The following is a 57,671-nucleotide window of genomic DNA, read 5'->3' on the forward strand; positions in this document are numbered from 1 at the left end:
TGTTGACTGTTGACTGTTGACTGTTGACTGTTGACTGTTGACTGTTGACTGTTGACTGTTGACTGTTGACTGTTGACGGGCGGCTGGAAAAAATGAATGGTTGAGTATTAACTGTTGACTCGATTTTATTATTTTGATGCAACCGGAAACGATATGAAGGCAGAAGCCAGAAGGCAGAAGCCAGAATTCAAGAACAAAAAATTAAAATTTAAGAGTTTTCTTTATTTGTTACTTCAAATAAAAAATTCTCCCTTCCTTCTTCCTTCTTCCTTCTTCCTTCTTCCTTCTTCCTTCTTCCTTCTTCCTTCAAACAATTAATTGTTACTGTCAGAAGACTCAGCCGAAGGGCCAGCGGTAACTTTTGTCTCTCGTTTTTCGCGTTTTTTCCGTTCCGCTTGGATGACATCTTGAAGCACTATTCGTGCTTGAGCCATTTTTTCCAAATTGCTGCGGTACAAATCTAAATCTTTGCTAACTTTGTCTTCTGGGAGGTGCAAGGCCGCACTGACTTTGGCGATCGCGTTGTTTCGCGTTTCTTGGTCTTTTACCAAGTTAGGGTCAGCTTTTTCTAATAGCGAGAACAAACCGATCGCGAACAAGCGACTGTACTTAAATTGAGGGTTGCTGGCGATCGCCCCTAAAGACGCTTGCAAATCCGCTGTATCTTCAAAGCTAGTCGAGCGATCGAGCCACGAGAGCAACTCTTGCCCGGAAAGTCTATCCGCCAAGCTTTCCAATCGCTGAGCGTCTTGCTTGTAGCGCTCTGGATCGTCTTCTAGGGACTTGCACAAAGCGTTAAAAATCGAAACTCTGTCTGCTTCTGGCGCGTACCCAAGCATGAATCGATCGAAAGCTGTCACTACACCCAAAGCATAAATCGGGTCGTATTGAAAATCGGCATTCGCCGAAAGCAAGTGCATTTCTACCATCAACTCTTCCACCACTCGACGGTAAATTGAGTTGATCGGTCGAGTGTGAATCGTATAGAAACTTCGCTTAGTATCTGAAACAGTACGGTTATTGTTCACCTGAGTCTTATAGATAAATAATTTTGCCGTAGCGGGCGTGCCAGCGCGGCGTGAGTAAAGTCGGGGAGTCAATTCTGCGATCGGGCTGACAAAGATTGCCAGTTTTTTAAGCGTTGCCGCCTCCTTGCGAGACAAAATTTTATCAAAAAAATTTTACGCGCGATCGGCAGCAACCATTAATATGTCGCAATAGGAGGGGCAAAACCCCAGTATCTTTACAATCATAGCTCTTCTGGGATCGCTCATCAGAAAAATGGGTAGAAACCCCGTCCTTATAGGACGGCTTCACAAAAAGACACAAAACCAAAGCGACTAACTCACAAAAGACGTGCTAGAGCGTGAAGATGGAAAAAGCCTACCGCTACCGATTCTACCCGACCGTCGAGCAAGAAAATCTCTTGCGACGGACAATGGGTTGTACCCGGTTAGTGTATAACAAGGCTTTGGCGGCCCGCACGGAAGCTTGGTACGAGCGTCAAGAGAGGGTTGGCTACAGAGAAACTTCCTCGATGCTGACGAATTGGAAAAAAGAAGAGGAACTCGACTTCCTCAACGAAGTTAGTTGCGTACCTCTTCAACAGGGACTCAGACACCTTCAAACAGCTTTTACCAATTTCTTTGGGGGACGAGCCAAGTACCCTAATTTCAAAAAAAAACACAACGGTGGTAGCGCTGAGTTCACCAAGTCAGCTTTCCGTTGGAAAAACGGGCAAGTGTTTCTGGCAAAGTGCAATGACCCGCTACCTATTCGCTGGAGCAAACAAATTCCAGCAAGCTGTGTTCCTTCTACTATTACGGTAAAACTAACACCGGCTGGACACTGGTATGTCTCTATACTTGTAGACGACTACACGCTCAAACCACTTCCCAAAACAAACAAAACAATCGGCTTGGACGTGGGAATTAGTAGCCTGATTGCTACTAGCGACGGCAATAAGATTGCCAACCCCAAGCATTTCAAGCAGCTTCGTAAGAAGTTAAAAAGGAAGCAAAAAGCTCTAGCCAAAAAGCAAAAAGGAAGTCGTAACCGTGAAAAAGCGCGGGTGCAACTGGCTAGAGTCCACGCACAAATAGTCGATGTCCGCAAAGATTTCTTGCACAAGCTAACAACTCAAATCATTCGTGAAAATCAAACGATTGTCGTTGAGGACTTGGCTATCAAGAATATGGTGAAAAACCATAAATTAGCTCTTGCTATTAGTGACGCTAGTTGGGGCGAGTTAATTCGCCAGCTAAGTTACAAGTGCCAGTGGTATGGGCGAGAGTTTGTAAAAATAGACCGCTGGTTTCCGAGCTCTAAACGCTGTGGAAACTGCTGTCACATTGTTGAAAAATTGCCGTTGAATATTCGAGAATGGGAATGCCCTAAGTGTGGCGCAAACCACGATCGTGACATTAACGCAGGAAAAAACATTTTGGCGGCTGGGCTAGCCGTGTCAGTCTGTGGAGCGACCGTAAGACCCGAACAGAGCAAATCTGTTAGGGCGGGTGCTATGAAGCAGAAACCTAATCGGTGACGATTGGGAATCCCTGTACCTTTAGGTCAGGGTGGATGTCAAAAATCTAATCTTCTGACTTGCCCCGATCGGCTAGCCATGTATCACAATAAGTTTTTTTTGTCAAGCACTAATCCTGAAAAATCCAACAAACATGACAATTTCTCCTGAATTAAGAGCGTTAGCCCAGTACATGGCGGGCGAATTTGACAACCGGGAACAAGCGCTAGCAGACCCGGCTTGGTACGTACACCTTCGTTTGTGGCAAAGACCACTGCCCGTTCCTCTATTTTCCGAGCCCAGCATTGCCCTGTTTGCCGAACAAGCTAACATTCTGGAATTAGACAAGCCATACCGCCCCCGCATCGTGCAACTGAGGCACTCACAGATAGCGCCGGGACTTATCGAAGCTCAGTATTATATGTTCAACGACATTGCAGCCGTCAAAGGAGCCGGTTGCAACCCCGACTTGCTTGGAAAGCTAACGAACGAGCAAATCCAACTCCTTCCCGGCTGCACCCTCTCGGTTGCGGTGCAAAATTTAGCCTCAAATGGCTATCGCTTTCGCGCATCTTTGCCGGAGGGCACTCGCTGCGGCTTTGCCTACGGGGGGCAAAATTACCAAGTAGACTTGGGATTTGAAGCCGCAGGCGAGGAGTTTCTCAGCTATGACAAAGGAATAAGCCCCACGACAGGCAAGGCTATCTGGGGAGCTTTAATGGGCCCTTTTAGATTTGTCAAGCGTCAGGATTTTGCTGCTGAGATATTGGGCTGAACCAAGAACTAACAAGAAAGAAGCAAGAAAGATTTAGCTATCTAGGATAGAAGGCAAGACTTTAGCTTGACGTATTCTTCTACTTCAGTGTTTTGGTGAACGTCTCAACCTTTCAAGAAAAGAATAAGGCATAAGGAAGCAGGCAAAAATTTACCTGCTTCCCTTTCTTCTGCTGGGTTTCTGCGCGCTTTTGAGTCTCAAGCTTAAATTACCCGCGACACTGCAACCGATGCCAGCAGGAGTGCTCAACTTGCGCGCGGCACCCCCTCTAGAGCTTCTTCTTCCGTTTCAAAAATTTCAAACACAGAATCCATCATGGTGACTTCAAACACCAGTTTGGCTTCTGGATGAACATTGCAAATGCGGAAACTTCCCTTAACTTTATCCGCATCCCGCATACCTGCTACAAGTGAGGTCAGGCCAGAACTATCGATAAAGTTAACCTGACCAAGATTCACTACGACATGGCGGCTGAGTTTGGAAATACACTCTTGCAACTTGAGGCGGAATTGCCAAGCTGTAGTGATGTCCAACCGTCCTGTCGGTGCTAAGACGATAACTGTTGTACCGTCTTGAAGCGTGTGGGTTTTTTGATCAATATGAATCACTGACCCTTCCCTCAAATTTATTATCTATCGCGGTGGTTACTGTCCCAGTAGTTTAACTCAGGTCGGTGACTGCTGAGGCATCCAATTCGCCCAATCTTGCGGTTTTAGGAACTTGGAGTAGAGTTCGGCTTCTGGAGAGTTGGGTTCTGGCTCGTAGCAGTATTCCCAGCGTACCAAAGGTGGCAGGGACATGAGAATCGATTCGGTGCGTCCGTTGGTTTGTAAGCCAAAGGTCGTGCCTCGATCGTACACTAAGTTAAATTCAACGTAACGGCCGCGGCGGTAAAGTTGGAAATTACGCTCGCGCTCGCCGTATTCTTTCGATCGGTGCTTTTCAATAATGGGGGTGTAAGCCGGCAAAAATGCCCGGCCGCAGTCCTGTACAAAAGCGAACAGCGACTCCCAAGTCCTCGGTTCCGGCACCCCGATGTTGTTGCTGCACTCAGCGGCCTTCCCTTTGACATGATGGTCGCGGTAAAGCGCGCCTTGAGCGCTTTGGTAGTCAAAAAACAGGCCACCCACGCCACGGGTTTCTTGGCGGTGGGGGAGGTAGAAATATTCGTCGCACCAGAGTTTAAATGTCGGATAATAGCCGGGATGGTGGCGATCGCAAGCTGCTTTCAGAGTTTTGTGAAAATGAGCTGCATCCTCAGCCAACGGGTAATAAGGAGTCAAATCCACACCGCCACCAAACCACCAAATCGGCCCAGCCTCAAAATAGCGATAATTCAGGTGAACCGTAGGCAAGTAGGGATTGCGGGGGTGCAGCACCATCGAAGTACCCGTTGCATAGAAATCGTGACCTGCAGCTTCTGGGTGCTTTGCCAGAATCAAAGCCGGCAAACTTTCGCCCCAAACTTGGGAAAAATTGACTCCCCCTTGTTCAAACACATTGCCTTCCCGCATGACGCGAGAACGTCCGCCGCCGCCTTCAGAGCGTTCCCAAGAGTCCTCCTTAAATTTGCCAACGCCATCGACCTGTTCGAGGGATTGACAAATTTCGTCTTGTAGGCTTTTCATAAATTGGCTGACTCTAGCTCTAGAGTCAGCGGGCGGCAAAAACGGGGAAGTGGCGGTTTTAAGTGTTGTAGAAACTGTCATCCGATTTAAGATTTAAGATTTTAGATTTTAGATTGAAGAATTGCGACCACGGCTCAATTCGCCTATTGTGACCAAATTGCTTTCGGTCGTAGAAATTCTTGCCGATCGCATTTGAGTTTGAGATTGACCGTGAGTCCCAAATCCTGTCGTCATGTAATTATGCCACCGCAGGTCTGCAAATGATCGCTATGAAGTTACATTAAAAAATAGCAATAAAAATATACTTAAACCTGCGATCGAAAATTCGCTAACCCAATTGCAGAGCTATGGTGGAGAACACAATGCCCAATACACTCGATGTTAGTTCAGTCTTAGAAATCCTGCGACCTGTGCAAGACCCCGAACTGCAAAAGAGTTTGGTGGAATTGAACATGATTCGTAACATAAAAATTGACGGCGGTGTCGTCAGTTTTACTTTAGTGCTGACAACGCCTGCTTGCCCGCTGCGAGAATTTATTGTCGAAGATTGCCAAAAAGCGGTCAAACAGTTGCCAGGAGTCGAAAAAGTGGCGGTGGAGGTGACAGCCGAGACGCCGCAGCAGAAGGGAGTGGTCGATCGCCAAGGCATTGAGGGCGTTAAAAATATTATCGCAATTTCCAGCGGCAAAGGCGGCGTCGGCAAAAGCACGGTGGCGGTAAACGTGGCAGTAGCGCTAGCGCAAACCGGCGCTAAGGTGGGTTTGCTGGATGCGGATATCTATGGGCCCAACGACCCCAATATGTTGGGTTTGGGGGACGCGAAAGTGATGGTTAGGGATGGAAAAAGCGGGGAAAGCCTCGAACCCGCCTTCAACTACGGCGTCAAATTAGTGTCGATGGCGTTTTTAATTGACAAAGACCAACCCGTGATTTGGCGCGGCCCGATGTTGAACGGGATCATCCGGCAGTTCCTCTATCAGGTAAATTGGGGCGATTTAGACTATTTGATTGTCGATATGCCTCCGGGTACTGGAGACGCGCAGTTGACAATGGCGCAAGCGGTACCGATGGCTGGTGTGGTGATCGTGACGACGCCGCAGACTGTGGCTTTGTTGGACTCCCGCAAGGGCTTAAAGATGTTCCAGCAGTTGGGAGTGTCGGTGTTGGGAATTGTGGAAAACATGAGCTATTTTGTGCCGCCGGATATGCCCGACAAGCAATACGATATTTTCGGTTCCGGCGGCGGGGAAAAAACTGCTGCTGAGTTGGGAGTGCCGCTGTTAGGCCGCATTCCGCTGGAAATTCCGTTGCGGGAAGGTGGCGATTCGGGGGTGCCGATCGTCGTGGGACAACCGGGTTCTGCTTCGGCGAGGGAGTTGCGGGCGATCGCGGGCCGCATTGCCGGTAAAGTTTCCGTAGCAGCCTTAGCCTAACAAACTCTCGTTCCGAGGCTTTGCCTCGCGTCTTCCGGTTGACGAAGATTTGCCTAGTTCTCAGGCTCTGCTTGGGAACTAGAAACGAGAAAAGGTAAACTATAACCAGCAAACTTAACATTCAAAGAATTATGATTTTTCCAGGTTCGGCAGTTCGAGTTAAAGATAAGGGTGAAATTTACTACGCCTTTCAAGGACAAGTCCAGCGAGTTAGCGACGGGAAAGTCGCGGTACTGTTTGAAGGCGGCAATTGGGACAAGCTGATCACGTTCCGCCTGTCGCAGTTGGAACTTGTCGATGCTACGGCTGGTCGCGCGAAATAGTCAGTTGGTTGTTGACAGTTGACAGTTGACAGTTGACAGTTGTCAGTTATTGTTTATTAGTACCACTTACAAATAATAAATAACAACCAACTGCCAACAACCAACTGACTAATATCTATTCCGGCTGCGCCGGAATGATATCAAATCCGCGCTTCAGCGTCGGGCGTAAAGTAGAATCCCGATGCCAACAAATAATTCGCGCAATTTTCATTTTTTTGACTCACAGTCAACAGTCAACAGTCAACAGTCAACAATGATTCCGGTTGCACCGGAATCGATATAATATGCGTTTACCTTTACCCCAATTTGCTACAAAAGAGCGCCATCCCGATCGCATTGCTGAGGTAATCGAGACGGCAACTTCGGAGTTTTTGGCTCAATGTTTGGAACCGGAAGACTTAAGCTTTCCCGTGATGCCACCTTTTGGGAGTTGGGTGAAGGCCGAGGATGAAGAGTCAAAAAATCAAATTTACGGCGTGGTTTATTACGCTACGACTAGCCCGATCGACTCGGTGCACAGAGCTCGCGCTTTGGGTTTGTCGCTGGAAGAGTTGCGGGAAGAACAACCGCAGATTTTTGCGATGCTCAAAACCGAGTTTCGAGTGGCGATTGTCGGGTATGAGGCTGCGCCGGAAAGGTTGAACGGTCACGGCCCATCTAGGGGTAAAATTTATCAGTATTTGCCACCGCGCCCGCCGCAAATTCACCAGGCGGTTTATCGCTGCGAACCGGATGAGGTGATTGATTTTACGGTGCAGTTAGATTTTTTGAGGACGCTGCTGGGGGTGGCTAATGCGCCGGTGGAGGCGCTGACGGCGGCGGCAATTCGTGAGATTTATCAGTTGCGGATGCGCGATCGATCTTGGTTGGTGGAAGCGGGGAGGAGTTTGAGTGTTTTGTTGAAGGATGATTACGATCGGTTGAGGGTGATTTTGAGCCAGATTCATCCGTAGGGAAAAGCTGGAATAAGATAATCTGGACTTACGCAAAAGTGGCTTGACACGCTACGGATAGCAGTAAGGTGTGCAAAGCGCACCCTACATAATTAGGTTCTGCGTCAGTCCCGATCTGGTTTTTTCGGAGGAAAAATATTTTATGTGGGTAGAGGTAACAGCACTAAATCAAGTTCCCGAAGGGGGTGTGTTGAAGGTAAAAGTTGACGAAACTTCAGTGATTTTGAATCGTCAAGGCCTGAATGTCACTTGTTACCGCAATGCTTGCACTCATTTAGAATATCCGATCGACATGGGTAAGGTAAGCAACGGTATCATTACCTGTCCGTTCCATAAGTATCAGTACAAATTAGATAGCGGTAAATGTTTGAATGCACCCGCCGATTCCCTGGAATCTTATCCGGTAAAGATTGAGGGCGATCGGGTTTTTGTGGAGATAGATTAGTTATTCGTTATTAGCTAAGTCCGACAGGGGTTTAAACCCCTGTCTCATAGCTCAAGTCGTCTCAAGACGACTGTAGATTAGTATTTGATATCAAGTCCGGCTTAAATACCCCCTCACTCTCTTAGTCTGCGGAGGCAGACTTTGTTTGACAAGGAGCAGTTTCAACCGCCGAACCATCTTTCAACCTACCATTTTGGCGCGCCGCTGACGGAGGAAAACCGCCAAAAGCCCGATCGCACCTACCGTCAACAGTAGCCATTCTTCCGGTTCAGGAACCCCCGAAACATTCAGAGGATTATTCGGCTTACTCAACTGTTCCTTACCCGATTCTACCTCTCTGTCAAATCGATCGCTCTTAGCTTCCGCTGCTTTTAGCTGCTCCCTTTGCGCGTCATTAACTAACACAATCATCGAAGAATAAGGCGTCACCACTTTGAAATTTTTAGCTACTGCGTGCATCGCATCCAGTTGCGTCAATTGATTTGAATTTTTCTGCTTGCTAAGTGCAGTTATCAACTGCCGCGCAGCTATCGGTTTAAAGCCTTCATTTCCGGTATCTTTTAACTCTGCGACTGTCGCCGATTTTGCAGTCTTTTTCGACTGCGGCGTTTTGGCATAACTCCAAGCATAGCCGTCAACAACGCTAACTGTAGATGGGCCCGAAGCTGCTGTTGTTGCTACTCGCTGCATCGCCTCTTTCATATCCGTAGCAACTCCGCCGCCACTATCTTGAATCACCTTCAAAGTTGCGTCGTCGTAGCCGGGGGGCAAACCTCCCAAATGTACTGTCCACAGCGGTGCAGAGATGGAAAGTTTAAGTTTGCGATCGTCCGATAATTCGTAACTGTGGCGATCGCTCACCAAAAATACAGTATCGTAACTTTTATCGCCCCGCAACTGTGCAAACTGTTGCAACATATCTTTGAGCTGGATTGTACCGTAAAATGTCGCCTTTGCTGCATCAAAATTGCGTACATTTTCTACTAACTTAGGTGGCATTCCCGCAGCGCTGGCTACATACAAATCAACAGCATTCTTGGCTGCTGCATTAGCTTTCAACCATTCAAAAGTCTCTTTTACATCCTTATTTTCCGCCGCCATGCTGCGGGAAGTATCGAGAATAACTGCAAATTTCTTGCCTTGCGGTAACGAGTAATTTGCATCAGCCAACGGCTTAGCAGAAATGATATTTCCTCCCGGTAGAATCGCCTGCTGCGCTGTTAGCGGTTGCTGTGCGGCTGCGGGCAAAAAGGGTGGCAGCCAAGTTTCTCTTGCTTCTTTCCCGCTGTATTTTACCTCTTTTCCGGCGATCGTGCGGCGAGTATTTTGGTTCCAAAAAATGTTGCGTTTTTCAGCCAAAATAGGCATAGCCCAACCCTGCGGCTGGCGCATGACTTTGTAAGTAAGCCACAGGTGCATTTCCGTTGGCCCGTCAGTTTGGGTAAATTCTCGTTTTGCCGGGATTGGAAAAGCCCGCAAGCGGTATTGTTTGGGGCCAATTTGTTCTAGCAAAGCCGGATCGACTCTTTCTACTACCTGTTGATTGTAGACTTGCTGGGCGGCACCGCGAGGCGATACGGTAAATACAAAACGTTTGTTTAAATCGCCAGTATCGCCCAGCCAAACTCCTGTAACTGCGGCGCTTTCCGGCAGCGAAAAGTAGTAGAATACTTCTTGCAAGTTCGGCGTTTGATTTTTGTAAACTTCGTAGAGTTGAACGTCAGCCCAGTCGCCGTTTTCTTTGACTGTCACTTCTTGCGACTGCAACCATACTTTTTCCTGATTGACATTCAGCAAACCAGCTTTAGCTTCTTCCCGGTTTGATGTTGACTGCACCGCGTGTTTTACTGCTGCTGTGTCGCCTTTTTGCAGTTCCGTATCGAAGAATTCGCCGTAGAGTTTTTCGGCTTTTTCCACATCAGCACTAGAGCCTTGATACAAAAACGGCGACATTAAAAAATTATAGCTGCTCTGCAAAGTTTGAGCCGCTTCGTCAGGGAAAATCCAAATATTTTTGTATATCTCATAAATGTGGTTGTTTTCTCCTACAGTGCTCAGGTAGCGGTAAGGGGACAAATAAGCGTTAACTAAGCCCGATCGAATCATATCAGACTTTGCTAATAAAGTTTGGCGAACCGTGTCATTTGCGGGGGGAGTCGCCAACATTTTCAGTGCTGCAACTTGTGGCTGCTGCTGCAAAGCCGAGAAAATAGCCAGCCAAGCTGCTATGACTCCCAAACTTCCGATTAGCGCTTTATTTTTCCCGTATTGTGCAGCAAAACTCTGCCATATTTTACGCCCGGAATCAATGTAGAGAAAGCCGTACAGCGAAGGCATGACAACGAATAAGCTACAGGTTAAACCAAAGAATATCAAGGATAGCCCTATCCAAGTTAAACCCAAGCTTAAAACCGATATCCACGCCCCGTCTCTAAAGATATCCCACAATGCTGATACCCATGTAAACTTGAAAAATTCAATGACTACAGTGAAGAATCCATAAAGTGTATACAATGCCACAGGTACAGCGTAATAAATCAGCAAAGTTGCAGCCCAAATACCAACTACTACCATTAAACTGTGACATCCTAATTGCAGCCACGCACTTCGCTTTTCTCCGATTAAACTGAAAAAACGAGGCGGTTTCTTATGGAAATTCTGGGAATCGAAAATAGTTTGCACATTTTCTCTTTTACCCAGATATCCGTACAGCATTTCCACTGAAAACGCTGCTATGCACAAAGCAATAGTAGCGATGATTTGAGAACTAGCTGGAGTGAGTTCTCGTAGCAGGAATAAGCGAAGCAAACAAAGCAAAAATAGCGGTGCTTCTACGCCGTAAAACCAACGCATTAGCTGTAGGGGTTGCTTGCTAAAACGCCTAGCTCCTATTACTGTACATACAGTGGGTACTGCGATCGTAGCTGCCATCGTCAAAGAAAACTCTAGCGGGACGATGCCATCGATTGTCGCCCTAATTAATGGCCCTCCTATAATCGGCAAAATTCCTAAGTAAACAATCGATAAAAAAGTCAAATTCCACAGCCAAAAAATTGTTTTAACAAGTCCATCAAATACCTGTTTAATTTTCATTCATTTCTCCTTGGAAGCTTTTTTTGACGGTATCGTATACATTACTAGCAAACTCTTTTACTTCCTGATTTTCTGCTTGTAACGAACTGTCAAACAAAATGGAAACTAGCACCCAATTGTGATTTTTTTGGGTAAGGTCGCTGCCGATACGGGACAAGAAGTTATCGGTAGTTAGCTGTGCAGATTGCAGCCAGTATGCTGCTGATAATTGGTCGTTTTTGAGAGACAGCCAGCGCGCTGTTACTGAAGGAGTTAGTTGTTTTTTTTCTATGCGATTGACGGGAATTCCGCTCGCTACAAAACACAACTCGGGGGCGTGATAAGTTTGCCAGGATGTGCTCGCTACGGTGAGCATGGAACCGCGCAAGTTGCCGGCGACAAATCTGATTTTTTGTGTTTGCGTGTCTGGATAGTTGCCAAAGAATTTTTGTTCGCTAGCATTCAGGGGAATCGACTCTGATTTAATGTATTCAGGCAATCTTAAAGGTGCGATCGCCATTTTTGACGTTTCTACATGAGACAGTTGAGCTATTACTGCCAAAACTGTGACTGCTGCAATTATTCCTGGTTTGGCTAAAGGGTGATTTTGCAGAATTTCTGAGTTTGGTTTTGCAGAAACACTGCTGGTTTTTTCTGGCTGAAATTTCGGTACTCGTTGCAGCATTAACCACGTCACAAAAGAAGCACATACTAAACCGACAATTCCCAGAGGAACGTGCATAATTTGTGCTAGGTTTGGCTGGTTAAACACTTCTGAAACCAGGACTAACACGGCAACCCGCGCAACGTTAGCACACACCAACATTAAGAGATTAGCAGCGCCGACTGCTAGCCATCTTAAGCTCAATTTACGCCCTTCCAGCCAGGTAGCAGCTAGCAAAAATAGCGTCCCGACTAAGAGGGTTTTAATGCCGCTACAAGGCACGTCAACGTGAGCGATGCCGTTTTCCAAAACGATAATATCGTAAGAAGAAATAGCCCCAATGTGCAGCATAGAGAGCAACTGTTCTACTACCTGAGCAGTAAGCACTCGCGCCGGCAAACCTAACCCGCTATTCAACTGACTATTAAATGGTAAAATACAAGCCAGCAAGCCCGCAACTGGTAAGTTTTTTCGCCAAAAGTTCGGCTCCACCAATAAGCCGCACAGCCCGTAAGTTCCGAGGATAAATAGCAGGACAGTAACTTGTTTGATATCAATTATGTACTGAAGGGCGATCGAGCAAATACCCGCACCCAACATTAATAGCAGCGGATCTCGCCTCAAAACGAAATTGGGTGAAAATTCGGGCGGGCGATCCTCTTCGTTGGCGTAGCCCCCGTAGGGGCGGGCTGCGCTAACGGAGTTCCCAGTCGATCGCACTACTAATGCTACAATCAGAAAACCAATTACTATCTTGTACAGTGTGGGTATCTCAACAAACGAGGATAACAGCCACTTAACAGCCGAGATATTGGCCCAAAACCAAGCAAGCGCCAGCAAAAAAGGAGCCAGCCAAACCAAATTAACCGCAGGATGAGGAGTAACAGAATCTGGAATCGCAGAATCAGTGATATTGGTGCGCTGCATGATACCGCTTGACATTCACGTTGGTGACATCTTAGCTCAGCCAAATTGGTAATGTCCAGACCGATTATTTAAGTTTTGTCAAGCTTCGATTTTCTCTACAGAGAAGCTAGCGTTATAATAATTAATTTTAACAGAGGTAAAAATGAGCGAAAAAAGTCCAGGATACAAAATTGTTAGCGATAACCGACAAGCGCGCCATCTCTATGAAATTATAGAGACATACCAAGTGGGCATCGAGTTGAAGGGAACCGAAGTCAAATCTATTCGGGAAGGAAAAGCCAATTTGCGCGACGGATATGGTTTAGTTCGGAACGGAGAACTGTGGCTGATCAACGTTCACATTTCGCCCTGGAGAAGTGCTAGCAACTATTTTAATCACGAACCCCGCCGCACCCGTAAATTGCTGATGCACAAGCAGGAAATTCGCAAATTAATCGGCAAAGTGGAAGAAAAAGGCTTGACTTTAGTGCCGTTAAAAATGTATTTGAAAGGCGGCTGGGTAAAACTGGATATCGGTTTGGGTAAAGGGAAAAAACTGTACGACAAGCGCGAAGATTTGAAGAAACGCGAAGATAAGCGGGATATGGAAAGAGCGATGAAGCAATATTAGTCATTAGTCATTAGTAATGACTAATGAGTAATGAGTCATGAGTCATGGCTCATTAGACATCTCCGAAAAATCAACTAAAACATTTGCTACTCTAAGGTTGAAAGTTAATTTATGGAGATGTTTATTAGTCAGGAGTCAATCGATTTTATATTTTAGATTTTAGATTAAAGAATTGAAGCATTGACCCCACGGATAAATTCGGGGGGCAAGTTTCATCGGATACAGGTGTTTTACTTCTGGACGGATGAATCCGGGGGCTTGTATCCTAGATGTTTTCGGTCATTAGTGATTCATGATGGGTGATTGCTCATTAATGATTGGCTATTTTAAATCGAGTTCGGTTCATTATTCATCATAATTTTTTTCAAAATCCTCAAGGGAGGATTTTGAGGGCTTCCATCGTCACTACAAACTTAATTAGAGCTATTTCACCGGAGTCCATCTTACAGAAGATTCTATGTTGAGGAACTAAACCCCAGCTCGTTCGCTCCCGGTAGGCAAACGGCCCAGGCTAAGTTCCTACACTTCATAAACCTGGAATACGCTGTATCTCCTCATAAAGTCGCATACTGTCGATCAACTGACCGCCAGCTAAGTATTATTACTTAGACAAAGGAACAGTTCTACCTTCTTCCTGCTTCCCGGTTCTTTTTTTCTGAAAATATCCGGATGGCTTGTGGAGTCTCAGGAATGATTAACCTATGCTCGAATACATCTAGGTAGTGGGAGCATTACCCAAGCATTCGGCTGTGGACTGACAAACTCTTATAAGAAATGGGCTCAAACCTGAGTCATTTCGTTTATATGCCATTAGGGTGGCAATTAAATCTGGAACAAAAATATCGCTCAACTCTCAAGTTAAAAAATGCTAAAAATGACACCATTAGCTAACATTTTCAATGCCATGAAAGAGCCAGCAAAAAAGCATCACAACTCGAAGTGGGGAGCCTTCTTGCTGATCCTAGCAGTAGGCTTTGGCGGCTGGAAAATTGGGCGGCCGGAACTGGCATCTTTTTTTAATAATATGGCATTTGAAAACTACAAAGCCAATAGATTGGCGGATACTCAAAAAGCATATGAGTTAGCGCTCGCTGTAGATCCAAAAAGCCGAACAGCTCTTTACAATTTAGGATGGCTTTGCGAAGAGGTGCAAGATTTACAATGCGCCCGAGGAAAATATCTGCAAGCTGCAAAACTCGGTCTGCCTGCTGCTTACAGCAACCTGGCTAGGTTATATATAGTTGATCAAAAAAACTATCCGGCTGCCGTTCACTTCCTGTGGCAAGGTTTGAAATTAGCTGAGGACGATCGAGTAAAATATTCTTTACTCAAAAACTTGGGATGGGCTCGCCTAGAACAGGGTCGATATTCAGAGGCATTGCAGCATCTGGATGAAGCGATTAAACTTGATAGTGAAGGCCCAGCAACTTACTGCTTAAAAGCGCAAGTCCTAGAAAAAATGAAAAATACTAAGGCAGCGCTACCGCAGTGGAAAATTTGTCTAAAGTATGCGGATTCTCAAGAACTCGATGAGGATATATGGATAGGGATGGCACGTCAACGATTAAACGAGGAAAAAACAAATAAATGAAACGCACAGTTTTGTTTTCATCAACCATACTGGCAATTATAACGGTACTGGAGCTAAGTCAAGCCTCAAAAGCACTCCCAACTCCTGCGACTGTTAACCCTGCCGTTAATGAATCAGTCAAAATGCTGTTCAACTCGAATCAGTCGGTGCGACGGCGGTGCAAAGATAGAAATGGTGGAATATATGCGTGTCCGAGATTCATCATGCCTTCGGAGAGCGAAGAATAAGAGTTATTTTCAATAAATTTGGTAGAGTGTACCATCACCACTTTACCGCAACAGGTATGTAGTATGTAGTAGTATTATGCCGGGTGCGCCGTCCGCACCTTATAGCATTTGAGATTTGAGATTAAGAATTGAATAATTGGAAATAACTTATGGCAATAATGGTTTGCAGCTTGCATAAAGCTGCATTCTTTTTTTGCACTGATATAACTCTTAATCATTGCTGTATCGGCTATTTCTGGAATCCACACCGGGCGCAGGGCTGTTTCATTCGAGCGACTAGGGGCAAACCCTCGTGAAGAACCCCGACATTTGAAACATCGATTTCATCATTCGTGGAGGGTAGGCATTCTTGGCACTACCCCTACAAAACGATGATTTCCCTGAGAATGAAACCGCCCTGCCACCGGGCAGGGAGAAAATACCCCCCAGCAATTCTATCTACTCGCCCTCGGTCAAAGCAGAATCTTGCTGCTGCTGGTGCGAGTTGCTGTAAAAACTAGCAATAATCGCCACCATCAACCACCAAAGCATATTAACTTCGGGCCTGTACCAAACTGTATCGACAAAACCGTGGGCCATCATGCCGGCTAAAGTTGCGATCGCCCCAATCAACCAAAACCCCTGATTCGATTTTAGATTTTGGATTTTAGATTTGGGATTTCGGGATTCTTCGTCTAAATTAGAGATGTTAAATTGTGCATCCCGCAGATTTTTTATCTGCAACAAACCTTGATTGACGGTGACAGTCATCAGCCAAAGGAAACACATTAAACCGATAAAACCGGTTTCCACCGCAATTTCCAGCAGCACGGAATAAGCGCTCAAAGCAGTGAATCTCGGCCTCATATAAAGCGGATAAACTTTATTAAAAGCAGTGTTTCCCGGCCCAATTCCGAGAATTGGTCGATCGCGAATCATGTCAACCACCGCCGTCCAAACATTAATCCGAAAATTGTTGCTGCTGTCACCTCGGCCGATAAACATACTCGAAACTCGATCGCGCAGAGGCTCCACTAAAGCCACTCCCAAAATTAAGGCCCCAGCCAAACCTCCTAACCCTAACGGCAGGGCCCAAGTTCGCCAGAACCGAGGCATCAAAGGGCTGTACCAGTACCACAGCAGCACTAAAAATACCACCAGTAGAGCCACAAAACCGATCCAAGCACCCCGGCTGTCGGTGTAGCGCAAACACGCGCAATTCACCACCAGCATCGTCAGCGCTAAAACTCTTGTTCCCCATCCTTTCCACACAAAAAGTGCGGCGGCGCTCAATGCAATGGCCGGCAGCAAATAGGAACCAAGCAAGTTAGGATTCCCCAGAAAGCTGTAAACTCGCGTGACATTGGCTTGAGTAGAAGTCGGATCGTTCCAAGTAGCTAAGGGCGGCACTTTGTCAATCCACTGCCGCACGCCGTAGAAACTGACAATTAAAGAGATGTTCAAAAATACGGCAATTAACCACGATCGCCAACGGGGCGATCGCAATATCCGAGCCATCAGCGCAAAAAACAGCAAATACAGCGTTAGCTTGCTCCAACCAGTAGCAGCGGCGACTTTCACCGGCGACATCGCCGTTGCGACGGTGGCAATGCCCCAGTACAGCAGAACCAGCAAATGAATTGGCGTGAAGGGGCTCTCGCGATCGTCCGAAACAGTTAGCAGCACCCAAAATGCAGCGCTAGCCGCCATCAACACCCCCACCAAGGCATTGTTTACAAACGGCGCCAAACCGAAAGTTAAGGCCAGCAAAACAAAACCCAAGGGTTCTGCCCACTGCATCAGCCAGCTACTCTGCCGCCAACTGCGTAAAGAGCCGATCGCCAAATTGAATAAATAACTTCTACTTTGCCACTGAGAGAGCGGCAAATTTGCCAGAGTTAACTGTTGCCAAACTGAATTCATTTTTAGATTGATTATTGGTAATTGGGAAGTGGGAATTGGGAATTGGGAATTGAGTCTAAAAGGAGCGAGAAGTGTTAGTAACTCCCATTTTGCACCATTCTCGCTTAAGGATTTTCGGGCCTGCTCCACAAAGAATAAATTTCTTGTGGGTGGGGCCCGCGAGCCCGCGCCTAAAAGCCTTATTGAGAATAGTGCAACATCTCAGTATTAATTAACAAATGACTTGTTTCTTCTTCCTTCTTCTTTCCATCCGTTACATCCGTTAGAAAATCCGTTGCCGAACTTCCTTCTTCCTTCTTTAGCCTTCCAACAATTCCGTAGCATTTGTGCAGGGCAGCCAGAGCAGGTAGCGATATCCAGATTCCGGGGTTCCTTGAATTGAAAGTTGACCGCCTTGAATTTCCACCAATTGGCAGCAAAGCAGCAGCCCCAAGCGTTCCCGCGCCCCGTAACCAGCTAACACCGGTGCGGTATCCTCGGCATTCTGGGCCACCAAAGCCGCCAATTCAGAAAACGCCAGCGTTAATCGCTGCGAACCTTGTGTCGGGAGTTGCGCTTCGAGTCCGGGGGACTCGGTTTCGGAGTTCGAGGGCGAACCGCTACCTGACCCGACCTTCAACAAGTAGTCGGTGTAGAGTTTAGCATGGGGCAAACTTTCCCCTAACCAAGGATGAAAAACCCAAACTCCGATGTTGATGCCGTCTTCTTTCCGAGAAACGTGGACTCGAATCACGCTGCCTGCCCCAGCAGATTGAATAATGCTAAAAATTAAGTGGTGCAGCATTTGCTGAACCTTATCTTTATCTATCAACCAGATGCGCGACCCGGGCCCCATCGACAAATTAATTTCTTGCTCTCGTCTACTTGCCGCCGACGACAGGATTGTCACAACCTGCTGGCACAAAGTTTCTATATCGACTGCGGTTCGCTTCAAGGTAAAAGCAGAATCATCTAGTTCTGCAAGTTCCAAAATTTCTTCAACTAGCGATCGCAAAGAGCGGCTGCTGTCTTGGATCACGTCAATATATTCTTTTTGCTTGCTCGTTAAGGGGCCATAAATTTCTTGTTTCAACACGCTTGCCATGCCGAGGACAGAAGTGAGCGGTGTGAGCAATTCCTGCGCTAAATTATTCAGCAGTTTTACTTTAATGGAGTTAGTAGACAAATCGATAGGTTTGTTAGTCATCGCTAATTTTTATTGGTTCATTGTCGAGCGAGGGTTTGCGGTTCATTAGACCTATCTCAAAAGTTTATAACAATTTCTTTATAATTCACCACAAAAAATGTTGAGAAGAAAAATATATATTCCTTCTTCCGTAGAAGCTCTTGTTTCTCTGAGTAATTAAGATTTAATCATTGCTTCTAAAGCTGATTGCAAGTCTTGAGTGAGCTCGGCAACTGCTAACCTGCGGCTGGTTTGATATCGATCCCAACGATCGCTCACTGATATGGGTTCGCCCACGGTCATTTGTACCTGCTGTTTGCCCAACTTCGGTCTGCCGAAAGGATTTCCCCCTTTGATGCGAGCCAGTACGTCCCATAGCAGTAAAGTTGTTTCTGCCAAACGTTCTGCCGTCAGTTGTTCTGCGACATACCTACCCGTGACAGATACGAAACTTTCTACAAGTCTCATGTGCCACATCCGGAGACTTGCTTCTTCAGCGAGGCGATCGGCTAATCCTCTTTCTAAGGGAGAAAGTGCTGCAATATCTTTGATATCTTCTCGATAAATATACTCCCAGCCTGCTTGTTCCACACGGCGGCAGCGGTCTATTAAACTGCCTTTGGGCTTTAAGTTAAAATATTCTTCGGCTACTTGCAAACCCACGTCTAACAGGGCTTTCAGTCGAGCCATCATTACTTCATTGCCAGAATCATTTCCTGTTTTGTTGGGGAGGGATAATGATGTTAAAATAGATGTTTCTGGCTGTAAATTTTTATGATAAAAACGGCCGTAAAACTCTTCCATTACTGCTAGCAAATGGCTGCCCAGTCGAATCAGGCGCAGATATTGGAATTTGTGATTGTGATTTTCAGAATCGGGATTTGCAGTCTCTAAATTAGCGATATCGGTGCGTTCTAAGGGTGGCAGTCCGCAATCAATTTCTAATTGAGTTAAAAGTTTTTCTAGGGGTTGCCAAGGTGGATTGACATAGCGGTATTGAATGCCGATCGGCACAATTAAAACTTTTTCAGTGCGTCCGGCTTTCAGCAAATCTTCAACGCACCAGAAACCCATTTGAGCAATTCCCGGTTCGAGGGGGCTAACTATTTCATTGTGACCGTTGGTAGCGCCTTCTGGGGCTGCGGCGATCGGGAATTGGCTGTTGGCAAATAAATTGCGGGCCGATCGCAATCCGACGCGATCGATCTTGCCGCGAACAATCGGAGTGCCGCCGAGTTGGGAATACAACCAGCCGACTCCCGCACCGGCCCACAGGGGAATGCCACGATCGTAGATAAAGTGGGAATGTACCGGGAATTGCAGGGGAATGCCTTTGGCCCGCGCTGCCTGGGGAACGAGTTTCCAAATTAGTTGTCCCAAACAGTAGGGATCGTCTGAGTTGGGGTGGCGGAAGGCTAGCAAGAAGCGAACTTTCTGATTTTGAAATTGGTGGAATAGTTCGGCGAGGGTTTCGACGTTTTCGGCTTGAACGTGGCTGATACTCGTCCGAAATCGCAGCCACCACGGGAAAATTTGCTTACAACCTTGCACCACTAGCGGGTTGTAGGCTGGAGGTATGAATTCCAGTGGCGGCTGAACTTGGCTAATTGAATTGGGCATTTGGCGGTTTGAGATTTTAGATTTATTGGCCTTGTTGGGCTAGGAGAGGAGACGGCAGTGCCGTGTCCCTACCCCAAAATAATGTAGGGACACGGCATTGCCGTCTCCTAATTTCTTCTCACTCTATCAGGACTTACGTCGAAGGACTAAAGAAAACAGGTTTTTTATCCTATAGAACCCATTTGACATCTTTTCTTAAAAAATAAGGGGGATAAACAAGCCGTCTCACATAACTCAATTTTTACACGATCGCCAGAACCAAAATATAAAATATTGGAAGAGTATTGACAGGATACAGGTAAGGTGTCAAGATATTAAATTTAACAGTTATGTTATGGTATAGTCGCCCCTCCAAATTCTGGGATAAAGAAGGGCATCATTAGTTGCCAATTGTCTTATGGTTCAAGAAACGCTCAGATACTTAGCCAAAATCCGTAGATACTTGCCCTCGTCTAACAAGGATACACTAACAATTTTATTTTTTGGCAAAACTGGGGTTGGCAAGAGTAGCACTCTTAATGCTTTATTTGGGCTAAACTGGGCTACCGATAATGCTGTGGCTTGTACGAAAAAGCCTCAGTTTGTCGATTTAGACCCCCCTAACGACTCGAATTTTCCCTATCAGAAAGTACGAGTTGTGGATCTGCCGGGAATTGGAGAGAGTTTGACTGACGATAAAAAGTATATGGCTTACTACAAAAAATGGATTCCTCAAGCTGATGCTTTAGTCTGGGTAACTCAAGCAGATACAAGGGCTTACAAACGGGATGAGATATTTTTGAAAAAGTTAAAGCCATTATTTAAGCCGTCTTTATTCCTCATAGTGGCTTTGAATAAAATCGATTGTCTGGGAGTTTATGAAGGGGAAAATACATTTAATATCGATAGTCGAGAACCTTCAGATGATCAAACTAGGCTAATTCCTGAAAAAATCGATGATGTTTATGGTATTTTTCACCGGGTCATTAATGGAAAAGTGATTTTTGAAAAAGATCAGGTAGTGCCTTATACATCTGTTTATGGATGGGGACTAGAACACCTAAAAATGAAAGTATTGTCAAGGAGTTGAAATATTATGGGATTATTCAAAAACCTAGTTGACTGGTTTTCTGGAAAAAAAAATACCAAATCACCATTTAGACTTGTCATTGGCTTAAATCAAGTTGATAAAATGATTCCCAACGGGTGGAACCAGCGATTAAATGCACCTACGGATGAGGCAAAAAAGGAAATCGAACGTCGTTGCCAGGATATTATAAAACGATTGAGTGAAACTACAGAAATATCTGAAGCTAATATCGAATATTACTCAGCGCTGAAGCGTTATCGTTTGATTAATTTGCTGACCAAGATTATCCAGAATGCTTATGCTGGATTCAAGCTGGGTAATGTGCAGCCTGCCGATCCATTTGAATTAGCAGCTCCAGAAGTCAAAGCTTTTGCTGATCAAGAACGTCAAAAAGGAGTCAATAATTCTGCAACAAAAGGTGATGCTAACAATCAAACTGTAGAAGACATAAAAAAACTTATTCCAGAATCAGAATTTCAGCTAATACTGGATAAGTTTAAACAGGAGACTCAGTTACCACCCAAAGTAGCCGTGATTGGAAAATCTGGAGTTGGTAAAACAACTACAATTAACAATCTTTTTAACGCTAAGTTAAAAACAAGTCCCACCACTGTCGGAACAACTCAGGCACAAATTAAAGAATTTACTCTGGCAACAGGGGGCACTTTAACGGTGATTGATTTGCCCGGATATGGACGCAGCGAAGCAGAGGATCGAGAGTATGACAAAATTTATCGGCAGATTATCCCATCTTGCGATTTAGTTTTTTTGGTAATTCAAGCAGACACAAGAGATATTGCTGACGATATCGAGATGATTAACAAGATTACAACATGGCTGAAAAATCATCCGACTCCTCAAAGATAACAAAAATCCGTAATGTTGCTGAATCGTAAATTTATGTCCTGAAAGAGGTAGACATGGCTTTAACCGCAGAAGAAAAACAAAAAATACGCGCATTATTAGCTAAAGAAGAGGCTCAAAAGAAAGAGTCAATTTTAAGTTCTTTAGAAAGTTTTGCTAAATGGTTAAGATTAGCCGGTGGAATTGTAGCTTCTCTCCAGCAACTACAACCAGTATTTTCATGGTTGTGTTCCCTGTTTTGATAAGTGAAAATTTTGTTAGACCAAAAAAGGGTGGAAACTAAAAGAGCGATCGCTCCTTTGTTTGCCACCCAAAAAAGAAACCGGGTTTCTCTAACAATTTTGGTGGGATGACAGAGATTTCTATAGAAGCCCGGTTTCTGGCCGTTGGTTTCTCAGAAAGGCGATCGCTCTTTTATTCTCCAGAGAGCGATCGCTCTTTTATTCCCGCATAAAGAAACCGGGTTTCTCTGATGGATTTCTGCATCCTAACCAAGATGGGAATAGAAACCCGATTTCTTTGCATATCGCGATCGCGGTTATGGATACGCAGCCGGAATTGATATCAAATCCTATTCCGCTGCTTGGAGAATGACTTCTTGGAAGTTAATGACATCCGATCGCGGATCGCAGTGGGTGACTTTGACTTCTAGCCGATCGCCTATTTCGACCGATCGACCAAATCGCATTGCCAATTCTAAACCCAACTCTTCCAATAAAATCAATCCGAGATTGCTGTCTTCCCTCAACCAGCGCAGCATTAAAGCTTCCCAAACTTCATCGGGGTTGCGCCGCAAATATTCCAATCCCCAATAGCGGTTAGTTTGGCGTTCGACGGTGGATGCTTCTTTAACTGCGGTGCCGAGACACATCACAATGTCCTGTATTTCTTCAGCGGAAAAAGGCAGTGGTTCGCCCCGCAGGTGGGCTTTGATTTGGAAGTGAGTCAGCAAGTCGGTATAGCGGCGGATCGGGGAAGTAACTTGAGTGTATAATTCCAAACCCAAGCCGGCGTGGCGTCCGGGGGTCAGGCCCATTTCGCTGCGGGGCATACAGCGGCGCACGGCGCAAGCGCGGGCGGGGCCTGCCGGCACGGCCAGCAGTTCTTCATCGGGAGGGAGTTCGGGCTGTGGCTGATAGCGGTAGGGTATGGGCAGGCTGTGAGTTTGACCGTAGCGGGCGGCTAGTTCACCGGCTAAAATCATCATTTCGGCTACTAGCATCCGGGCTGTGGAGTCGTCGATGACGTGGATTTTGATGTCGTCGCCGTTGACTTTGATGACGGATTCTGGCATGAAAATGCTGATTGCGCCTTGGGCTTCCCGCCATTTTTGCCTCAGTTTGGCTGCAGAGGCGATCGCTGCTATTTCCGGTTCTGCTTCGATTCCCAACTCCAGCATTTCGTCTACGTCATCGTAGGTCAAGCGGTAGGTGGGTTTTATGGTGCTGATGTGGATGCTGTAATCTTGAGCCGCGCCGAGTTCGTCTAAGGTGACGCTGAAGCTGAGGGCGCTGCACTCTTTGCCTTGAATTAAACTCATCGGCCCGGTTGCCAAAGCTGGGGGAAACATGGGGATCATTCCCGTGGGCAGGTAAACCGTAGTGGTGCGCTTTCTGGCTTCGAGGTCGAGTTCGTCTCCGGGGGAAAGCAAGCGGGTGGGATCGGCGATGTGTATCCAGATCCGCTGCTGGCCGTTTTCGAGGAATTCTAAGCTGAGGCCGTCGTCGATTTCCGTGGTGCTTTCGTCGTCGATCGTGTAAACCTTGAGGTGAGTTAAATCGAGACGATTTGTGTCGGAGTCGGTTGGGGAATTTTCTAGGCAGCGTTGGGCCACTTCTAATACCTTTGCGGAGAATTGTAGGGGAATTTGGCTGCGCCGCAAAAACAGGTTTTCGTGGGTACTCCAGAGGCCGAGATCGACTAGGAGGCCAAATGCTGCTTCGGGGTTTTCGGATCGTTGTAAGCTGGCTAAAGTTTCTAAGGCCGGGGTGCGGTGCGTTGCTTCTTCTCCGAGGAGGGCAAAGCGTTCTAGGGCGTCGAGGCGAGTTCGATCGCTGTGTTCCCAATCGACATTTTCCCCTGCCAGCCGCTGTTTGACTCGATCCCAAAATCCTTGGGATTCTTGGTGTCGCTGCTGTTGTACTTCTTGCTGGTGTTTGATTTCGGCTACTTGGGCTGCCGATCGCGGTTCGTAGCGATCGCCCTTTTGTTTAAAATACAATTTGTCTGTTGATAACAAACAGTAAGCCGCGTAACACTGGGCCCCACTACTCTCAGAAAATAGCAGCATTGCCAGGGATTCGGGATCTGCTGTTTCTCCGTCACCGACTAAAAGTTCCCAAGCGACTTCCAAACTCGATGGATCTGAGTATGCTTCTACTTCTTTGAGAAACTTGGGAATATCGGAGGGTTTGTAAGTTTCTCCCGCTACTTCGTAGGTGATTTGTTTGGGCGGTATGCTGTGCGGTTGACCGTTTTCGTCTACCACGACCCAGTTTTTCTTGCCATCGGGGCGATCGGCAACTGCCAGACGGCGGTCGCCGTGCACTCTAAATTCTACTAACGTTCCCTTCTCCACTTGCCAGCTTTATATTTGAGATTTTGGATTTTTACAGTAGCCACTTATCGAGTTTCGAGCTTGCGATTTTAGATTTTGGATATTGGCAATTTTTCTGGTCAATTTTGAAAGTTAAAATCTAAAAAGTTGTTTTTTCTTGCTTTTTTTTAACTTTTGACTTGTGATTAAGACTTGCGCTGCGGCGACTCTTAACCCTTTTTCGCGATTTTTTCGCTGCATTCTTGCTGCACTATTAATAGCAGAAAGAATTTGTTTTCGCGCAAGTCTTATTCCCAGTCCAAAATCTAAAACCCAAAATCCCAAATCCTGTTAACCTTCTTGGTTTACGAAGGGCATCAAAGCTACAATTCTTGCTCTTTTGATGCTTCTGGTCAGGTCTCGTTGCTGTTTTGCCGTCAAACCGGTAATCCGGCGGGGCAAAATTTTACCGCGTTCTGTGACATATTTTTTGAGCAAATCGACATCTTTGTAGTCGATCGGGTCTCCTGGTTTGATGGGCGAAACGCGCCGGCGAAAGTAAGTCATGGTTTGTTGTTTGTTGACTGTTGTTTGTTGACTGTTGATTGTGAGTTTTTAGTTATTAGCCGTTAGTTGCTAGCCGTCAGGAAAGCATTGGTTAATTATCTGCTTTTCGCCGATCAATATCAATTGCCAACAACTGATGACTGATGACTAAGGACTAATGACTAATCACTACTTGATCTCTTTGTGGGCAGTGTGGCTGTTGCAATGGGGGCAGAACTTTTTGAGTTCCAGCCGCGCCGTCGTGTTGCGACGGTTCTTGGTGGTGGTGTACCGAGACACGCCTTTTGAGCGTTTGCTTACGTTTGTACGGCACTCAGTACACTCTAGAGTAATTATGATGCGGACGCCTTTAGCCATAATTCTAAATAAATTTCGACTAATTTAAACACAATTTATTATCTTCTCACATTGCTCTGCACTTGGTCAAGCAATCTTCTAACTTTGATGTCGAGGGAGTAGCCACGGCGGGTCCCGACGACGATCGTCCCGCCGATGCGATCGTGGAAAGCTTGGGGAAACCTTTCGGCGGAGGTGAGGGCAACGCTACAGTCGATCGCCAGGGGCAGCATCAGCAGCAAGACGGCGGCGTTGGTAGATGTGAGCCCACCTATACCTGCGAAGGCTAAGGCGGCGCAAAAGCCCAGCAATGCCTCGCGCTTGCACAGTTTTTGCACTCCGGGAGTCCGTTGGAATCTGGGATCGACAATTTTCAGGTCCAAGGCCCAGCGCCCCAGACTTTGACCTTGGTTTTTCCTGACAATGGCTACGCGCATGATCAGCCACAGCAGGACAAAAAATATGGTTTGGACGATCGCATTAGTACCCAGAAGCAAACTGGGCAGCCAAACTGCGATTCCGTCGATGCAGAGGGCCGCGGCGCGGCGGCCGACGGATACTTTGGGAAGGAGAGGTACTAAATCGGAACTCATAGGCAAAAAGGTCGATCGCCACTAGCTACTTTTTCATTTTTCATCTTAAGCTGTGGACTAATCGATCGGCATCAATGGCGTGTAACTCAACTTCCAAGCCAACCGCTAATTATTCAAGCTGAAAATGGATTTTCGCCAATTCCCAACTGCTTTTTCGACTTTTCCACCTGTTCCCACAGTGTTTGGATCTGAGTATATGCCTGTTCCACAGAGATTTTACCGTTAGATGTCAAGGAACTGATGTAACCCACTCGCTGAGAAAACTCTTGTAAATTCGCATTAAATACCAAATTCTCTGGTTTTACCTCACCGTAATAGCGATTTTGAGGATATAAAAAATTTGAATTTGCTACCATTGCTTTAACCTCGCATGAAAAGTTGTTTCCTGAACTAATCAATAATATTATAAACCGCGAACACCTGATAAAGTTGTGCTGTAAGTAGCAGAAATCATGTGACATTGGGCGAACTTTTTTGTGATGGCAATTACACCGACAGATTAGGGCGACAAAAACCTCAGTAATTTCACCTGTACAAATTACGCAGGCGGGGTCAACACCCAGGTTTCTGCCTTAAGGCTTATAACTTCGGATTTGGCGTCTAAACCAGGTTTTTGTTAGTCTAGGACTGAGTTATTGAAATAAGTGACAAAAACCCCTGAAATGGATAATATTATTGCAGACATAAATAGTTAGAGTTTTAGTAGAAATCTGCGTAATGTCTCCCAATGCGCGTGAAGCGAAGCTATCCCGAAGGGAATCGCCCCGTCCCAAAACCCGGCTGAGGCAATTTTTAATTAGACTTGCCATTGCTGTAATTGCTACTGTTATCGCCTTCAACCTTCCTCACTCCTTAATTCCAGTGTTTAAAGAATCCGTATCCCAAGCAACGCCGGCACCAGAAATCCAGAACTTGCTCGCCGGCAAGCGCAAAATTGTGATAGTGGGCGACAGCATCACCGAGGCAGGGAAATACCCCGGAGGTTACGTTTGGCTGCTGCAACGCTATCTGAATGCCGTTTATCCCGATCGCAAAATCGAAATCGTCAACGCCGGGATTGGCGGTAACAAATCGACTGATATGCAAGCGCGCTTCCAGAAAGATGCGATCGACCAAAAGCCAGATTTAGTGATGATTAATGTCGGAGTAAACGACGTTTGGCACGCTTTCTTCAACTTCCCAAAAAATCAGTTTTATCCGCAAGGCAACTTGCCCACGGGAGTGCCGCTGGCAGAATATCGGGATAAAATAACTCAAATGGTGCTGGCGGCAAAAGTCGCAGGAATTCGAGTTGTACTGCTTTCTCCTACTCCTATCGGCGAGATTCTCGACGGCCCAGAAAATCGCAGGTTGCAAGATTATATTGCAGCGATGCGAGAAATTGCGTTGCAGAATCAGTGCTTGTTTATCGATTTGAATGGGCCTTGTCGAGAAGTTATCGGCACGTATCAAAAGCACGCCGGCAAAACTCTGAATTTGTTAGCAGCAGATGGAGTGCACCCAAATCAATCGGGATATCGAATTATAGCTTTTACTATCTTGCGCGGTTTGGGCATACCCGCAAAGGATATTGAGAATTTAGAAGTCAAAAACTGAATCTTTGAATTTAGTTAACAGTTGACGGTTGACTGTTAACTGTTGACTGTTAATTGAAAGTATCCAAGGTAAAAGCCCCTGATTTATCTCTGGGCTAAATTATTCAAATCTAAAATCTAAAATCTAAAATCTAAAATCATTCAATCGGTGGATGATACCGCTTCAACCAACAGCTACCAATAATAACTAATGCCACCACAACTATAATTTCCGTCCAAAAAAACGAAAGGAAATCACTGGCAGTTCCCACCGGCGGCACCCCCGGTTGAGCATTGCGAATAGCGGGAAAAGCAAACAGCATCACAGCAGTCCAACTCAGCATTCCCACTTCCGGCAACTTCCCAGATTGCATCACTTTTAATGCTAGCAAAAGTGCCATAGTTGACAGCACCCACATGATGACAATAATCACTAAGGCAAAGAATTTTACCGGGATTGAGCGAGTTGCAGAAACATCAATATAAATAAAGATAGATGAATTCTCTTCCATCGGCTTATAACTGATGTCGAAACCAGGAACATCGGCATTAAACTTAAATTCCAACGGCACGGGATTCAGTTCAAATGGAGCAAACTTTTTACCAATCGAAGGCAGCGGATCAATCGAAATAGCTACTTTAGCAATGTGCCTATCAAATGGGTAATTGTTAATTTTTCCTTTGACTAAGTTAAACTTTAATGCAGGGACAATCATCGGTTTGCCTTCTTTAAAGGTAATTTCCGAATCCTGTACATTTGCGCCGTTAACTGTCATTAACAAGTCTTGCGCCGGGTAAGTTGGCCCTTTTTTATAAATACCTTTGAGTTCAAACTGCAAGCGGGCTTCTAATTCGTTTTTAATGGGGTCAACGGCAATTAATGTCATTTTTACCTCAACCAAACCTTTGGACGCGACCGCGCTTTCTGGAGATAAATTGTAAGGCTCTTGGGCGTTAGCATTGTGAGAGTAAATAGATAAGATAATTGCAAAACTTACGATGATACTGCTAATTAAGATAATTATTTTTTTAAAACTAAATGTGTTAATAGTTTGCATTTATTATGATATTTTACATCTTGAATATTTGTTAGCACTCCTGGCAATCCGCCAGGGGTTTAAACCCCTGGCTCATAGCTAAAGTCGGTTGAAACCGACTAAAAAAACTCGATCGATAATAAATGTTGGTTTTAGTCCTCTTTTAGAGGACTTTCGCTGTGAGCCGGGGGTTTAAACCCCCGGCGGGCTGTGGCGAGCGGCGCAAGAACCAGGCGAATCAACGGGTCACTACGAACCGATAGGAAGCAGTACATTTGGTGTGAAACTTCCGTGCAAACCGTAGGGAATGTGCTGTTTTAAATGCAAGCGCGCTAGGGGCCCTTTGGTGATGTCGCGAGCATCTAAAATCACTAAGGTCGATCGATGATTAGCTGCATCATACATTAAAACCAGCAGCCAGCCGTCATCCTCCGCAACAGCATCGGGACGGGTAACAAACACCGGTTCCCCCGCAAAACCACGCGGCGCGGCACTCCAAATTTGCCTTTCACCAGTCACAAAATCAATTTTGAGGATAGCTTGCAAAGGAGCATTTCCCGTGGGAGCATCAGCAGCACCGATATAAAGATATCGGTAAGGTTGTCCGACATTATTGGGATGCAAAGTCGGAAACTCGCAACACCGAGTTTCAACAACTTGATGCTGCACGGTTTTGTCTTGCAAATTTAACTTAAAGCGCCACAATTCGCCCGCTGGAATGCTGTCAAAATCAACCTCCAGAAAATCGGCGTTTCCTTCTACAGTTGGAAATGATTCGTAACAAACTGAATCTACAAAAACTTCGTCTCCTTCTTCCCATGCGTTGCAGTGGTGGAAGACAAAACAAGGTTCGGTTTCTAATATCTTCACCTCGTCAGTGCCGTTGCGGGGAATTAAAATTGCTTGCGTTGGCTTGTTTGGCGAAAATTGAATGCACTGGGATGCACTGCGAAATCCTAACAAGAAAGGCAGGGGATTGAAGCTGACGGGATTTTGGAAGAATATGCAGTAATTCGGGGTAATTACCATGTCGTGCAGGAAGGCAAAACCCGGTATTGCATGGGCGTGACGCTGCAAAAGTTTGCCGCTTTCGTCGAATTCGTAAATCGTGATGGTACTCGACAAACCGGGCTTGACAGAAAAGTTTACTAATCTGTCTCCTTTGCCATTTTTCCCTTTTTCAATTCTGGGGTGGGCGGCGAAGGCTTCACCGGGTTGTAAAATGCCGTCTAGGGTATCTAAGCCGAGTGTTTCTAGGGTGCGGGGGTCGAGTCTGTAGGGTGCTGCTGCTTCCCAAAGTGCTAGCAGTTTGTCGCCCCAATAAATGATGTTGGTATTGGCAATGTTTTTGATTTTGACATCAAAGATGTTGGCTAGCGGGCCCCCTGGCTTCTGTGTGCCGAAAACGCCTCGGTGGAGGATTTTTCCGGCTTTTTGTTCGGCGAGATAGCCTTCAGTGCGGACGAATCGGTTGCGGAAATGGGCGCGGCCTTCGGATATTGCGATCGCACAAATCATTCCGTCGCCGTCAAACGGGTGGTGGATGCGCTGGCCGTTGACATCCAACAATCCGGGCCCGTTGCGAAAGAATGTGCCTTGCAAGCCGGCGGGGATTTCGCCTTCTATGTTGTCAATCCAGTAGTCGGATTCGTTGGGTTGGGATTCGTAGCCGCGCTGCCAGTCTGTGCGATCGTATGATACGTTTTGAGCTGCGGTTTGAGGTTGAGAAATCTGTAAGTTTGGCATTGGTAGAATAAGCTTTTATTGATTTAACCGCAGAGAACACAGAGGGCGCAGAGAGAAGGAAAATCGGAGAATTGGGAAACACATTTAAATTCATCCGTCCGTGTCAAAATCCGTGTGTGCCTGCGTTTATTTGCTGTCTGCGGTGCGGCTTTGTGACCTTACTGTCGGTACTAAGTCGGGAAAGTATTCGGGCATGAAATGCTGTCCGCCTGGTTTGGAACTGCCGATTTCTGGTTCTAATACGGGAAGAGACTTTTGAGAATTTGGATCGGCGCTTTCTGTACTATCGGCGGGCAGCCAATTTAAGAAGGGTAGGGGCAGAAGTGTGGACAGGTTTGTGATGACAATTAGCAGCCAGAGGTTATCGAAATTGCGATCCGTAATTCCTAGCAAGTGGGTCAAAAGTGCGCCGCCTTCGTGGGAAATAAGTCCTGCTAAGTTGGTGACTGACATTAACACGGCAAATAAAGTTGCTTCGACGCCTGGGGGACACAATCTGGCGGAGAGTACGAGCACCGGCATATAAGCAATTTGTCCGATTACTGTCAGGATCAGGCTGTCTCCGATGCTGAACCATTGATCGTCAATTCCTAAAGCTCTGTTGGCATGAGTTACTAATAATAAAGTAGTCATGCCCAAAGCAGCCGCAAGGACGGTTGACCAGCCAAAAATTACTCGAAATGGAACTGTTTTGAGGAAGCGTTGAAATAGCCAGATGCCGGCGAGGGCTGCAATGCTGGTAACGAGGCGCACTCGGCCGAGAAATTCTGGTTGAAAGCCTAATTCGTTGGTGGTGAAAAAGAAGAAGGCGGAGTCTGAGCTTGGGGTGGCTTGCCAGAGGAAGAGAAAGGCGGTGGGCAGCCAAATTGTTTTTTGAGTAACAGCTTGCCGCAGTTGTTTGAATTGGTCTTTGACCGTTTCAAAGTCCGTTCTTTTGTTGGTTTTTTCTTCGGCAATTAACCAAGCTGTTGCTGATACAATTAGCGGGAAAGATGCGGTGATTAAAAATATTGTGTGGGTGCTGAAGTGTTGCAGCAGGGAACCGCTGAGGTAGGCGGTAATTAGTCCGCCGAGGGCTGAAGCGCCCCAAGACAAGGATTGCAGGGAACCGGCGTCGGTAACGGATTCTTTTCTGGCCCTTTCGACTACCAGGGAGTCGGCAATTACGTCGCTGACGGCGAGGGAGAGGGAACTCAGGGCGATCGCGCCTGTAGCGGCAAGTGGCGTGTGTACAATTGTTGCGAGGCTCACCCATGCTAAGGTTCCCAGTACCCCGGAGAGGACGATGTAAGGGCGTCTGCGGTAGCCGAATATCGGCAAGCCGTCGGACATGAAGCCGAACACGGGTTTGATAATCCAAGGCAGGGCTACGACGCCCAGCATTGCCGAGACTTCTGCCGGACTCATGCCGAGTTCGTCTTTAAGAAAGAAGCTGACGGCTAAGCGGGCGAGTCCGAGAATGCCTTGGACGAAGTAAATCAGTAAGATGGCTATGAGTTCGGGGGTTGGCTCATTCCCAAAGAATATTTTTTCTTTTAAAGATTCTTTGAGTTTGCTGACGCCGGAGGGGGAAACGAGCATTTGAGCAATATTTCTTAATGAATCTCAATATTTATAACACATTCTTAATGAGTTGGGGGAACTGTCGGAGGTGGGAGGCGAGAGTGGCGGGGATCTGGTAAGTGCTATAAAATTGTATTTATCTTGAATTTAAGCGTGTTTTGTAATAAAAAAAATAGAAAAACGAACCGCGAAGGCGCGTTAGGCGAAGCCGCGCATAAACCGTAGGACGCCAAGCAAGAGAAAGAAGAGAAAACTCACAACTGCTATCAGCTTTTTTATATGATTATTGACCCTAAAGATGTGCCGGAAATTACGGGTTCCAAGTACCCTCAGCAATTCCAATCTGCTGTTGCGGGGAGAGTTAAAAAACGCTTGGGCGATGCTGCCGGATTGCAGAATTTTGGGGTAAATTTGGTGAGACTTGCGCCGGGAAGTTGTTCTGCTCTCCGACATTGGCACACCCGGCAAGATGAGTTAATCTATGTTCTGGAAGGGGAAGTTACTCTGATTACAAATTCGGGAGAGCAAGTGCTGAAACCGGGTATGGCGGCAGGTTTTCGGGCGGGGGATTCAGATGGGCATCATTTAGTCAACCGCTCGAATGCAGATGTTGTTTATCTCGAAATTGGCGATTCCCTTCGGGATAGCTTCGCTTCACGCACTCCGGGAGATAGTGCCGAATATCCCGATGACGATCTAATTGCGAAAGCTAACGGGAATAGTTGGATTTTTACTCGCAAAAATGGCGAGGTTTATGAGAGTTGAAATTTTATGAGTTAAGTGAATCTTGGGACTTCGGCGGAACAGGCTTTGTGGTATAGCATTCATCATAAAAATGAGGTGTGATATACCAATACTCAGGACAGTTTTTTAGCAGCTAAAGTATCATATCATGTCCGATATATTAACCATAATGTCTCCGTCGGGGCGGGTTTTTGAGATAGTCAATTATTGGCAGGTATGGTTGGCTCACGGGCCCCTACAAGAATCGCGGTCGCTCGACCGGACATGATGTCATAAGATAAGATTGAAGGAAGATTAGGATGATTTTAAATCAAATCCGGGTCTAAATTTAACTTTTCAGTAAAGGTAGAAAGTAAGTTTTTAGTGAATTTCAGTCGTTTACAAGAACAGATTGAAAACACAAACGACTTGGCAGATGAATGATAACTATAGAGTTGATGTTTGACTCAATTTAAGGTAATAAGACTGGCATTAAAATGGAAATCAAGCCGTGGTAAATGACGAGCTTGACAATCAGACAATCCCGTAAATTGCTTGGCGTCACGAAAAATACAGCATATTCCATGTAGATGTAGATCGCGATCAACCGGGTTTTTTGAACAGAAGCAGTAAGGATGCGAGAACTGTCAAGAAACCCGGTTTCTGGGGTGTACTTCATAAACCTGGAATACGCTGTAATAGTGGGAATTATAAGGAGTGGTACAAGGAACACTTAGATAACACTATTTATCGTCCACTGATTGCTCAAATAGTGGAAAATTTGGAATCACAACAAGTCGGTAAAGGCTAAAGCTATGAAAGTAAGGGTTTGACTCTTGAGCGATCGCACCCTACCCCCTCAAAAAAGCGTGTAAAGCGCAGCTATCCCGCTCTTAATCCCTCGCTCAAGAGTCAAAAACGCCACCTCTAAAGCTGAGCTAGCTCTCATTTACTTTGCATATTGTAATTATCAACAAAAGCTATCATTTTTTCTCACTAGCTTTCCGCTGCTCCCTCCGGGTTTTACAGCAAAAGTTAAATACAGGTGAGCTTATCTGCACGGAGCGAAAAGTTTTGTTACAATAGGTAAGCTGTTACAAATCGTAACTTATGCTGGTTCCTATTTTAATAATTGACGTTGCCCTCGTTGCCTGGTCTTTGCACTTGATGCAAGAGGCGATCGCGCAACGGGAATTTTCACTAATGCTAGCCGGCACCCTAGTTGCGGTATCAGCCGCCGCTCTGCTAGTCGTGTACTTCCTCATGGGGTCTTGTTTGAGCCATTTAACCGAAATATCCCAACACACTTACTAGATCATAGTAGGGGATTGACGATTGTCCAGAAGCGAGGAGAGTTTTGTGAAAAAAAAGCCGAAAGCCTTGCCAGCCGAAGGCTCAAAACTAATTTCCCCAAAAAGCTTGACAAATATTGGTCAGTTAAGGCATGATTGAGAGCGCGAAAAGAAAGGGGAATTAGCTCAGTTGGTAGAGCACTACAATGGCATTGTAGGGGTCAGCGGTTCGAGCCCGCTATTCTCCATAAATCAAGATTAGGGATAAATTACTCGTGTATCTTTACTAGGGAAACGACACTGCCGTTTCCTCATCGGCGTGTACTTAGTCGTAGGGAAACAGCATTGCCGTGTCGTTAAATTCGATCGCGCCACACACCGCGACAACCAATTTTCCCGTAAAATCAAAACAGTCTACCCGCAACCAAAGCGCTACCTGTGGCAAAGTCAACTGAACCCAGCAATCCAGAGAGTCCGAGCCAACTTGCCCGCACGCCTCTGTACGACCTATCATTAGAACTCAAAGGCCGAATGGTGCCCTTTTCCGGGTGGGAGATGGCGGTGCAGTACGCAGGCATCAGCAGCGAACACCAAGCAGTACGCCAGCAAGCAGGAATGTTCGACATTTCCCACATGGGAAAATTTGGTTTGAGAGGGAAACAAGTAATAGAAAAATTTCAACCCTTAGTACCCTCAGACTTGAGCCACTTGCAACCCGGTCAAGCTCAATATACAGTCTTGCTAAATGCCAAAGGCTGCATCTTAGACGACATTATTTTCTACTGCCAAGAACCAGACCCTATCACTAGCGAAGAACGTGCAGTAATCATTGTCAATGCCGCCACTCGCATCGCAGACAAAGCATGGATCACCACTCACTTAGAATTGAGCGAACTCAGTTTTACAGACCTCTCCGAAGATAAAGTTTTAATTGCTATTCAAGGGCCAGAGGCTGTTAACTATCTCCAGCCTTTTGTGGAAGACAACCTCGCACCAATTAAGGCATTTGGTCACTTAGAAACAAACCTGTTGGGACAGCCGAGTTTTATCGCGAGAACTGGTTACACCGGCGAAGATGGGTTTGAAATCATGGTGGATGCCGAAGTAGGAAAAGAACTATGGCAAAAATTGTTAGATGCTGGCGTTGTACCCTGCGGTTTGGGTGCGAGAGATACCTTGCGTTTAGAAGCAGCAATGGCTCTTTACGGTCAAGATATCGACGACAATATCACGCCTTTAGAGGCTGGATTGGGTTGGGTTGTTCACCTCGACACCAAAGGCGATTTTATTGGTCGCGAGGTTTTGGAACAGCAGAAAGCGAGTGGAGTATCAAAGCGGTTGGTAGGGTTAGAAATGCAGGGGCGGCACATTGCACGCCACGGCTATCCGGTAATATTTGAAGGTGAAACAGTAGGAGAAGTTACTAGCGGTACATTATCGCCTACATTGAATCGTGCAGTCGCCCTTGCGGTTGTTCCGGCAAAATTAGCTAAAATCGGCCAGGAATTAGAAATCGAAATTCGCGGGAAAAACTATCCGGCTAGTGTGGTGAAAAAACCCTTTTATCGATCGCCAAACCGCCCGATTTAAATTAAGTAGGCAAGCCTTAATTCAGGGGCCGACTAGGAACAACGACAGAAAAAAAAGTGAAGTGTATGTGTTATTGTGGAACGGGCTTCTAGCCCGTTGCTCATCTTGGTCGAGAAGATTCATCTACTAGCTTAGCAAATTTTTGCAAAGTTGCAGCATAGCGATCGCCCGCCACATCCATCAAATCATTATGACCGGCCCCATCAACCCAAAAATTCACTTTCGGCTCGTTGGCGGTGGCAAACAACTGCTCTCCATGCCAAAAATGCACAACCTCATCAGCCTTACCATGAATCACCAAAACAGGCGATCGAACTTTGCCAATCTTATCAATATTCACAAACTTGTCAAAGGGTAAAAGCGGAATCCGCGTCAACACCCGAAAAGCCGAAACAAAGGCACTTTCAACAACCAAACCGCCGACTTTTTGCCGCGAAGCCAAATCAATTGCCGGCCCACCCCCCACAGAACGCCCGTAAAGAATAACTTGGTTTGCAGGTACTCCCAACTGTTGCGTTAAATAATTGTAAGCAGCCTCAATATCACGATAAGTATTATACTCAGAAGGCTTTCCCTGACTCGTGCCGTAACCTTGATAATCATAGGCAAACACAGCAAACCCGCTATCTCGAATCTCTCTGAGTAGCCACAAAATGCCGTCCAAGTCTTCCGCATTTCCGTGACTGTAAAGTATGGTATATTTAGCTTGCGGGTTAGGAAAATGAACAGTAGAAATTTTCACGCCATTAGCTGAGCTAACTTTGATAACTTCCCTGCTATCACTCTGACTAGATGGGGGAGGTTGAAAAATTAGCCGTTCTGAAAAAAAGAAACCGTAAAAACATAAAAATGCGTAAATAAAAATTATAGAGCGCATCAGTCGTTTGACAGAAAATTCTCCAAAAAGCAAGCGTTTAATATTTTTTCGGTTCCATTTAGTCATTACTAAAGGCTCATAGTTGAATAAGATTTAACTAATACTTTTTTATTGCGAGAAAAGACATGGCACTAACATACCCCGATGACTTGAAATACCTAGACACCCACGAATACATCCGACTCGAAGGCGAAATTGCCACCATCGGCATTAGTGCCTTTGCAGTTGACCAACTCGGCGATATCGTGTTTCTAGATTTGCCAGAAGTCGGTGCAGGGTTGGAAAAGGGCGAAGCTTTCGGTACAGTCGAGTCAGTGAAAGCGGTTGAAGACTTGAAAGCGCCAGTTACCGGTACAGTCGTAGAACGCAATGATGACATTATAGAGTCTCCCGAAAATTTGGCGGAAGACCCCTATGGCGCTGGGTGGCTGCTGAAAGTGCGCGTTGACAACACCAGCGACGCAGATGACGCTTTCTCGGCCCCGGAGTATCGCAAAATGGTGGAAGGGGAATAGGGAATAGGGAATAGGGCATGGGGCATAGGGCATAGGGTTCGTTGATAATTCCACAATCCGCCAGGGGTTGAAACCCACGGGGCTTTTAGCACAAGTCGTCTAAAGACGACTGAAATACCAAGCTGTTGCGGGGGGAGTTGCGATAAGTGCAGCTTAATCTACAGTCGCCGACCGACGACTTTAGCTATGAGACAGGGGTTTCAACCCCTGTCGGACTTGGATAGACGCAGAAAATCTTCCTGGTTTTCTTAGCAAAATGTTACAAACAAAGAAGCAAAAGTCTATTCAGGAGAATCCGCCTTGGTACTCTACAGCCCTCAACTTGAACCCAGTCAGCAGCAAAACCTTTCCTGCATCAATGGTTTTGCTGGCCGGCACATTGGCCCGACACCCAGCGAAATCCAGCAAATGCTCAATGTTTTGGGCATTTCCAGCCTCGATGAGTTGATTGACAAAACGGTTCCAGCGGCGATTCGCATTTCTCAACCCTTACAACTTCCCGCAGCGCAAAGCGAGTACAGCGCTTTGGCAGAATTGAAAGAAATTGCTGCAAAAAATCAGGTATTTCGATCGTACATCGGCACTGGATATCACGATTGCATAACTCCCCCGGTCATCCAACGGAATATCCTAGAAAATCCCGGCTGGTATACAGCTTACACTCCCTACCAAGCCGAAATTGCTCAAGGACGATTGGAAGCTTTACTGAACTTCCAAACCATGATAATTGACCTCACGGGTTTGGAAATTGCCAACGCTTCTTTGCTGGATGAAGGGACTGCGGCGGCGGAAGCGATGGCGGTGAGTTACGGCGCCAGCAAAAATAAGGCAAAAGCGTTTTTTGTTTCTCAAGATTGCCACCCTCAAACTGTGGAAGTGGTGCAAACTCGCGCTAAGCCTTTGGGAATTGAGGTAATTGTCGGCGACCATCAAAGCTTTGAGTTCGATCGTACAATCTTCGGCGCTCTCCTGCAATACCCCGCCACAGACGGCGCAATTTACGACTATACCGATTTTATTCGATCGGCACACGAAGTCGGCGCATTAGTCACAGTCGCCGCCGACATTTTGAGCCTTTGCTTGCTCACACCCCCCGGCGAATTCGGCGCGGATATAGCGGTAGGAAGCACTCAGCGCTTCGGAGTGCCGATGGGATTCGGAGGGCCCCACGCAGCCTATTTCGCCACACGAGAAGAGTTTAAACGGCAAGTTCCGGGGAGAATTGTCGGCGTTTCTAAAGATGCCAACGGCAAATCTGCTTTACGTTTGGCCTTGCAAACTCGCGAACAGCACATCCGCCGCGAAAAAGCAACCAGCAATATTTGTACTGCTCAAGTTTTGCTGGCAGTGATGGCGAGTATGTATGCTGTTTATCACGGCCCGTCTGGACTGAAAGACATTGCTGAGAAAGTATGGAGTTTAACAGCACTTTTGGCATCGGGTTTAAGAAGTTTCGGATACAAAATTGGTTCTCAACCTTTCTTCGATACTTTGCGGGTAGAATTGGGAGACAAACCCCTATCAGAACTTCTAGAAGCTGCTAAAGTTCGCAAAATTAATCTCCGAGTTTTTGATGATTCGACAGTGGGAATCACTTTAGATGAAACTGTTACCGTTGAAGATGTGCAAGAGTTGTGGGAAATTTTTGCACAGAATAAAGATTATATCAGAGCTGACGGGCAAAATGCTCTCAACATTCCGCTGGATGCCGACGCATTGAGTTCCTATTTGACCTTACCAGATTTTTGCGATCGCACCAGCAGCTATCTCGCACATCCAGTTTTCAACAGCTACCATTCAGAAACTGAACTTTTGCGCTATTTGCACCGTTTAGAAGCCAAGGATTTATCGCTAAATACATCGATGATTCCCTTGGGTTCTTGCACAATGAAATTGAATGCAACAGCAGAGATGATGCCGGTGACTTGGGCGGAATTTGGCAAGATACATCCTTTTGCACCCCGCGATCAAACTCGCGGCTATCAAATGATGTTCGTGCAACTAGAACAGTGGCTGGCAGAAATCACCGGTTTCGCGGGAATTTCTTTGCAGCCAAACGCTGGTTCCCAAGGCGAATACGCGGGCTTGTTAGTTATTCGTCAATACCACGAACACCGAGGCGAATCTCACCGAAATATCTGTTTGATTCCCCAGTCCGCCCACGGTACAAATCCGGCTAGCGCGGTGATGGCGGGGATGAAAGTAGTTGCTGTCGAGTGCGATTCTCAGGGCAATATTGATGTTGCGGATTTACATAAAAAAGCCGAGAAACACAAAAATGAACTAGCGGCGTTGATGGTAACATATCCATCAACTCACGGCGTTTTTGAGGAAGAAATTAAAGAGATTTGCGAGATTGTCCACAACTGCGGCGGACAAGTTTATATGGACGGCGCAAATATGAATGCTCAAGTTGGTTTGTGCCGCCCCGGTGATTTTGGTGCTGATGTTTGTCACTTAAATTTGCACAAAACTTTCTGTATTCCCCACGGCGGCGGCGGGCCGGGAATGGGGCCGATTGGGGTAATGTCTCATTTAGTAGAATTTTTGCCCAGTCATTCTATTCTTAACAGTCAACAGTCAACAGTCAACAGTCAACAAATATCAGTTGGTGCTGTTTCCGCAGCGCCTTGGGGAAGTGCTAGCATTTTGACTATTTCTTGGATGTACATTCGGATGATGGGAGGAGTGGGTTTAACTGAGGCAACAAAAGTAGCAATTCTTAATGCTAATTACATGGCAAAACGGTTACAATCTTATTATCCGGTCTTGTACAAAGGGAAAGCCGGTTTAGTGGCGCACGAGTGTATTCTAGATTTGCGAGCACTCAAAAAATCTGCGGCTATTGAAGTCGAAGATATCGCTAAACGGTTGATGGATTACGGCTATCACGCGCCGACGGTTTCTTGGCCGGTTGCTGGTACGGTAATGGTGGAACCTACCGAAAGCGAATCGAAGCAGGAATTAGACCGTTTTTGCGATGCGATGATTGCGATTCGAGCGGAAATTGCGGAGATTGAGAAAGGTAATGTTGACGCGCAAAATAACGTCTTGAAAAATGCGCCGCACACCGCAGAATCTCTGATGGTTGATGAGTGGAATCGTCCTTATACTCGATCGCAAGCGGCTTATCCGGCACCTTGGACTCGCGAATATAAGTTTTGGCCGGCGGTGGGCCGGATAGATAATGCGTTTGGCGATCGCAATTTTGTCTGTTCTTGTTTGCCAATGGAGGCTTACACTTAAGACTAAAATTTATGCTAAATCTCCTTTGGCTCTGAGTTTAGATCCCCCTCGCATCCCCCACATCTCCGTCTAGAGAGATGAACTTTGCGTAAAACTAGGTAATTTAGGAGATTTTTTCTCCTAAATACCTGTTTTAGGCTACCATAATGGGTGAAAGTAGTGTAATCCAATGCCTCCTAATGGGTAAAAACAATGTTAATTCAACTTACTATACAAAATTTCTTATCCTTCAGGGATGAAGTCACTTTTAGTATGGTGGGAGTTAATAGCGACCAACAGCATATAGATCACCTTGCTGAAGATGCAGCAGGAAAAGGGCGATCGATATTGCCAATTGGAGCAATCTACGGAGCAAACGCAGCAGGCAAGTCAAATCTGCTCGAGGCTATAAGTTTTGCCAAAAACTTAGTTGTACAGGGAACTCGCACCAGTGAAACTATCCCTGTTTCTCCATTCAAACTGGGTGATTATAGTAAGCAGCCTAGCAAGTTTGAGTTTATTTTTACGCACCAAGGGGCTCGATACTCCTACGGGTTTACATTAAATAGAGAGCAAATTTTTGAAGAATGGCTTTATGGAATCCCTGATGGCGGGAAGCTGGACGTGATGTACTTTGAACGGGTCACTTCATCAAAAAAAGAAACTACAGTAGAATATGGTTCAAAACTAAAAGGTAGTAAGAAACATCAACAGTTTCTCGATTTTATTGCACAAGGAACTCGCCCCAATCAACTTTTTTTGACAGAATCTCTTGAGCGAAATGTTACTGCTTTACAACCTATTTTTGACTGGTTCCGAAAAGTATTAAATATTATTCCAGCAGAAGCAGATTATACAGGCTTAGAAATGGGTGTACTCAGTGATGAATCATTCACGGACTTTCTGAGTGAGTTTCTGAAGTTTGCAGGAACAGGAATTGATTCAATAGTAACAGAGGAAGTAGAGTTAGATTTTGAGCGACACTTTCCAACTATGCCTAAAGTTGTAAGAGATAATCTTATTCAGGCCCTGAATCAAGCAGAAAAAAATTCAATGGTGATTGCGAACTTAAGAGGTACAAGATTTCTGGTCTTTAAGGACGATCAGAGTCAATTAACCTTGATTCAACTCAAAACTCGTCATCGCAGTGAAGAGGGAGAATTTATTGACTTTTCAATAGAAGAGGAATCAGAAGGAACTCAACGTCTCATTAATTTGATTCCTACTCTTTTTATTTTAAAACAAGAAGAAGAAAAAGTGATTTTCCTGGATGAACTTGATAGACGTTTGCATCCTCTGCTTTCTCGGAATTTTGTACAAGTAGCAATCAATTGTAGAGACAAAAAAAATCAACTCATTTTTACAACCCATGATACCAATTTGCTAGACTTAGATTTACTCCGACGTGATGAAATTTGGTTTGTTGAAAAGAGCGAACAAGGTGTGTCTAATCTTTACTCTTTAGCCGAATTCAAAATGAGACCCGATCTAAAAATTGAGAAAGGTTATTTGAATGGACGTTTTGGAGCTATCCCCTTCTTTGGAAATCCACAAAGTTTAGGCTGGCTTAATTGTGAAACCGATCTATCCGTGATAACTAAATAATAGCAATGGCAAAAATTAAGCGAACAAAATTATTAGATCGCGAACACGATCGGAGAGATGCAAAACTATTTATAGTTGCTACGGAAGGTAAGGAAACTGAAAAGCAATATTTTGGGATGTTTAATAGCACCAGAATCAAAGTGGAGATATTAGCAACTACAGAAGATGGTAAGTCCGCCCCTGAATATGTTTTAGAACGTTTAGATAAATTCAAAGAACGATACGATCTAAGTAAGGATGATATGCTTTGGCTGGTTTCTGATAGGGATCGTTGGGGGGACAAAAAATTGAGTTCTGTCTGTAGTGAAGCTAGGCAAAGAGGTTATTATTTAGCTATTAGCAATCCTTGTTTTGAAGTATGGTTAACTTTACACTTTGAAGATATTAATACTCAGGAGGAGAAGACTTGCAAGTGCGATGAATTCAAGAAAAGACTCCGAAGAATTTTAGGAAGTTACAATGGTAGCAATCTGGATATCTCTGCTTACCAGCCACATACTAAAGATGCAATAAATCGAGCGAAAAATCTACATCCAAGTTCTCAGCAAGATTGGCCACCAACACTAGGAACCCATGTCTATAGACTTGTTGAGATTCTGCTGAAAAGCTTGGGTAGTGACTGCTGACTTCAACATCTTCTATAATGTGAATAAGAGATTAGCATAATTTAATTAACATTTTTCGATCGCACAAGCAGTTTTTAGACCAGATCAAAATGAATGCAGGATTTTTGTGGCGATCGCCCTAAAATAAGCCGCGGGCGATCGTCCGTCCGAGCGATTTACGTCTCAGCGCCGGCCGATTTTAGGCAACTTATCCCGCTAATTCTATCAATTTGGTTGCCATTCCAAAGGCTTAATCCCCAATCCCGCTTAAATATCCCCACTTCTTCTTAGTCCCCCTCTGCTCGGACGAAAGTGCGTGTAGGATTGGTTTCAACCGCCTCGTAGAAAAGGGGGTTTAAACTATTAAGCATCGACCATCCAAGCAATACACTGTTGCATTTGCTCGCGCATTGTTTCTCGATCGGCATTATACCTGCGGCCGTGTCCCGGCAACACCCATTCAAACGAGTAATTAGCCAAATTCTGCATAGATTTGATTTGTTCTGGCCAAGAATACCAACAGACTTCGCGAAAGCCAACTAGCTGCTGCAAACTTTCCGACCAAGCAAGATGATCGCCGGTGAACAAAAACTTGTTATTGTACAGCAAAACTGTATGACCTTTCGTGTGACCGGGTACAGAAATAATCAACAAATCATCTGCGATTTGATGCGGTTCGCTACCAGACAGTTGAATTTCTACACTGCGAGTACCAGCGTTAATTTCGTCAGCGTGGAGAATGCGATCGCACCCAAAATGATCGTGGTATTGTTGATGATCTGCCACATCGTCGCGGTGAGTTAAGTACAGATAGCGAATGCCACCCATTGCTTCTATGTTTTTGACTAGCGGCGGCACAAAACGGGGAGAATCAACTAAAATGTTTCCTTCTGGACGGACAATTAAATAGCTGGCTGCGGCGTAGGATTTCTCTGAGTGGTAGCCACAGTGATAGACATTTTCTGCTACGAGTGCGGGTAACAGTTGCTGGGCTTGTTTGATGCTTTTGGGTTTTTCTACAGTGCCGATCGAACTGGTGGGACAAGACAAAAGAGCCGCGAGCGATCGCATTTCTTCAGTTTCATTAGTTGGCTGGTGGTAAACCGCAGACTGTTCTCCCGCTTGACCAAATACTTCAGGTGCCATCCACCGACAAGTATCACAGTCAATGCAGGTACTGTCTACATAAAAGTTACCATTAATATTTTCAGAACGCCTCCGATTAATGTTAGCCATTTTTCTACCTCTTAATAACCCCTATAAATTATGGTAACTTACTAGAACGACTACCCCCGACATCCCGCCGGAGGTTTAAATCCGTCTCACAGCAAAAGCCGGTTAAAACCGACTAATAATTACTCCTTATTTATTCACAATAATTTAGTATCAGTCCTATGCAAGAGGACTTTCACTTTGAAGCAGGGGTTTTAGCCCCTGCCGGACTCTTGCTTCTGCGTGCAAGATCTAAGTTTCAATCAACAATTCTACTGCTGCTGATCCGCTGGAAAAGCACCCGCTTTCACCGCCACAGTAACAGGTTGTCCGCCGCGGCTCAATTCAAGCTGCAGCTCGCTGCCCACTGTACTTTTCTCGACAATTTGCTGTACGCTGCCAGCATCGCTGACTTCTGCACCATTGATTTTCTTGATCACATCGGCAACGCGAACTCCAGCTTGTGCCGCCGGAGAATTTTTGCCAATTCCCAGAACTAACACGCCTTTATCTTCAGTCAGCCTCAATTTGGGGTTGGGATTTTTATTGAATTCTGCCTTGATTTCGGGAGTAATGCTCAACATCCGAACGCCGAGATAAGGATGTTCGGCTTTTCCTGCTGTTACTAATTGGTTGGCAATTTGTTGTGCTCGATCGATCGGAATCGCAAAACCCAATCCTTGAGCGCCTTGAATAATCGCCGTATTCATACCGATAACTTGACCGCGCTGGTTCAGCAGCGGGCCGCCTGAATTGCCGGGATTGATCGCAGCGTCGGTTTGAATAAAGCTGACGCGCTTGTCGGGAACGCCGACATCGGCGCTAGAACGGCCTGTAGCGCTAATAATTCCCACAGTCACAGTATTGTCCAAACCGAGGGGATTGCCGATCGCGATCGCCCATTCTCCCGGCTGTAACTCTTCAGATTTGCCCAAACTCACCACAGGCAAATTGTTAGCTTCGATTTTAACAACAGCCACATCAGTAACTGTATCTACCCCTAAAACTTTACCGACAAATTCGCGGCCATCCTTCAGTTTTACCGTCACCGTATCCGCGCCATCAACAACGTGAGCGTTAGTCAAAATGCGGCCATCGGAACCAAAAACAAAACCCGAACCCGAACCCCGTTCTACCCGATTTCCCGGTTGAATGGGAGATTCTGAACCGAAGAAGCGGCGGAATTGCTCGGGTATCTCATCTGGAACTTGGTTCGGCACCGTGCGAGACGAATTGATCCGCACCACTGCCGGGCCGACTTCCTGCACAACTTGAGTCACAAAATTAGAGTCTTGAGAGGGCAGTATATTTGCAGGCAATGCTGAGATTGGCGCTGCATTTGCCGGTTCAGCTTTGATGGCGTTAGAACTTCCAGGAACTTGAGAAGTTAGGGCGTTGCACCCAACAGTTGCGGTGGAGCCGAGCAAAACAAGGGATAAAAAAGCCAGTTTTTTCGGCAACGAAAAACGGCGATAACGCACAGTTGCAGTAGGCATATTTTTGGTTGACATAGTATTGATTTGGTGGGAGTTAGAGCGAGAGTTATAATTAGGGTTTTGCATTTTTAGCACTTACTGGAATTAAGTTAGAACTAAAGACTCTTTAATTTTAATTCAAGCATTTGTGATATCTGCTTGACTGGTGTGGTTTACCCTACAAGGTGGGGTAGAAACCGGACAGTCGCAGGCAAATTGTTTGTGGATTCCAGCTTTTGAGTGCGATCTAACTGGGTCTGCACTGGCGAATTGCCGCTTGAGTGCGATAATACAAACTACGCTAGCCAGCTCGCATATTCCGCATTTCCCGCGAACTTTTCACAGGATTGATATCCGAAGTCAACAACAATCTTGCACTCAAAAAAACCAGGATTATACGCAAAATCTTCGTTGTGAGCGATCGACGTTAACGTAGAAACGGAGTTTTTGACCCCGCCTGCATCCAGGAAGGATAGCAGCTAAAGAACCGGAAAGCCTCACCCTAAAGCAGGAAGTAAAAAACCTGTAAAGCCTCAAGCTAAAGTACCAACTAAACCTAAGTCAAAATAGCCTGCAAAAACTCTCTTCAAATCTAAAATTTGAACCTCTGGAATAATTTTATTCCTCCAGAGGTTCAATGGAACTAAGCGAATCGATTTTCCTCGACTTGTTCCTCGAACTTTCCAAAATATCAACAGTATTCTTAATAAAACCAGCCATCGGCACAGCAACTAACAAACCTGCTACTCCCGCTACCTTAACCCCCACCAGCAGCGCCACTAAAATCCACACAGGATTGAGACCGATAAAACCGCCTAATAACCGAGGAGCAACCCCGCTTTCAATTATTTGCTCAATTACTGTAGCGACAGCTAAAACTGTGACGCCGAGCCAAAAATTGTTTAATGTGATCAGCAAACTGACAATGCAAATACTGAAAGGTGCCCCGAAGGGAATCATAGTCATTACACCCACACCCAAACCGAACAGAAGTCCGAAGGGAACTCGCATAATTAAAAAAGCAACAGTGATAGACAGTCCCATCAAACCCGCCAAAGTTGCTTGCCCGACGAAGTAGTTGTGGAAGCTTCGCGCCAGCAACTCTCGCAATTGAAGGCTCAGCTTGGAGGGAAACCATTTAAACAATCCTTCCCATACGCGATCGCCGTGCAAGAGCAAGTAGAATGTCACGACTATTGTGAGGAGGAAATTCAACAGACTGTCTGCAGCACCCAAACCAAATCTGAGAATTTCGCCAGTGAGAGACTGCAATTGAAATGAAAGTCGATCGCTCAATTGGGTTGTCAAACCGCTGACATCAATGCGGAGATTACGATTTTCCGCCCAATTGTGGAATGCTTCAATCTGTTCTGTTCCAGAAACTATCCAAGTCGGCAGTCGGGTGGCGAGATCAGTGATTTGGTTTAGGAGAATCGGGGCCAGAGTGAGACCTAAAACCACCAATAGCAGTAAAGTCAAAAACAATACCGACAAAACTGCTCGATCGCGCTTCAAGCCGTATCTGTGCAGAAAGCGCACTGGATAATCTAGCAAAAAAGACAGCACTGTAGCCACTACCAAAACTGTAATCAGGGCGCGAAAATATTCAAAGACTAGGAGGGCTAACCAGCAGTTGAGTACCGCTAGGGGAAATACCAGTCCGTAAGTCCACCACTGCGGCAGTTGAGTGAAACGTCTCATCTAAGTTAACCGAGTTAAAATTTGAGATTCAAGATGTGAGATTGACACTGCTATTCGCCCTTCTCCGTTAACCATCTTATAGTGCATTTATTTACACCCGACTGCTTAAAATTCCCACTTGCTCGACTAGCAGCGGAAATCGGGTTGCTGGCAGGCAGTGCCTGCCACAACTATGTTATATCGTTTCCGCTGGTATGGATATATTACCTGCGAAAATATTTTATTTTCGGTTGGCACGGCAGCGGTTTACAACTCGCCATTCAACCTTTTTCCCCGTGCCGTTCGAGAGATAATTGAATTAAACGGTCTACTAATTCAGGGAAAGAAATGCCGTCCGCTGCCCACATTTGCGGATACATACTGGTAGCTGTAAAGCCGGGGAAAGTGTTGATTTCGTTAATCAAAACTTCTCCGGTTGATTCAATGTAGAAAAAGTCTACTCGCGCTAAACCTGCCGCGTCTATAGCCAAAAATGCTTGCACTGCCATTTCTTGGATTTGCGAGACGATCGCACCGCTGACTTTTGCCGGGATTGAGCAGTCGGCTTGTCCCTGGGTATATTTAGTTTCGTAGTCGTAGAAATCGCTTTGAAAAGTAATTTCTCCCACCGTTGAAGCTTGGGGATTATCGTTACCCAAAACTGCACATTCTAATTCTCTAGCAACCACACCCGCTTCGACAATTATCCGCCTGTCGTAGCTGGCGGCGCTGTCGAGAGCTGCTTCTAATTCAGCGCGCGATCGAGCTTTAGAAATTCCCACAGACGATCCCAAATTCGCTGGTTTGACAAAGCAAGGATAGCCCAAACTTGCTTCAATTTTGTCGCACAGTTTGGGGAAAACGCAAGGATTAGACCAGATTTCGGAACGGTTGACAGCGACATATTTTACCTGCGGCAAACCAGCCTGAGCAAAAGCCATTTTCATCGCAATTTTATCCATTCCCAGCGCTGAACCTAAAACGCCGGAACCGACAAAAGGAACTTGCAATAATTTCAGCAATCCTTGCACCGTACCGTCTTCACCGTTTGGCCCGTGCAAAACAGGGAACCAAACATCTACAGCATTAAAATTAGGAAACTGTCCAGCGGGAGAGTCGTTTTGTGCTGTTTGTTCCTCTATTTCCAGAGGTTTTCCGGTGGCTAAGACTTGTTGAGGTAATGTTCCCGACAGCCAGCGGCCGTTTTTTTGGATGTAAAAGGGCAGAACTTCGTATTTAGAGGCATTTTCCTCCGCAGCGAGGGCACGTGCGATCGCCCGCGCCGAACTAATTGAGACTTCGTGTTCGCCCGATCGCCCCCCGAACAATAGCCCGATCCGCATCGTTGTCATTTTTCACTACTCCTAGGACTTTTCGACAAATATACACGCAGAGAGCGCAACTAAGGCACATACGAACCGCTTTAAGACTACTTATCTCCTCCCTTCCACTCTTCCTCTGTGTCCTCTGCGCTCTCTGCGGTAAAAAAAATTACATCTTCTTAGAAAAGTTCACAAGTAAGCCGTCCCCTAATCTCATTCCGGTGCTATTTAAAGCATTTCCCCCGTCAAACTAAAAGCGCGAATATCTGTAATTTTAACCCGCACAATTTTACCCGCCAATTCAGCAATATCGCCCTTAAAAAATGTGAGACGATTGCCGCGAGTGCGCCCCATCACCTGAGTTGGATCTTTGAGATTCTGGACTTCCACCAAAACCTCTTCAGTGCGTCCGAAATAGCGCTGCGATCGTTCCATCGCCGTTGTTGTCACTACATGATTGATTCGTTGCAGGCGATCGGCTTTCACCTCCTCAGTCAACTGATTTTCCCACAAAGCCGCCGGCGTCCCAGGGCGAGGCGAATAAGCCGCAGTATTCACCAAATCGAAACCAACATCTTCGATCAACTTCAGAGTCTTCTCAAACTGCGCTTCCGTCTCACCGGGAAAGCCGACAATCGCATCCGCAGTAATCGAAGCATCCGGCATATAACGGCGAATTGTATCAATAATCCGGCGATATTTTTCCTGAGTATAACCGCGCGACATCGCCTTCAAAATATCATTATCTCCCGACTGAAAAGGAATGTGGAAATGTTCGCAAACCTGCGGTAATTCAGCACAAGCCTTAATCAATCTTTCCGTAAAATAGCGCGGGTGGCTAGTAGCAAATCTGAGGCGATCGACACCAGGCACATCCTGCACAAAATAAAGCAAATCCGTCAAAGTATGCTGGTTGCTGCCGTCCGGTTTTGTCCCCGGCAAATCGCGTCCGTAAGCATCAATATTTTGCCCCAACAAAGTTACTTCTTTGTAACCTTGACGGCCCAAATCCTCCATTTCCGCGCGAATTGCCTCCGGCATTCGCGACTGTTCAACCCCGCGAACATTCGGGACAACACAATAAGTGCAGCGTTCATTGCAGCCGTAAATTACATTCACCCAAGCAGTCACCTTGCTGTCGCGGCGCGGCTTAGTAATATCCTCCATAATCTCAACAGCTTCAGTCGCCACCACTTGATTGCCCTCAAAAACTTGTTCCAGCAAATCTTCAAGTCGGTTAGCGTGTTGTGGCCCCATTACTAAGTCTAATTCCGGCACTCTCCGCAGCAGCGCTTCACCTTCCTGCTGCGCGACGCATCCAGCTACAACTAAAGTTAAACCCGGTTCTTGGCGCTTGCGATGAGCTTGCCTTCCGAGGTTAGAATAAACTCTTTGTTCGGCATTATCGCGAATCGTGCAAGTATTGTAGAGAATCAAGCTAGCTTCGTTCGGGTCTTCCGAGAACTCAAAGCCCATATTTTCCAGAATGCCGGCCATCCGTTCCGAGTCGGCTTTATTCATCTGGCATCCGAAAGTAGTGATGTGATAGCGGCGGGGTTTAACGGTCATGGCGAATTGCAGGCAATAAAAAATATAGGTTTTCAACCTTAACCAACTATTATATAACAAGTGTAAACCATTTGTGAATTTTTCTTTTTATTAGTTCATTTAAACAACGGCTTTCACCAATCTCTAGCTTGTGTGAGGCGCAACGATTAACTGTTACATGGGGCTAGAAAGCCGATTTCTACGAGTTTTGGGATTAGTCACGACAAATCTAGCAATAAACCGGGTTTCTGAAATACTCTTGCGCTTATTTATCTATTTATTTTGTCTGTAAAAACTGTAAAATTGTTTTGGCAACACCTTGTGCAGCCAAATAAGGAACTCCATTGCCAACAGTTTTAAACATATTAGTCAACGTCATTTTGGCTGGCAGTGCAAAATCTTTTGGCAGTGACTGAATAGCCAGTGTTTCTGCAACAGAAAGTCGGCGAAGTTTGTAAGGGTGCAAGTGAACTTCGTTATTGCCGTAACAAGCTGTTGGCGAATAACGCCATCGATGCAATCGCTTGAAAGATTTTTTTGAATCATCTCCTTCATCAACGGAAGCAAACCGCTTAAGGCCTGCTTTGGGTTGGAAATAGTGTTTGGCATTGGGATGGTTGAGAACGTCATTTTTTTGGAACCAAAATTCTACCGTTAAATCTTGGGGAATGCCATCAGGACAAGGCACGAAACCATCACCTGCAAAGGCCGTTCTATCAGGCCAAGGATGAGAAAAAATTTCTGATTTGGGATATAATACCTGACTTTGCCAAGGAAATAAACTTTCGGCTAACATTTGGCTTTTCTCCTCTAGGGAAATGCCCAGATTTCTGACAAGGTTTTTTCTAAATCCAATCAAAAGAATTCTCTCCCTATCTTGCGGGACACCGTATTCTATCGCATTAATTAAACGTTCGGCAAAAACGTATCCCGACTCATACAACTGATTTTTGAGTTCGTCGTAAAAAGCTTTATGTTTTTTGGTTCTCCACAAACCTTTGACATTTTCAAATAAAAAGAAATCTGGCTGCTGCTGACAAATCAATTCAATGTAGGAAGCTGAAAGTTGACCTTTATCTCCTTCCCCACCTCGGTTTTTGCCACCAATAGAAAAGTCAGGACAAGGCGGCCCCGCGATAAATCCCACAATATCGTGATGCTTGCGGGCATCCTGCATTAATTCCCGCAGCCGAAAAGCTGGTTCTCCCCCTACAAGTCGAGTTACATCTGCTTCCTCTCTTTCGCAATATCCGTATTCTGGTAGTGGCAAATTCATGCACTGCCGAGAATAGCGGTATGCTTGCATGAAAGGTGGGAAAATTTCATTGACATACGCTACATTAAAGCCGATCGACTCAAAGCCCAAATCGAGGAAGCCTGAACCTGAAAAAAATGAGAAAATACAGGGGATGGGGAATTGGGAATTGGGCATGGGGAATTGGTAATTGGTAATTGACCGGGGCGGGGCTGGTTTATGAGATTATTAATTTGAGGCGATTATTATTTATAAAACCAGCCCCTACAGGCCTCACAAAAATCACACAATATTATTACAACCATTGACCGCCTCGGAAACGCCAGTGGGGAAACAAAATCCGCATTACTGTTTGCGATGCCAGATAAATAGCCAGCCATACAAAACTATAATGTAGAGCAAAAGCTCCTAAATCAAAGTCTAGCAGCGGTATCCCCGGTAAACCGATAGTTTTGATTAATAGCAAGACAAAAAGTGCTTCCCAAATCCCAGCGAGCAATTGAAATGCGCCGGGCCAATCTCGATCCCAGCGGTACTGCTGGATGTAGATATATAAGGCATCCCAGCCGATGCCAAAAATCGCTACATACCCTAAAATCCCGAAAAATATCGAGCCTGATTTACCAGCGATTAAACCGAGAAAAAATGGCAGTGTTACTAAAACGCCGACTGTTGCAAATAATAAAATTCGAGTTTGCCATCGACCAAATAAGGTGGGAGTCATTCGATTTTTGATTTTAGATTTTGGATTTTAGATTGAATGGCAAAATTGTTCGCTTTTGAATAGAGATTTTAGATTTGAGATTGAAAGCAAAGCTTGTTTAAATCTATTAAATCTCCTACATTGTTTGTTGCCGAACTTCGCCCTTCAAGTTAGCCGGGAGATTTATTGAAAATCCACTTCAACCACTGCACGAACGATCGCCAAACGCTCAATTTCCGCACACCAGCAACTCGGTTGGCGGCCAGACTTTCAACCGATCGCAAGGCGGCGTATTGCAAGCCCAAAAAACTGTCTACCGGCGCATAAGGGCCCCCCAGAGTAATCGCGCCGGCTGCATATACCCGGCCTTCTGTGTTGCTAGCAGAAGAATTCCGCAATTCGGGCACTTCAAAATCGTTGTTAACACTCAGCCGCCCCAAACCGTTGAGGGGAAGATTGTATTGAACTACCAAATCGTTTAACAGGGGACTGGTTTTTACCTTAGCGTCCAAACCCGTAGCGTCAATAATAAAATCAGCCTCTAACTTAATTTGCCCCTTGAGTTCCTTCTCCTGAATGTACGTCACCGTGCGGTTTTGACTGTCGCGCTCAACTCGCTCGACTTCCCCGAAGGTAATTTGATACCATCCTTGACTTAAACCTTCTTTGACAATCCGCTGCCAGTCGCTGCGCTGGGCTGTGGTAGTGCCGCCCCAGTCGGTGAGCAACTGCGGCCGCAATTCAGGGGCGGCTTGTTCTAAAAGTACGCGGAGTTCCCCGCCCCAGCAAGCTTTCGGCCAGTTGAAAGGTTGAAATTCGTAGTGATTTTCGACTCTTCGCTCAGCGAGTTTAAATTTGTTACCTTGAGGTTTGGGCGATCGCATCAAATGCAATACTTGAATATTGCGGTTCCGCTGTCGCGCTTCGTAAATTCGCTGCACCACCCGCGAAGCCACAATTCCCCGGCCTCTAATTAAAACGCTGCCGCCGCTGGCCTCCAATTTTTCGTAAACGCCGTCGTGCTTTTCGTAAGCGTTGACAACCGACTCAAAATCCTGGGTTTTTTCGCGGTAAGCTTGCAAGTCGGGCAGAAATTGAATGGCGGGATAGCCGGTGGCTAAGTGTACGTATTTGGCGATTAAAAAAGCGTGGTCGCGGTGATCCGCATTCGATCGAGAATAAGCGATCGCGTACCTGCCGTCATCTGTTTTGCGAATTCCCCGCACTCTACCGTAGCGAAACATCTGATTCCACCCAATTCGATCGACTTCCCTGTCAATAGAATCAAACACATTCTCCGCGCGAGGCGTATAAGTTTCGGCAAAAGTCGGTTCAGCAAACACCTGCCACATCAACTTCAACGACATCCCCAAACGCCCTTTGAGCAATTCCTGCCAAGCTTCCCGCAAAGCATAGGGAGGCCAGCCCCAAATGTTGTCTGGACAAGAGTCAGAATTCGATCGTAGGCGTTCCCGCAGCGGAATTTGAGAATTCAGGCACAGACGCAGATAGCGGGCGTAAGGCTGGTTTTCCATGCCCAAAACCGCAATTCGATCGATTTTCACGCCGCAAATTCTCAGCAAATCCACCCAAATAAAGCTGCCCAAACCACCGCCAACGGCAGCCCAATCAACTTCTGTCACAGGGAGTCCCATAGATTGGAGCGATCGCATTGACACTTGAGAAGCTTGCAAAAATTCGATCGGCGGAAATTCTCCCCTACTACTTGTTTGAGGAAGCTGCAACATTATTGGCTGGCCCAACGCGGGATCTGGCCCATTGGTCTGCGGATTAAAGAAAATGTGAAAATTGACCGACGGCGTTTCAGGGGAATTAACAGCAAAAGAAATGCCGATCGCGTAGGGCCCCACTTGCAGCATATCCCCGTTTGCCAGCACGCAACGGGTTTGGCGAATGCCGTTAACAAAAGTACCATTGCGGCTACCAGTGTCAGTAACTAAAATACTGTTACCTTCGGTGCCAATCACTGCGTGAAAGCGAGAAACTTGACTGCTGCTGAGGGCAATTCGAGAAACTCGTTTCCCGTTGATTGTGGCGGGCATAGCTTCAAAAATTCGTCCCAAAGCGATGGGTAAGTCGAGTATCGGGGATCGACAATCCCCCGTAGCTGTATCTGTCCAAGTCAGTCGCAGGCGCAAGGGTTGAGAATTCATGATTATTTTTTAAACATCAGCCGTCGGCTTTGAGCTTCCTGCAAAAAAAGATTTTTGAATTTGAGAGTGTTTAGCGGATAGCCTGATTTTCCGTTTTTCTTAAATCTTGCACCATTGTCAAGAACGGGCAAGATGCCCATTCACAATAGATGAATTTTCTTGTGGAACAGGCCGAAAAGCCTGTTCCTAAACAAGTAATTGAGAATGGTGCAACATCTCCGTTTTTCAAATTTTCACGGAGATATCACCACACTCGCCGCCGCCGCCAAAGAGGTACCGCACCACGGACACCCCGCATTCAACTGCGCGTAAGGCGAAATTCGGCTGCATTTGGGACACTGCAAACCATATTTTGAAGGCCCCGTCGGCTGAAAGTTACCAGGTACAGGAGGCCCAGACAACAAAACTGTCTGCGGCGCGGCTACTTGCACCTCCGTCACATTCACCACCTCAATTTGCACTTGGCCTAAATGGATGTGACTTCCCGAGTTCAATTTTGCTTCGCCTTGGGCGAGAATTTTTCCGTCTACCAGTGGCGGATTGCTTTCGCGCAAATTCCGCACTGCATACTCCTGCAATTCCTGATTAAAAAATATTTCAACGTGCAGCCCCGATACGCTGGGATGCGAAAATACTATATCGCACTTCGCCGGATCGCGCCCTAGCCTCACGGTTCCCGGATTTTTGCTCGGCTGTCCGTTTTCAATTGTTCGAGTTTGACGCACCCCAGCTTCTGTCCATGCTAAAGTGAGCTGGTTTGTCATGATTGTATGGTTTGCTCAAAAAGATAAAAAAATATTAACTGATTTATTTTGAGGACGGAGTTCCTCACCAAAAAACTTAATTATAATTATTGACGCCGAGTCGATCGCACTTCTAAAAATATTATGTACAGCTATACAAAAAAGCCCTGAATTCGGGGCTTTTAGTGCTCGTATTGGCTTTTTTTGAGAGACTTAATCGCGCTTGTCAGCTTTTCTTTCCCGCAAAATTATTGACCGCAGTGCAGCTTGGTTAAAAAATTGCTGTTCAAGATTGGCCAGCGATTGCTAAAAACTAATTCCTGTCGGTTTTCACCTTTGCGAAGCTTTGGTGCGCTAGTGACGAATTTTGGAGGTTTGACGATCGAACTACCTCGGTAACTTCGATCGCCCCACCTCCTCAAACGCTCAATGTCCTAGTGCTATCTCTCACGCTGCAACTGTGCAATCTTTCATTACAGGGCCAGCCTGGAGAGACTTAAGCTTCGCTTTTGCGGCTTTTCCGACCGCCTTCGCGACCAATTTGAGCCATGTGTTCGCGATTTCTGCTGACAGCTTCGCCACCTTTTTGGCCAGCTTGTCTGGCTTCTTCAGGGGTGAATTCGTGTGCAGTTCCTTTCTCGTGTGCAGCTTTTCCGCCTTTGCTAGCAATTGCGCGCTGTTTTTCTGCATCCATAGAAGCGAATCCGCGTTTGCTTTTCTCAGCCATGACTGTCTCCTTGTTTGTTTCTGATTTTTTAGCTCGATCGCGCCTTCGCCTCCCACTGTCGTGGTTACTTCCAGTCAGTGGTGAGATATCCGACGGTAAATTATGAAACCTTATCAGACGAATCTCAGCTTTTGGTTTAACTCGCAGAATTAATTTTTCATAATTTACAAATGTGAACTAAAAATAGTTCACGCCTGGGCACTGTGGTTAGAGCCACCAATGTTTTAAGCTGGTTACTGTCTTTCAATCATTCTATAAACCCCCCCAACTTTTATACCTCTTTCTCAGGTATAGTCATTCTTTAGTTCGCTGGAAGGATGGAACCCAAAGCTGATTGGCGGTAGACTCAGAGGATTTTTCGACTTAACCGCGCCACCTCAAAAATTAAAAGTCCAAAGACGGATGCTTTTTTGGTCTTTTTACTTTTTTTTTGATGCCTTCCGCGCTTGCCAGTTATCCCTATGTTAGTTGGTCTGCCGATCGAGTTGTTTCTGGTAAGCGATATTTTGGGGCGCAGCGCAGGACGTACTCGATCGCACTTATCAAGTTTACCTTATGACCTATCGAAACATAAATCGGCTTTACCCCTGTTTGCGTCCTCAGCGCTGCTCCTACCGTTGATCCCTCCAACAGCAAGGGTTGCCAACTGCCCCGGTCGAGTCCGACTTCTGAATGTTCTCCAATAAATCGATTTTTGGCAACTCCGATCGTGGCAATCCCTGTCAAAACGCCCAAATGGCAGGCAAGACCGAACCTGCGCGGATGGGCTAGTCCTTGACCGTCGCACAATATCAAGTCTGGTCTCAAACTGATATTTTCTAAAGCTTCGAGAACTGCCGGCACTTCTCGAAAAGACAGGAAACCCGGAATATAAGGAAAAGTTGTAGGACTGCGAACTACAGCTTGCTGCTGCAACTGCAAGTCTGGAAAGCTCAGAACTGTTACAGCGGCCCGCGATACCTCGTTTGCACTGTCGTAGCCGACATCTACGCCTGCGACGTAACGAACTGTCTCCAGTTGATTTGCGGTAATTACCTCTGACCGAAGCTGTTCTTGAATGGCGATCGCCTCTTCAATTGTCTGCGGCCAAGGGTGTCGCTGCAACATTTTGATTTCTCTTCAACCGTTCTCATCTAAGATTAACTTATTTTCGGGCATTTTTAAACTCGGATTTTTATCGTTTGTCGGTATAAATTCCCAACTTGCCCAAGGAGTCTTTTTTTCTACTCAGGAGGGTTGAGCAAGGCGGGCCGATGCCAATTCTACAAATAGAGTCTGTACGCCGTAGACTGAAATTCTATCTTTCGCTTGTGCTTGCACCAACCCCTAAAGGTTTTATCAGCACGTCCCTCCAATTTTCTACTCAAAATTTACAAAAAATACCTATTTGATGCTGTTTTTTTAGCTTTCTAGAAAGCTTTCTCTTTCCGATCGCCATTTTATCGCTTCTCAAAGAGCGATCGAGCTATCTATTTACTTCTGCTTTATCTAAAACAAACCTCTTTGTCAAGATGATTGAAACATTTATTCATCAATAATTTCAGCTAGGTACAAATGCCATTGTTCATACCAGAGCCTCAATGTAACGGCAATCTAATATCTTTTTGATTTAAAAAGCTTTCCGACCCTCAAAATCCTATGACTTTTATGAAAAAAATAAAGAAATTTATGAGTTGTTGCACCATTAACCGGAAGTTATAATCTTAGAGAAGAGCGAATAGACAACTAACATCCAGTAAAACAACCTAGCTGAATTAACCTATGAAAACCGTGCAAAGTGTTAAGTACAACCTAGCTCTCTACATCGTCGGTGGCATCGTCTTCATCATCGCCGCCTTAATTTTAAGACCTTTTGCCCTCGTCGGCCCAGGGGAACGCGGCGTTATGATGCGCTTCGGGAAAGTTCAAGACACGATTTTAGATGAAGGCATCCACCCGATTTTACCGATATTCACCTCTGTAAAAACTCTCAGCGTGCGGGTACAAAAAACTGATTTGAAAGCAGATGCAGCCTCCAAAGATTTGCAAAGCATTACTACAGATTTGGCAGTCAACTGGAATGTTGATCCTGCCAAAGTTAATCAAGTTTTCCAACAAGTGGGAGACGAAGAACAAATTGTTACCAGCATTCTGAGTCCGGCAATTTCCGAAGTTCTCAAAGCAGCAACTTCTAAAAAAACCGCAGAAGAAATTATCACTAAGCGCACGGAACTCAAAACAGAAATCGACAACAGTCTCAAAAAGCGTTTGGAACCTTACGGTGTCATTGTCAGAGATGTTTCTTTAATAAATTTTGGCTTTTCTCCAGAATTTAGCAAAGCCATCGAATCCAAACAAATAGCCGAACAAGAAGCTAAACAAGCAGAATTTACAGTTAAAAAAGCCACCCAAGATGCTCAAGCTGAAATTAACCGTGCTAAAGGTAAAGCTGAAGCTCAACGCTTGCAGCGGCAAACATTAACAGCCGAAATTTTGCAGCAGCAAGCGATTGAAAAATGGAACGGCCAGTTTCCGACAGTAATGGGAGGAGGCGGAACTTTGCCATTAATTAATATTGCGCCGCCGACTTCTCAAGCTGCAACTCCTGCTAAATAAGCTGCTGCAGATCATGATTGCCAGGGCGCGGGGAGAAGGGGAGAAGGGGAGAGGGGGAGAG

The 57,671-nt window shown here is 45.8% G+C and carries 51 protein-coding genes and 1 tRNA gene; 22 read left to right on the forward strand and 30 right to left on the reverse strand.

The genetic code is table 11. The annotated features are described in order from the left end of the window. Positions 1-314: 314 nt before the first annotated feature. Entirely contained in the window at positions 315-1,028 is a 714-nt protein-coding gene (gene psb29 / locus QUB37_RS15295) for a photosystem II biogenesis protein Psp29 (protein ID WP_333163480.1), read from the reverse strand. Positions 1,029-1,372: 344 nt separating this feature from the next. Between psb29 and QUB37_RS15300 the strand changes: the two genes are divergently transcribed. Together QUB37_RS15300 and QUB37_RS15305 are read left to right on the forward strand one after the other, a co-directional pair. After that, on the forward strand, positions 1,373-2,545 hold the full coding sequence (locus tag QUB37_RS15300) for an RNA-guided endonuclease TnpB family protein (RefSeq protein ID WP_333163343.1): 1,173 nt from the start codon (positions 1,373-1,375) through the stop codon (positions 2,543-2,545). A gap of 133 nt (positions 2,546-2,678) precedes the next feature. After that, complete coding sequence (locus QUB37_RS15305) at positions 2,679-3,299, forward strand: chromophore lyase CpcT/CpeT (RefSeq protein ID WP_333163345.1); 621 nt, start codon at positions 2,679-2,681, stop codon at positions 3,297-3,299. Positions 3,300-3,544: 245 nt separating this feature from the next. On the opposite strand, the gene QUB37_RS15310 is transcribed toward QUB37_RS15305, so the two are convergent. Then, positions 3,545-3,907, reverse strand: a complete 363-nt coding sequence (locus QUB37_RS15310) for an STAS domain-containing protein (protein WP_006631392.1) — start codon at positions 3,905-3,907, stop codon at positions 3,545-3,547. Between the two features lie 57 nt (positions 3,908-3,964). Beyond that, the gene (gene hemF / locus QUB37_RS15315) at positions 3,965-5,008 is read right to left on the reverse strand and encodes an oxygen-dependent coproporphyrinogen oxidase (protein ID WP_333163347.1); all 1,044 of its coding nucleotides are present in this window, start codon (positions 5,006-5,008) and stop codon (positions 3,965-3,967) included. 281 nt (positions 5,009-5,289) lie between these two features. On the opposite strand from hemF, the gene QUB37_RS15320 reads away from it, so the two are divergent. The 4 genes from QUB37_RS15320 (at position 5,290) to QUB37_RS15335 (ending at position 8,081) form a co-directional block, all read left to right on the forward strand. After that, complete coding sequence (locus tag QUB37_RS15320) at positions 5,290-6,360, forward strand: Mrp/NBP35 family ATP-binding protein (RefSeq protein WP_333057242.1); 1,071 nt, start codon at positions 5,290-5,292, stop codon at positions 6,358-6,360. Positions 6,361-6,491: 131 nt separating this feature from the next. Further along, positions 6,492-6,683: an NAD(P)H dehydrogenase subunit NdhS gene (locus QUB37_RS15325; protein ID WP_015175937.1), complete on the forward strand. Its 192-nt coding sequence runs from the start codon at positions 6,492-6,494 to the stop codon at positions 6,681-6,683. Between the two features lie 284 nt (positions 6,684-6,967). After that, on the forward strand, positions 6,968-7,636 hold the full coding sequence (locus QUB37_RS15330; protein WP_333061313.1) for an HAS-barrel domain-containing protein: 669 nt from the start codon (positions 6,968-6,970) through the stop codon (positions 7,634-7,636). Between the two features lie 142 nt (positions 7,637-7,778). Continuing rightward, positions 7,779-8,081 (forward strand): Rieske (2Fe-2S) protein, encoded by a 303-nt coding sequence (locus tag QUB37_RS15335; protein WP_333163350.1) that lies wholly within the window; start codon positions 7,779-7,781, stop codon positions 8,079-8,081. Positions 8,082-8,261: 180 nt separating this feature from the next. On the opposite strand, the gene QUB37_RS15340 is transcribed toward QUB37_RS15335, so the two are convergent. Both QUB37_RS15340 and xrtO read right to left on the reverse strand, forming a co-directional pair. Then, entirely contained in the window at positions 8,262-11,174 is a 2,913-nt protein-coding gene (locus tag QUB37_RS15340; RefSeq protein ID WP_333163353.1) for a TIGR02921 family PEP-CTERM protein, read from the reverse strand. Continuing rightward, positions 11,164-12,759 (reverse strand): exosortase O, encoded by a 1,596-nt coding sequence (gene xrtO, locus QUB37_RS15345; RefSeq protein ID WP_333163355.1) that lies wholly within the window; start codon positions 12,757-12,759, stop codon positions 11,164-11,166. The genes QUB37_RS15340 and xrtO overlap by 11 nt, the downstream gene beginning before the upstream one ends. A gap of 127 nt (positions 12,760-12,886) precedes the next feature. On the opposite strand from xrtO, the gene smpB reads away from it, so the two are divergent. The 3 genes from smpB (at position 12,887) to QUB37_RS15360 (ending at position 15,172) form a co-directional block, all read left to right on the forward strand. Further along, positions 12,887-13,354, forward strand: a complete 468-nt coding sequence (smpB, locus tag QUB37_RS15350; RefSeq protein WP_190736615.1) for an SsrA-binding protein SmpB — start codon at positions 12,887-12,889, stop codon at positions 13,352-13,354. An 874-nt stretch (positions 13,355-14,228) separates the two neighbouring features. After that, positions 14,229-14,945: a tetratricopeptide repeat protein gene (locus tag QUB37_RS15355; RefSeq protein WP_333163357.1), complete on the forward strand. Its 717-nt coding sequence runs from the start codon at positions 14,229-14,231 to the stop codon at positions 14,943-14,945. Continuing rightward, positions 14,942-15,172, forward strand: a complete 231-nt coding sequence (locus QUB37_RS15360) for an Osc7112_2153 family protein (protein WP_333163359.1) — start codon at positions 14,942-14,944, stop codon at positions 15,170-15,172. Before QUB37_RS15355 ends, QUB37_RS15360 begins: the two co-directional genes overlap by 4 nt. A gap of 438 nt (positions 15,173-15,610) precedes the next feature. On the opposite strand, the gene QUB37_RS15365 is transcribed toward QUB37_RS15360, so the two are convergent. The 3 genes from QUB37_RS15365 to QUB37_RS15375 form a co-directional block, all read right to left on the reverse strand. After that, a complete protein-coding gene (locus QUB37_RS15365) occupies positions 15,611-17,074 on the reverse strand; it encodes an IctB family putative bicarbonate transporter (RefSeq protein WP_333163361.1) in 1,464 nt (487 codons plus the stop codon). 298 nt (positions 17,075-17,372) lie between these two features. Beyond that, on the reverse strand, positions 17,373-18,260 hold the full coding sequence (locus tag QUB37_RS15370) for a histidine kinase dimerization/phospho-acceptor domain-containing protein (RefSeq protein WP_333163363.1): 888 nt from the start codon (positions 18,258-18,260) through the stop codon (positions 17,373-17,375). A 156-nt stretch (positions 18,261-18,416) separates the two neighbouring features. Next, on the reverse strand, positions 18,417-19,859 hold the full coding sequence (locus QUB37_RS15375) for a 1-acyl-sn-glycerol-3-phosphate acyltransferase (protein WP_333163365.1): 1,443 nt from the start codon (positions 19,857-19,859) through the stop codon (positions 18,417-18,419). Between the two features lie 397 nt (positions 19,860-20,256). On the opposite strand from QUB37_RS15375, the gene QUB37_RS15380 reads away from it, so the two are divergent. From QUB37_RS15380 to QUB37_RS15390, 3 genes are read left to right on the forward strand one after another with little or no spacing between them, the layout of a single operon-like run. Continuing rightward, entirely contained in the window at positions 20,257-20,928 is a 672-nt protein-coding gene (locus QUB37_RS15380) for a GTPase (RefSeq protein ID WP_333163367.1), read from the forward strand. A 6-nt stretch (positions 20,929-20,934) separates the two neighbouring features. Next, positions 20,935-21,795 (forward strand): GTPase, encoded by an 861-nt coding sequence (locus tag QUB37_RS15385; protein ID WP_333163369.1) that lies wholly within the window; start codon positions 20,935-20,937, stop codon positions 21,793-21,795. A 53-nt stretch (positions 21,796-21,848) separates the two neighbouring features. Beyond that, complete coding sequence (locus QUB37_RS15390) at positions 21,849-22,034, forward strand: hypothetical protein (RefSeq protein ID WP_333163371.1); 186 nt, start codon at positions 21,849-21,851, stop codon at positions 22,032-22,034. Positions 22,035-22,363: 329 nt separating this feature from the next. Here the strand turns inward: QUB37_RS15390 and QUB37_RS15395 are convergent, their stop codons facing one another. The 5 genes from QUB37_RS15395 to QUB37_RS15415 form a co-directional block, all read right to left on the reverse strand. Further along, the gene (locus tag QUB37_RS15395; RefSeq protein WP_333163373.1) at positions 22,364-24,370 is read right to left on the reverse strand and encodes a ribonuclease R family protein; all 2,007 of its coding nucleotides are present in this window, start codon (positions 24,368-24,370) and stop codon (positions 22,364-22,366) included. A 309-nt stretch (positions 24,371-24,679) separates the two neighbouring features. Next, positions 24,680-24,895: a 30S ribosomal protein S18 gene (gene rpsR / locus QUB37_RS15400; RefSeq protein ID WP_006631377.1), complete on the reverse strand. Its 216-nt coding sequence runs from the start codon at positions 24,893-24,895 to the stop codon at positions 24,680-24,682. A gap of 168 nt (positions 24,896-25,063) precedes the next feature. Beyond that, entirely contained in the window at positions 25,064-25,252 is a 189-nt protein-coding gene (gene rpmG, locus QUB37_RS15405; protein WP_006631376.1) for a 50S ribosomal protein L33, read from the reverse strand. Positions 25,253-25,290: 38 nt separating this feature from the next. Further along, complete coding sequence (locus QUB37_RS15410; protein WP_333163375.1) at positions 25,291-25,824, reverse strand: RDD family protein; 534 nt, start codon at positions 25,822-25,824, stop codon at positions 25,291-25,293. 113 nt (positions 25,825-25,937) lie between these two features. Then, entirely contained in the window at positions 25,938-26,180 is a 243-nt protein-coding gene (locus tag QUB37_RS15415; protein ID WP_333163377.1) for a DUF7219 family protein, read from the reverse strand. 361 nt (positions 26,181-26,541) lie between these two features. Here QUB37_RS15415 and QUB37_RS15420 point away from each other — a divergent pair, with 361 nt between their 5' ends. Continuing rightward, positions 26,542-27,420 (forward strand): SGNH/GDSL hydrolase family protein, encoded by an 879-nt coding sequence (locus QUB37_RS15420; protein ID WP_333163379.1) that lies wholly within the window; start codon positions 26,542-26,544, stop codon positions 27,418-27,420. A 136-nt stretch (positions 27,421-27,556) separates the two neighbouring features. On the opposite strand, the gene QUB37_RS15425 is transcribed toward QUB37_RS15420, so the two are convergent. From QUB37_RS15425 to QUB37_RS15435, 3 genes are all read right to left on the reverse strand, one after another. Then, a complete protein-coding gene (locus tag QUB37_RS15425; protein WP_333163381.1) occupies positions 27,557-28,456 on the reverse strand; it encodes a DUF4436 family protein in 900 nt (299 codons plus the stop codon). A 228-nt stretch (positions 28,457-28,684) separates the two neighbouring features. After that, on the reverse strand, positions 28,685-30,181 hold the full coding sequence (locus QUB37_RS15430) for a carotenoid oxygenase family protein (RefSeq protein ID WP_333163383.1): 1,497 nt from the start codon (positions 30,179-30,181) through the stop codon (positions 28,685-28,687). 126 nt (positions 30,182-30,307) lie between these two features. Continuing rightward, positions 30,308-31,762 carry a folate/biopterin family MFS transporter gene (locus tag QUB37_RS15435; protein ID WP_333163385.1) on the reverse strand — a complete coding sequence of 485 codons (1,455 nt, stop codon included), beginning with the start codon at positions 31,760-31,762 and terminating at the stop codon, positions 30,308-30,310. 261 nt (positions 31,763-32,023) lie between these two features. Here QUB37_RS15435 and QUB37_RS15440 point away from each other — a divergent pair, with 261 nt between their 5' ends. Then, positions 32,024-32,509: a cupin domain-containing protein gene (locus QUB37_RS15440; RefSeq protein WP_333163387.1), complete on the forward strand. Its 486-nt coding sequence runs from the start codon at positions 32,024-32,026 to the stop codon at positions 32,507-32,509. A 430-nt stretch (positions 32,510-32,939) separates the two neighbouring features. Here the strand turns inward: QUB37_RS15440 and QUB37_RS15445 are convergent, their stop codons facing one another. Continuing rightward, positions 32,940-33,146: a hypothetical protein gene (locus tag QUB37_RS15445; protein ID WP_333163389.1), complete on the reverse strand. Its 207-nt coding sequence runs from the start codon at positions 33,144-33,146 to the stop codon at positions 32,940-32,942. Between the two features lie 431 nt (positions 33,147-33,577). Between QUB37_RS15445 and QUB37_RS15450 the strand changes: the two genes are divergently transcribed. Both QUB37_RS15450 and QUB37_RS15455 read left to right on the forward strand, forming a co-directional pair. Beyond that, positions 33,578-33,781, forward strand: coding sequence for a hypothetical protein (locus tag QUB37_RS15450; protein WP_333085722.1), 204 nt, complete (start codon positions 33,578-33,580; stop codon positions 33,779-33,781). 153 nt (positions 33,782-33,934) lie between these two features. Continuing rightward, positions 33,935-34,007: transfer RNA gene (locus QUB37_RS15455), tRNA-Ala, on the forward strand. A 77-nt stretch (positions 34,008-34,084) separates the two neighbouring features. Here QUB37_RS15455 and QUB37_RS15460 read toward each other — a convergent pair. After that, entirely contained in the window at positions 34,085-34,210 is a 126-nt protein-coding gene (locus QUB37_RS15460; protein ID WP_333163391.1) for a hypothetical protein, read from the reverse strand. Here QUB37_RS15460 and gcvT point away from each other — a divergent pair. Then, positions 34,198-35,349, forward strand: a complete 1,152-nt coding sequence (gene gcvT / locus QUB37_RS15465; protein ID WP_333163393.1) for a glycine cleavage system aminomethyltransferase GcvT — start codon at positions 34,198-34,200, stop codon at positions 35,347-35,349. The genes QUB37_RS15460 and gcvT overlap by 13 nt on opposite strands. Before the next feature lie 100 nt (positions 35,350-35,449). On the opposite strand, the gene QUB37_RS15470 is transcribed toward gcvT, so the two are convergent. Beyond that, entirely contained in the window at positions 35,450-36,292 is an 843-nt protein-coding gene (locus QUB37_RS15470; RefSeq protein WP_333163395.1) for an alpha/beta hydrolase, read from the reverse strand. Between the two features lie 59 nt (positions 36,293-36,351). Here QUB37_RS15470 and gcvH point away from each other — a divergent pair, with 59 nt between their 5' ends. The 4 genes from gcvH to QUB37_RS15490 all read left to right on the forward strand — a co-directional run bounded on the left by gcvH (position 36,352) and on the right by QUB37_RS15490 (position 42,197). Further along, positions 36,352-36,741: a glycine cleavage system protein GcvH gene (gcvH, locus tag QUB37_RS15475; RefSeq protein ID WP_333163397.1), complete on the forward strand. Its 390-nt coding sequence runs from the start codon at positions 36,352-36,354 to the stop codon at positions 36,739-36,741. A gap of 300 nt (positions 36,742-37,041) precedes the next feature. Then, positions 37,042-39,987: an aminomethyl-transferring glycine dehydrogenase gene (gcvP, locus tag QUB37_RS15480; RefSeq protein WP_333163399.1), complete on the forward strand. Its 2,946-nt coding sequence runs from the start codon at positions 37,042-37,044 to the stop codon at positions 39,985-39,987. Between the two features lie 192 nt (positions 39,988-40,179). Continuing rightward, positions 40,180-41,571, forward strand: a complete 1,392-nt coding sequence (locus tag QUB37_RS15485) for an ATP/GTP-binding protein (protein ID WP_333163401.1) — start codon at positions 40,180-40,182, stop codon at positions 41,569-41,571. A gap of 5 nt (positions 41,572-41,576) precedes the next feature. Further along, entirely contained in the window at positions 41,577-42,197 is a 621-nt protein-coding gene (locus QUB37_RS15490) for an RloB family protein (RefSeq protein ID WP_333163403.1), read from the forward strand. Positions 42,198-42,539: 342 nt separating this feature from the next. Here QUB37_RS15490 and QUB37_RS15495 read toward each other — a convergent pair whose 3' ends face one another. The 11 genes from QUB37_RS15495 to nfi form a co-directional block, all read right to left on the reverse strand. Continuing rightward, entirely contained in the window at positions 42,540-43,412 is an 873-nt protein-coding gene (locus QUB37_RS15495; RefSeq protein ID WP_333163405.1) for an MBL fold metallo-hydrolase, read from the reverse strand. 248 nt (positions 43,413-43,660) lie between these two features. After that, on the reverse strand, positions 43,661-44,899 hold the full coding sequence (locus QUB37_RS15500; RefSeq protein ID WP_333163407.1) for an HhoA/HhoB/HtrA family serine endopeptidase: 1,239 nt from the start codon (positions 44,897-44,899) through the stop codon (positions 43,661-43,663). A 582-nt stretch (positions 44,900-45,481) separates the two neighbouring features. Next, positions 45,482-46,564: an AI-2E family transporter gene (locus QUB37_RS15505; protein ID WP_333163409.1), complete on the reverse strand. Its 1,083-nt coding sequence runs from the start codon at positions 46,562-46,564 to the stop codon at positions 45,482-45,484. Positions 46,565-46,824: 260 nt separating this feature from the next. Further along, on the reverse strand, positions 46,825-47,895 hold the full coding sequence (locus QUB37_RS15510; RefSeq protein WP_333163411.1) for a D-alanine--D-alanine ligase family protein: 1,071 nt from the start codon (positions 47,893-47,895) through the stop codon (positions 46,825-46,827). A 198-nt stretch (positions 47,896-48,093) separates the two neighbouring features. After that, positions 48,094-49,434: a tRNA (N6-isopentenyl adenosine(37)-C2)-methylthiotransferase MiaB gene (gene miaB, locus QUB37_RS15515; protein WP_333163413.1), complete on the reverse strand. Its 1,341-nt coding sequence runs from the start codon at positions 49,432-49,434 to the stop codon at positions 48,094-48,096. A gap of 256 nt (positions 49,435-49,690) precedes the next feature. Beyond that, on the reverse strand, positions 49,691-50,845 hold the full coding sequence (locus QUB37_RS15520) for a DNA cytosine methyltransferase (protein ID WP_333163415.1): 1,155 nt from the start codon (positions 50,843-50,845) through the stop codon (positions 49,691-49,693). 118 nt (positions 50,846-50,963) lie between these two features. Then, positions 50,964-51,392 (reverse strand): hypothetical protein, encoded by a 429-nt coding sequence (locus QUB37_RS15525; RefSeq protein WP_333163417.1) that lies wholly within the window; start codon positions 51,390-51,392, stop codon positions 50,964-50,966. Between the two features lie 149 nt (positions 51,393-51,541). Beyond that, a complete protein-coding gene (locus tag QUB37_RS15530; RefSeq protein ID WP_333163419.1) occupies positions 51,542-53,545 on the reverse strand; it encodes an FHA domain-containing protein in 2,004 nt (667 codons plus the stop codon). Between the two features lie 233 nt (positions 53,546-53,778). Continuing rightward, positions 53,779-54,309 (reverse strand): FHA domain-containing protein, encoded by a 531-nt coding sequence (locus tag QUB37_RS15535; RefSeq protein WP_333163421.1) that lies wholly within the window; start codon positions 54,307-54,309, stop codon positions 53,779-53,781. A 475-nt stretch (positions 54,310-54,784) separates the two neighbouring features. Next, positions 54,785-55,015, reverse strand: a complete 231-nt coding sequence (locus QUB37_RS15540) for a KGG domain-containing protein (RefSeq protein WP_006631632.1) — start codon at positions 55,013-55,015, stop codon at positions 54,785-54,787. 459 nt (positions 55,016-55,474) lie between these two features. Further along, positions 55,475-56,122, reverse strand: a complete 648-nt coding sequence (gene nfi, locus QUB37_RS15545) for a deoxyribonuclease V (RefSeq protein ID WP_333163423.1) — start codon at positions 56,120-56,122, stop codon at positions 55,475-55,477. A gap of 654 nt (positions 56,123-56,776) precedes the next feature. On the opposite strand from nfi, the gene QUB37_RS15550 reads away from it, so the two are divergent. Then, complete coding sequence (locus QUB37_RS15550; RefSeq protein ID WP_333163425.1) at positions 56,777-57,610, forward strand: prohibitin family protein; 834 nt, start codon at positions 56,777-56,779, stop codon at positions 57,608-57,610. Positions 57,611-57,671: the final 61 nt, after the last annotated feature.

It is taken from the genome of Microcoleus sp. AT3-A2, from assembly GCF_036705685.1.
In the GTDB taxonomy this organism is placed as follows: Bacteria; Cyanobacteriota; Cyanobacteriia; order Cyanobacteriales; family Microcoleaceae; genus Microcoleus.

Coding starts and splice junctions, on each gene's coding strand:
- QUB37_RS15375 (WP_333163365.1), bottom strand. CDS start 19,859: ATGCCCAATTCAATTAGCCAAGTTCAGCCGCCACTGGAATTCATACCT.
- QUB37_RS15415 (WP_333163377.1), bottom strand. CDS start 26,180: ATGGTAGCAAATTCAAATTTTTTATATCCTCAAAATCGCTATTACGGT.
- QUB37_RS15525 (WP_333163417.1), bottom strand. CDS start 51,392: ATGACTCCCACCTTATTTGGTCGATGGCAAACTCGAATTTTATTATTT.
- hemF (WP_333163347.1), bottom strand. CDS start 5,008: ATGACAGTTTCTACAACACTTAAAACCGCCACTTCCCCGTTTTTGCCG.
- rpmG (WP_006631376.1), bottom strand. CDS start 25,252: ATGGCTAAAGGCGTCCGCATCATAATTACTCTAGAGTGTACTGAGTGC.
- rpsR (WP_006631377.1), bottom strand. CDS start 24,895: ATGACTTACTTTCGCCGGCGCGTTTCGCCCATCAAACCAGGAGACCCG.
- QUB37_RS15330 (WP_333061313.1), top strand. CDS start 6,968: ATGCGTTTACCTTTACCCCAATTTGCTACAAAAGAGCGCCATCCCGAT.
- QUB37_RS15305 (WP_333163345.1), top strand. CDS start 2,679: ATGACAATTTCTCCTGAATTAAGAGCGTTAGCCCAGTACATGGCGGGC.
- QUB37_RS15540 (WP_006631632.1), bottom strand. CDS start 55,015: ATGGCTGAGAAAAGCAAACGCGGATTCGCTTCTATGGATGCAGAAAAA.
- QUB37_RS15360 (WP_333163359.1), top strand. CDS start 14,942: ATGAAACGCACAGTTTTGTTTTCATCAACCATACTGGCAATTATAACG.
- QUB37_RS15385 (WP_333163369.1), top strand. CDS start 20,935: ATGGGATTATTCAAAAACCTAGTTGACTGGTTTTCTGGAAAAAAAAAT.
- QUB37_RS15440 (WP_333163387.1), top strand. CDS start 32,024: ATGATTATTGACCCTAAAGATGTGCCGGAAATTACGGGTTCCAAGTAC.
- QUB37_RS15495 (WP_333163405.1), bottom strand. CDS start 43,412: ATGGCTAACATTAATCGGAGGCGTTCTGAAAATATTAATGGTAACTTT.
- QUB37_RS15425 (WP_333163381.1), bottom strand. CDS start 28,456: ATGCAAACTATTAACACATTTAGTTTTAAAAAAATAATTATCTTAATT.
- QUB37_RS15430 (WP_333163383.1), bottom strand. CDS start 30,181: ATGCCAAACTTACAGATTTCTCAACCTCAAACCGCAGCTCAAAACGTA.
- QUB37_RS15420 (WP_333163379.1), top strand. CDS start 26,542: ATGTCTCCCAATGCGCGTGAAGCGAAGCTATCCCGAAGGGAATCGCCC.
- QUB37_RS15500 (WP_333163407.1), bottom strand. CDS start 44,899: ATGTCAACCAAAAATATGCCTACTGCAACTGTGCGTTATCGCCGTTTT.
- QUB37_RS15485 (WP_333163401.1), top strand. CDS start 40,180: ATGTTAATTCAACTTACTATACAAAATTTCTTATCCTTCAGGGATGAA.
- QUB37_RS15365 (WP_333163361.1), bottom strand. CDS start 17,074: ATGAATTCAGTTTGGCAACAGTTAACTCTGGCAAATTTGCCGCTCTCT.
- QUB37_RS15510 (WP_333163411.1), bottom strand. CDS start 47,895: ATGACAACGATGCGGATCGGGCTATTGTTCGGGGGGCGATCGGGCGAA.
- xrtO (WP_333163355.1), bottom strand. CDS start 12,759: ATGTCAAGCGGTATCATGCAGCGCACCAATATCACTGATTCTGCGATT.
- QUB37_RS15450 (WP_333085722.1), top strand. CDS start 33,578: ATGCTGGTTCCTATTTTAATAATTGACGTTGCCCTCGTTGCCTGGTCT.
- QUB37_RS15300 (WP_333163343.1), top strand. CDS start 1,373: ATGGAAAAAGCCTACCGCTACCGATTCTACCCGACCGTCGAGCAAGAA.
- miaB (WP_333163413.1), bottom strand. CDS start 49,434: ATGACCGTTAAACCCCGCCGCTATCACATCACTACTTTCGGATGCCAG.
- QUB37_RS15390 (WP_333163371.1), top strand. CDS start 21,849: ATGGCTTTAACCGCAGAAGAAAAACAAAAAATACGCGCATTATTAGCT.
- QUB37_RS15445 (WP_333163389.1), bottom strand. CDS start 33,146: ATGAAGTACACCCCAGAAACCGGGTTTCTTGACAGTTCTCGCATCCTT.
- QUB37_RS15340 (WP_333163353.1), bottom strand. CDS start 11,174: ATGAAAATTAAACAGGTATTTGATGGACTTGTTAAAACAATTTTTTGG.
- QUB37_RS15380 (WP_333163367.1), top strand. CDS start 20,257: ATGGTTCAAGAAACGCTCAGATACTTAGCCAAAATCCGTAGATACTTG.
- QUB37_RS15355 (WP_333163357.1), top strand. CDS start 14,229: ATGACACCATTAGCTAACATTTTCAATGCCATGAAAGAGCCAGCAAAA.
- QUB37_RS15335 (WP_333163350.1), top strand. CDS start 7,779: ATGTGGGTAGAGGTAACAGCACTAAATCAAGTTCCCGAAGGGGGTGTG.
- nfi (WP_333163423.1), bottom strand. CDS start 56,122: ATGTTGCAGCGACACCCTTGGCCGCAGACAATTGAAGAGGCGATCGCC.
- QUB37_RS15470 (WP_333163395.1), bottom strand. CDS start 36,292: ATGACTAAATGGAACCGAAAAAATATTAAACGCTTGCTTTTTGGAGAA.
- QUB37_RS15535 (WP_333163421.1), bottom strand. CDS start 54,309: ATGACAAACCAGCTCACTTTAGCATGGACAGAAGCTGGGGTGCGTCAA.
- gcvH (WP_333163397.1), top strand. CDS start 36,352: ATGGCACTAACATACCCCGATGACTTGAAATACCTAGACACCCACGAA.
- QUB37_RS15505 (WP_333163409.1), bottom strand. CDS start 46,564: ATGAGACGTTTCACTCAACTGCCGCAGTGGTGGACTTACGGACTGGTA.
- QUB37_RS15490 (WP_333163403.1), top strand. CDS start 41,577: ATGGCAAAAATTAAGCGAACAAAATTATTAGATCGCGAACACGATCGG.
- QUB37_RS15520 (WP_333163415.1), bottom strand. CDS start 50,845: ATGCCCAATTCCCAATTCCCCATCCCCTGTATTTTCTCATTTTTTTCA.
- QUB37_RS15410 (WP_333163375.1), bottom strand. CDS start 25,824: ATGAGTTCCGATTTAGTACCTCTCCTTCCCAAAGTATCCGTCGGCCGC.
- QUB37_RS15370 (WP_333163363.1), bottom strand. CDS start 18,260: ATGACTAACAAACCTATCGATTTGTCTACTAACTCCATTAAAGTAAAA.
- QUB37_RS15530 (WP_333163419.1), bottom strand. CDS start 53,545: ATGAATTCTCAACCCTTGCGCCTGCGACTGACTTGGACAGATACAGCT.
- QUB37_RS15325 (WP_015175937.1), top strand. CDS start 6,492: ATGATTTTTCCAGGTTCGGCAGTTCGAGTTAAAGATAAGGGTGAAATT.
- smpB (WP_190736615.1), top strand. CDS start 12,887: ATGAGCGAAAAAAGTCCAGGATACAAAATTGTTAGCGATAACCGACAA.
- QUB37_RS15320 (WP_333057242.1), top strand. CDS start 5,290: ATGCCCAATACACTCGATGTTAGTTCAGTCTTAGAAATCCTGCGACCT.
- QUB37_RS15550 (WP_333163425.1), top strand. CDS start 56,777: ATGAAAACCGTGCAAAGTGTTAAGTACAACCTAGCTCTCTACATCGTC.
- QUB37_RS15435 (WP_333163385.1), bottom strand. CDS start 31,762: ATGCTCGTTTCCCCCTCCGGCGTCAGCAAACTCAAAGAATCTTTAAAA.